A 56,181-nucleotide genomic window follows, 5' to 3' on the forward strand; every position below is an offset into this window, starting at 1 on the left:
ACCCACCGGTCATGAAGATCTCGCCGTGGGCGAAGTTGATGAGCTGGACAATGCCGTAGACCATTGTGTAGCCGATCGCGATCAGCCCGTAGAGGGAGCCGAGGATCAGGCCGTTGGCCAGCTGCTGCGGCAGTTCGTGCACCGCTGGGCCTCCGAGTGGATTCGGGGTAGGGGGGTTCGGTTGCGGGGTGGGACGGACCGTTGTGCAACGGCGGGGGCGCTGGTTCTCAGCGCCCCCGCCGGTGGTTCGTTCACTGCGTGTGCCGGGCCGCCGCCGCGGGGACGGCCGGTTGCCGGGCCGGTGGGTCAGCCCGAGTAGGTGCCGGTCTTGGCGACCGTCCAGGCGCCGTCCTTGACGGTGTAGACGGTGAGCTGCTTGTTCACGGCGTCGCCGTACTCGTCGAAGCCGACCTTGCCGGTGACACCGGAGAAGCTGACCTTGCTCATCGCGGAGAGGACCTTGGCGCGGTCGGGGACCTTGCCGCCGTTGTCGGCGGCGGCGGCCTTGACGGCCTGGATGATCGACCAGGCGGCGTCGTAGGAGTAGCCGCCGTAGGCCGCGTACGGGTCGGGGTAGGCGGCCGCCTTGTAGTCGGCGACGAACTTCTTGGCGGAGTCGAGGGACTCGACCGGGGCGCCGACGGAGGTCGCGAGGTCGCCGTTGGCGTTCTTGTTGGCCTTGTTGATGTACTCCGGGTCGTACATGCCGTCGCCGCCGAAGACGGGGGCGGTGACGCCGGCCTTCTTGAGCTGGTCGGAGAGCGGGCCGGACTGCGGGTACTCGCCGCCGTAGTAGATCACGTCGGCGCCGGCGGCCTTGGCCTTGGTGACCACGGCCGAGAAGTCCAGGTTGTTCTCGTCGATGTGGTCCTGGCCCTTGATGGTGCCGCCGAGCTTGGTGAACTCCTTCTGGAAGGCGCCGACCAGGCCCACGCCGTAGGTCTTCTTGTCGTCGATCAGGTAGGCGGTCTTCTTGCCGAGGTCGTTGTAGGCGTACTGGGCGGCGAACGGGCCCTGGATGGCGTCCGTGGTCGCGGTGCGGAAGTACGTCTTGAAGGGGCGCTTCTTCTCGGTGTCGAACTTCTCGCCCTGGGTCAGGGCGGGGTTCGTGTTGGCCGGGGAGACCTCGACGAGGCCGGCCGACTCGAAGACCTGCTGCATGGACTGGGCGACGCCCGAGTTCAGCGGGCCGACGACGCCGAGGACGCTCTTGTCGGCGACCAGGGCGGTGGCGTTCTGCTGGCCTTCCTGCGGCGACTTCTTGTCGTCCAGGGCCTTCACCTTGAAGGTGACGCCGGGAACTTCCTTGTTGTCGTTCGCGATCTTGGCGGCCAGCTCCACGGAGTGCTGGATGCCGAGGCCCAGCGCGGAGAGCGGGCCCGTCAGCGGCGCGTCGACGCCGATGGTGACGACGGTGGCGCCGCCCGCGTCGCCGCCGGAGGCGGACTTCTCGCCGCGCGAGCCGCAGGCCGAGAGGGTGAGCGCCCCGGTGACTGCAATGGTCACGACAAGCAGTGAGCTCTTTCGCACGACGAGGGTCTCCTTCGGGACTGGAGGACACGCGCACAGGGCTGGCGGTGCCGGAACGCGTCGACCGTGCCCGGAAATCGGACAGTCGGTGACTGGCCGTGACTCTAGACCGGCCACGGCGTCCGAGACAGGGGGGTGGGAGAGGCTGTGATTCTCTTGTTATGGCGACACCCCCGTCCGGTCTCACATCGTGAGCAAAAGGCGCAGGTGGGCCCGGAATTGCGGGCTCCGTCCCGAGGTGTGGATGGTTGCCCTCCCCAACTCCCTGGTCACGCTATGGTTCTCCGATTATCGGACTGGACTGTCCGGGGTCGTCGGGCTGGGCGCAGGTGTCCGATTATCGGGAATGTCGCAGGCGGAATGCAGGGCGGCGGAAAGGTCGCGGGCGTACGGGTCGCCGAGAATCTGGCTCGTCGTCTCCATTGCGCGCGTATTACGCAGCGTTACATCCAGGAAAGGAAGGCCCGCGTCCGCCGGGGCGGCCGAGCAGTCCGTCACCAGCAGCCCCACCCGCAGCGTCACCGTCCGCCCGGCCGGCACGGTCTGCGGCAGCCACCCCGCCACCGACACCGACAGTCCCCGGTAGCCCTGGCTGATCCCCAGCACGTCCACCGAGGTCGGGCCGGTGTTCTGCACCGCCAGCCGGAGCGCGAAGGAGTCCTGCCAGCGGTCCGCCGGGCCGTCGTAGGTGATCCTGGTCGACAGCGAGGGGACCGGTACCGACGTCGGCGGCGGCGAGTTCGCCGCCTGCTCCGGCCGGTGCGCGCCGTGACGGATCGTCAGGAAGAAGGCCAGCGCGAGCAGCAGCAGCGTCAGCGCGTACTTCTGCCGGCGGCTCAGCAGCGGCGGCTCCACGGGCAGCGCGAGCGGCGTCCAGGTGCCCTCGCCCGGCTCCACCGGACCGAGGAACCCCCCTGGCGCGCTCGGCAGTTCGCGCTCTCCGGACATGGTGGCGCCCCCTCGTCGAGCCGAGAGTGCCCCTGCCGGGGTGGGGCCAAACCCGAGGGGGCGCACGAGGTGCGGGCGGGGGCGCGGAGGGCGTCCGGCACCCGCCGCCGGGCCGGGCTACAGGTCGCGCAGCATGCAGGTGAGGCGGCAGGAGGTGATCCGGCGGCCGGTGTCGTCCGTCACCGCGATCTCGTACGTCGCCGCGGTGCGGCCCTTGAACACCGCCGTCGCCACGCCCGTCACCAGGCCGGAGGTGGCCGAGCGGTGGTGGGTGGCGTTCAGGTCCACGCCCACCGCGTAGCGGCCCGGGCCGGCGTGCAGCATCGCGCCGACCGAGCCCAGCGTCTCCGCCAGCGCCGCCGACGCCCCGCCGTGCAGCAGCCCGTACGGCTGCTGGTTGCCCTCCACCGGCATCGTCCCGACCACCCGGTCCGGCGAGGCCTCGACGATGGTGATGCCCAGCTTCTCGCCCAGGTGCCCGCCGGAGAAGGTCCCCGGGTCCACCCCCAGCTTGGCGAAGTGGTCCAGCACGTCCTGGGGCACTTTCAGTACGGGCGCCGCGTCGGTCATGGTGCTCCCTGCTTCCGGGTTCGCTTCGTTGCGCGTCGATCGTACGACTGTCTACCCGTCAGTAGGGCGGCGCTCCGCGCCGCGCCGGAGATGTCGGCGCCGGGCCCTAGGATCGGGGAGGCAGAGCAACCGGCAGGAACGGGACGTGACGTGGCGACACAGGGTGCGAGCAAGAGTGCGGCCGGCCGGCCCAGGCTGATGCTGCTGGACGGGCATTCGATGGCCTACCGGGCCTTCTTCGCCCTCCCGGTGGAGAACTTCTCCACCGCCACCGGGCAGCCCACCAACGCGGTCTACGGCTTCACCTCGATGCTGGTCAACACCGTGCGGGACGAGCGCCCCACCCACCTCGCGGTCGCCTTCGACCTCTCCCGGCAGACCTTCCGGTCCGCCGAGTACCCCGAGTACAAGGCCAACCGCTCCGCCACGCCGGACGAGTTCCGCAGCCAGATCCCGCTGATCGGCGAACTCCTCGACGCCATGCGGGTGCCCCGGCTCACCGCCGAGGGCTTCGAGGCCGACGACGTGATCGCCACCCTGGCCACCGCCGCCGCGGCCGAGGGCTTCGAGGTGCTGGTCGTCACCGGCGACCGGGACTCGCTCCAACTGGTGAACGAGAACGTCACGGTGCTCTACCCCACCAAGGGCGTCTCCGAGTTGACGCGCTACACCCCCGAGAAGGTCGCCGAGAAGTACGGCGTCCGCCCCGACCAGTACCCGGACCTCGCGGCCCTGCGCGGCGACCCGTCCGACAACCTGCCCGGCATCCCCGGCGTCGGCGAGAAGACCGCCGCGAAGTGGGTCAACCAGTTCGGCTCCTTCGAGGAACTGGTCAACCGGGCCGACGAGGTCAAGGGCAAGATCGGCGAGAAGCTCCGCGAGCACCTCGACTCGGTCAAGCGCAACCGCTTCCTCACCGAACTCGTCCGGGACGTCGAACTCCCGCTCAGCGTCCCCCAGTTGGAGCGCGGCCCGTTCGACAAGGAGGAACTCGCCCGGCTGATGGAGGCGCTGGAGTTCCGCAACCCCGGCTTCCGCGACCGGGTCGCCGCCATCGACCCGGCCGGCGCCGCCGAGACGGCCGCCGAGGCCGCCCCCGGCCTCACCGTCGAGGGCGACCTGCTCACCGAACCCGGCGCGCTCACCGCCTGGTTGGAGGAGCACACGGCCGGCGGCGACCGCACCGCGCTCGCCGCCGACTACAGCTGGGCCCTCGGCAGCGGCAAGGTCGAGCAGATCGCCCTGGCCACCGGCGAGGCCGCCGCCTGGTTCGACCCCGCCGCGCTCGCCGAGGACGACGACCGCGCCTTCACCGCCTGGCTCGCCGACCCCAAGCGCCCCAAGGCCCTGCACATCGCCAAGCAGGTCATGCGCGCCTTCGCCGAGCAGGGCTGGCAGTTCACCGGCGTCACCGCCGACACCGCGCTCGCCGCCTACCTGGAGAAGCCCGGCCGCCGCGCCTTCACCCTCGACGTCCTCGCCGAGGAGTACCTCGGCCGCTCGCTCGCCCCCGCCGCCGCCCAGGCCGAGACCGGCCAACTCTCCTTCGACGCCGAGGAACCCGACCCCACGGCCGGCGCCCAGGCCCTGATGACGCAGGCCCGCGCCGTGCACGACCTCGCCGGGATCTTCGACACCCGGCTCGCCGAGGTCGGCGCGGTCGAGCTGTTCCACGACATGGAACTCCCGATCGCCGAACTCCTCGCCCGGATGGAGCGCCACGGCATCGCCGCCGACCGCGCCTGGCTGGAGGGCCTGGAGGCCCAGTTCGCCGTCGAGATCCAGCGCTGCGTCGAGGAGGCGCACGCCGCCGCCGGCCGCGAGTTCAACCTCGGCTCGCCCAAGCAGCTCCAGGAGATCCTGTTCGGCGAGCTGAACCTCCCCAAGACCAAGAAGATCAAGACCGGTTACACCACCGACGCGGACGCCCTCACCTGGCTGGCCACCCAGACCACCAACGAGCTCCCGGTCATCCTGCTCCGCCACCGCGACCAGGCCAAGCTCCGCACCACCGTCGAGGGCCTGCTCAAGACGGTCTCCCCGCAGGGCCGCATCCACACCACCTTCAACCAGATGGTCGCCGCCACCGGCCGGCTCTCCTCGCAGGACCCCAACCTGCAGAACATCCCCGTCCGCACCGAGGAGGGCCGCGCCATCCGCCGCGCCTTCGTGGTCGGCGAGGGCTACGAGACCCTGCTCACCGCCGACTACTCGCAGATCGAACTGCGCATCATGGCGCACCTCTCCGAGGACGCCGCGCTCATCGAGGCGTTCGCCTCCGGCGAGGACCTGCACACCACCGTCGCCTCCCAGGTCTTCGCCGTCGAAGCCGGCGACGTCGACGCCGAGATGCGCCGCAAGATCAAGGCGATGTCCTACGGCCTCGCCTACGGGCTCTCCGCCTACGGCCTCTCCCAGCAGCTCGGCATCAAGCCCGCCGAGGCCCAGGGCCTGATGGACACCTACTTCGAGCGCTTCGGCGGCGTCCGCGACTACCTGCACAACGTGGTCGAGGAGGCCCGCGCCGTCGGCTACACCGAGACGCTGCTCGGCCGCCGCCGCTACCTGCCCGACCTCACCAACGACAACCGGCAGCGCCGCGAGATGGCCGAGCGGATGGCCCTCAACGCCCCCATCCAGGGCTCCGCCGCCGACATCGTCAAGATCGCCATGCTCCGGGTCGACGAGGCGCTGCGCGCGGCCGGCCTCAGCACCCGGATGCTGCTCCAGGTGCACGACGAGATCGTGCTGGAGGTCGCCCCCGGCGAGCGCGAGCAGGTCGAGGCCCTGGTCCGCGAGCAGATGGCCGGCGCGTACCCGCTGCGCGCCCCGCTGGACGTCTCGGTCGGCGCCGGCCCGAACTGGGAGGCCGCGGCGCACTGATATTCCGTTGCGGGCGTCCGGCCGGTCCTCCGAGACTGGCCGGATGGCCACCTTCTCCGACAAGCCCACCCTGCTCGGCGAGAAGGCCCTGCTCCGGCCCGTGCGGCCGGAGCAGGACCTCCCGATGCTCCGCGTCATGATCAACGACCCGGACGTGCTCCGCTACACCTCGCAGGTCTACACCCCCGAACCCCCCGAGTGGGACGAGGCGATGGAGCGCCGCGTCGTCGACTGGTACACCACCCGCAACGAGCAGCCCGACCGCCTCGACCTGATCGTGGTCGACCGCGCCACCGGCCGCGGCGTCGGCGAGGTCGTCCTCAACGAGTGGGACGCACCCAACCGCTCCTGCAACCTCCGGATCGCCCTCGGCCCCGACGGCCGCGACCGCGGCCTCGGCACCGAAGCCGTCCGCCTGCTCACCGACCACGCCCTCCGCACCCTCGGCCTCAACCGCGTCTCGCTCTCCGTCTACGCCTTCAACCACCGGGCCCGCCGCGCCTACGAGAAGGCCGGCTTCCAGGTCGAGGGCATCCGCCGCCAGGTCCTCCGCCACGGCGACACATGGATCGACGACATCGACATGGCCGCCCTGGCGCAGGACTGGAAGTAGCGCCCGCTAGGCTTCGCGCGCCGATCGAGGCCGAACGAAAGCGGGGGACATGAAGGTGTTGCAGGGACGGGGCCGCCGGGCGGGCGCGGTGGCGGCGCTCGCCGCCGCGGTGGTCGGCGGGACGGTGTGGGCGGCGACCAGCGGCTCCGACCCGAAACCGGCCGCGCTGCTCCCGGCCGCCACCGCGAGCCCCAGCGCCGCGCCGAGCGCGACCGACACGCCCTCGCCGTCGACCTCACCGTCCCCGGCCGCGCCGAGCAGCACGGCCACCGACCCCGGCACGGAGCCGGGAACGACACCCGGCGCGACGACGGGCCGGCCGAAGGCGGTGAGGACACCGGTCACCCAGGTGGTTCCCGGCACGCACTGCAACTGCGACGACACCCAGCCGTCCCGGAACCCGGACTGCCACTACAACTCGGCGGGGCAGCTGATGGCCTGTGGGCCGATCCTGTCGCTCAGCCCGCTGCCCAGGCCCGTGGAGTCGTTGCCGTACACCCCGCCGCCGATCACCACGCCCCCCGTCAGCCGGACGCCCACGCCCGGCGCGCACTGACGGAGCGTCACTTGCGCGGGTTGGCGCGACGGGTCGGGGCGGCGGTGGTGGGGTCCTCGGGCCAGGGGTGGCGGGGGTAGCGGCCGCGGAGGTCGGCGCGGACGGCGCGGTAGCCCTCGTGCCAGAAGGTCGCCAGGTCGCCGGTGACGGCGGCCGGGCGGCCGGCGGGGGAGAGCAGGTGGACGGTGAGCGGGACCCGGCCGTCGGCGAGGGCCGGGGCGGCGGGCCAGCCGAACAGCTCCTGGAGTTTGACGGCGAGGACCGGCCGGTCCGGGTCGGAGGCGTAGTCGACCCTGATCCGGCTGCCGCTCGGCACGGTGATCCGCTCCGGCGCCAGCTCGTCCAGCCGCCCGGCCTGCCCGTCCGCCCAGGGCAGCAGGCGCTGCAGCGCCGCCGCGGTGTCGATCCGCTCCAGGTCGGCGCGGCGCCGGGCCCGGGACAGCTCCGGCTCCAGCCACCGTTCGGCGGCGGCCAGCAGCGCGGCGTCCGAGACGTCCGGCCAGGGCTCGCCCAGCGCCCGGTGCAGGAAGGCCAGGCGTTCGCGCAGCCCGCTCGCGGCCGGCGGCCAGGACAGCAGCGCCGAGACGCCCTCCCGCTCCAGGCCCTCCAGCAGCGCGGCCCGGACCGTCGCCGGGTCGGGGGCGCCGAGCGGGGCGGCCGCCAGTTCGATCGCGCCGAGCGACTCCACCCGACGGGCCGTCACCTCCCGCTGCCGGACCGACCAGCCGACCTCCTCCCGCCCGTCCAGCAGCGGCGCCCCGGCCCGCCGCGCGGTCGCCTCGTCGATCGCCACCGCCCGCAGCACCCGCGCCGAGGGCGCCCCCGCGGGCCGGTCCGCGACCGCCACCGCCAGCCAGCCGCCGGCCGGCAGCCGCGAACCGGGCTGCAGCTGCGCGGCCGTCCCCGAGGCCATCAGGTACGCCCCGTCGCCGCCCTCCCGGGCCCGGGCCAGCCGCTCCGGGTACGCCAGGCCGACCACCAGCCCGGCGGCGACGGCGTCGGACGGCCCGGACCCGCCGCCGACCTCGGAGGGCAGCGCGCGCTCCAGCCGCCGGACCTCGTCCTGCCAGCGCCGCGCGTACGGATCGGTGCCGCCGCGCACGGTGCGCAGGATCGCGGCCAGGTCGTCGCCGAGGGCGCGCGGCGGCTCCTCGGAGAGCAGCGCGACCAGTTCGGCGGCCCGGCGCGCGCCGACCGCGGGCGCGCCGTCCAGCAGCGCCCGGGCCAGCCGGGGGTGCAGGCCGGTGCGGGCGACGGCCCGGCCCCGGTCGGTCGGGCGGCCGTCGGGGCCGACGGCCGCCAGCGCGCGCAGCACCTCCCGGGCGGCCGCCATCGCCCCGGCGGGCGGCTGGTCGGGCAGGGTCAGCCCGGTGGCGTCCGGGTCGCCCCAGCAGGCGGCCTGCAGGGCGAAGGAGGTGAGGTCGGCGAGCGCGATCTCGGGGGTGGGGAAGCGGGCCGCCCGGGCGTCCTCGGCCTCCGCCCAGCAGCGGTACACCGTGCCCGGGGCCTCCCGCCCGGCCCGCCCGGCGCGCTGCCGGGCCGCGGCCAGCGAGGTGCGGACGGTGACCAGCCCGGACAGGCCGCGGGCGTGGTCGGTGCGCGGCTCCCGGGTCAGCCCGGAGTCCACCACCACCCGCACGCCCGGCACCGTCAGCGAGGACTCGGCGACCGAGGTGGCCAGCACCACCCGCCGCCGCTCCCCGGGGCTCAGCGCCGCGTCCTGCACGGCCTGCGGCGCCTGCCCGTGCAGCTGCAGCACGTCGACGTCCGGGCCGGCCAACTGCCCGGCCACCCGGGCCATCTCGCCGACGCCGGGCAGGAAGCACAGCACGTCGCCGGTCTGTTCGGCCAGCGCCCGGCGGACCGTCGCCGCGACGTGCGCCAGCAGCGCCGGGTCGACCTTCGTGCCGTGCGGCGGCCGGACGGCGGACGGCGGCGGCGCCCACACCGTCGCCACCGGGTGCGAGACGCCCTCGGCGGCCACCACCGGCGCGCCGCCCAGCAGTTCGGCCCAGGCGTCGGTGTCGGCGGTCGCCGAGGCCAGCAGCAGCCGCAGCTCGGGGCGGAGCGCCGCCCGGACGTCCAGCAGGAAGGCCAGCGCGGTGTCCGCGTCCAGGTGGCGCTCGTGGCACTCGTCGAGCACCACCGCGTCCACGCCCGGCAGTTCGGGGTCGCGCTGGAGGCGCTGCAGCAGCACGCCGGTGGTGACCACCTCGACCCGGGTCTCCGGCCCGACCTTCCGCTCGCCGCGCACCGTGAACCCGACGGTGCGGCCCACCGGCTCGGCCAGCAGCCAGGCCATCCGGCGGGCCGCCGCCCGCACCGCCAGCCGGCGCGGCTCGGCGACCAGGACCCGCCGGGGCCCGCCGCCGAGCAGCCCGGCCAGGGCGAGCGGCACCAGTGTGGTCTTGCCGGTGCCGGGCGGCGCCGACAGCACCGCCGCGCCGTGCTCCTCCAGCGCCGCCGCGAGCGCCGGGAGGGCGGCGCGGACCGGCAGTTCGAGCCCCCCGGGACGCACCGCGCTCAGCCGTTCCGGCGGGCGACGAAGATCGCCGTCCCCGGGAAGTGCTGCCCGCGCAGCGGGCTCCAGCCGCCCCACTCCTGCTCCAGGCCCTCCGGCCACTCCGGCTCCACCAGGTCCAGCAGCACGAACCCGGCCGCGACCAGCTCCCGCACCCGGTCGCCGAGCGTCCGGTGGTGCTCGACGTAGGTGGCGACGCCGTTCTCGTCCTGCTCGACGTACGGGGTCCGGTCGAAGTACGAGGAGGTCGCGGTCAGGCCCTCCGGTCCCGGCTCGTCCGGGAACGCCCAGCGGATCGGGTGGGTCACCGAGAACACCCAGCGCCCGCCCGGCCGCAGCACCCGGTGCACCTCGCGCATCAGCCGCCCGGTGTCCGCGCTGAACGGCACCGCGCCGTACGCCGAGCAGGCGTGGTCGAAGGAGCCGTCCGCGAACGGCAGCACCGCCGCGTCCGCCTGCACCACGGCGACCGGCTCCAGGCCGCGGCCCAGGTCGATCCGGCGGGAGTGCTGCAACTGCCGGTAGGAGATGTCCAGCGCGACCGGGCGGGCGCCCCGGGCGGCCAGCCAGCGCGAGCACTGGGCGGCGCCGGAGCCGAGCTCCAGCACGTCCGTGCCCTTCAGCGCCGCCGGGTCGCCGAGCAGCCGCACCTCGGCCTCGTCCACGCCCTCCGGGCACCAGGTGAACCGGTCGTCGCCGAGGAACTCGCCGTGCTCGTCCTGGTAGTCGTCCGCGTTCCGGTCCCACCAGTGCCGGCTGGCCCGGCTCGACTCCTGCTCGCCGGCCTCCCGGCGCAGCGCCTCGTCGCCGTCCTCCTCCGTGTCCCCCTCCCCCCGGTACGCGGAGGGGACGTCATACCCGGCCGGGTCGTAGTCGCGGGGCTCGTCGGTACCGGGGGCGGTGGAGTGGGTCATGGAATCCGTCACGTAGGCTGTGGGCTTGCGGAAGCGCTGCTGCTGCGGAGCCGGCCCTCTACGGGAGCCGGGTCGGGCCGTGGCATCCGGGGTAGGGCCGGTGTCCTGGCCGCCGCGAGGTGCGCCATCGGAGGATATGGCCTGATCCGTCCCGGCCTCTACCGGTCTCGTCGGCTTCGGCGTTGACCGTGCCCGGGTGTCCCCGTATGCTACAAGTTGCGCTGCGGGCCTGCGCGCCTCGGACGGAGCAGGTCGCGCTCGCATCTGTCGAAATGACCCCACGGTCGTCAGACGGACACCGGATTCCGGCCCAGGAATCTTCGGTGGGCCGTTTTCTGGCCTGTACGGCTTTCGGTGGGAGCGATCAGGGCCCCCCGCGTGGCAGTACCTACGACTTCTTGTCCGTACCGGAGCCCTTTTCCTAATGACGAGCCCCACCGACACCTCTGTCAGCACCACCCCGCAGGTCGCGGTCAACGACATCGGCGACGCGGACGCGTTCCTCGCGGCGATCGACGAGACCATCAAGTACTTCAACGATGGCGACATCGTCGAGGGCATCATCGTGAAGGTCGACCGTGACGAGGTGCTCCTCGACATCGGTTACAAGACCGAGGGTGTCATCCCGTCCCGCGAGCTCTCGATCAAGCACGACGTCGACCCGCACGAGGTCGTCAAGGTCGGCGACGAGATCGAGGCCCTGGTTCTCCAGAAGGAGGACAAGGAGGGTCGTCTCATCCTGTCCAAGAAGCGTGCGCAGTACGAGCGCGCCTGGGGCACGATCGAGAAGATCAAGGAAGAGGACGGCATCGTCACCGGTACCGTCATCGAGGTCGTCAAGGGTGGTCTCATCCTCGACATCGGCCTCCGCGGCTTCCTCCCGGCCTCGCTGGTCGAGATGCGTCGCGTCCGCGACCTCCAGCCCTACGTGGGCAAGGAGCTCGAGGCGAAGATCATCGAGCTGGACAAGAACCGCAACAACGTGGTCCTGTCCCGCCGCGCCTGGCTGGAGCAGACCCAGAGCGAGGTCCGCCAGACCTTCCTCACCACCCTGCAGAAGGGTCAGGTGCGCTCCGGCGTCGTCTCCTCGATCGTCAACTTCGGTGCGTTCGTCGACCTCGGCGGCGTCGACGGTCTGGTGCACGTCTCCGAGCTGTCCTGGAAGCACATCGACCACCCGAACGAGGTTGTCGAGGTCGGCCAGGAGGTCACCGTCGAGGTTCTCGACGTCGACATGGACCGCGAGCGCGTCTCCCTGTCGCTGAAGGCGACCCAGGAGGACCCGTGGCAGCAGTTCGCCCGGACCCACCAGATCTCGCAGGTCGTCCCGGGTAAGGTCACCAAGCTGGTTCCGTTCGGTGCGTTCGTCCGCGTGGACGAGGGCATCGAGGGCCTGGTCCACATCTCCGAGCTGGCCGAGCGCCACGTCGAGATCCCGGAGCAGGTCGTCCAGGTCGGCGACGAGATCTTCGTCAAGGTCATCGACATCGACCTCGAGCGTCGCCGCATCAGCCTCTCGCTGAAGCAGGCCAACGAGTCCCTCGGTGCCGACCCGGCGTCGGTCGAGTTCGACCCGACCCTGTACGGCATGGCCGCGTCCTACGACGACCAGGGCAACTACATCTACCCGGAGGGCTTCGACCCCGAGGCGAACGACTGGCTGCCCGGCTTCGAGAAGCAGCGCGAGGAGTGGGAGCGGCAGTACGCCGAGGCCCAGGCCCGCTTCGAGCAGCACCAGGCCCAGGTCATCAAGTCCCGCGAGGCGGACGCGGCTGCTGCCGCCGAGGCCGGCGAGGAGGCCCCGGTGTCCGGTGGCGGCTCGTACTCCTCCAGCAGCGACGAGGGCTCCGGCGCGCTCGCCTCGGACGAGGCCCTGGCCGCGCTCCGCGAGAAGCTGGCCGGCGGCCAGAGCTGAACAAGCTCTGCGCTTCGGCTGCGTAGCTGAGTAACAGCAACCCCCCTTCCAGGGTTTCCCTGGGCGGGGGGTTGCTGTTTTTGCTGCCTGCTCGCATGGGGGTGGCGCGGGGCTTAAGTGTCGTTTATGTGAAGGGAATTGTGAGATGAGGCTCATCGTCCGGCTATAGGACGAGCGGGTGGTCGCACATACATTGAGGGGACTTGTCCGAAAGGTTCCCCCGCATGCGCAGCTCCCGCTCCACCGCAGCAGAGGTCCAGGCGTCCCAGGTTTCCGGCCGGCTGGCCGCGCTCGGGCGGTGGTGCTTCCGGCACCGTCGTTGGGTGTTGGCGTTCTGGGCGGTGGTGCTCGCGGCCGGGGTGCTGATCGGCGGGCGGGTGTTCGAGGGCTCGGTGGCGGCGACCGGCAGCGGTGGCTCGGAGTCGGCGCGCGGCACCTCGGTGGTGCAGGCCGCCGACCCGGTGCAGGGCACCGTCACCGCCGTGGTGGACGGCCCCGCGGTCGACGACCCGGGCGTCCGGGCGGCCGTCGAACAGGCGAGCGCGGAGCTGGCGAAGCTACCGGGCGTGGTCTCGGTGGCCGACACCTACGCGAGCGGCGGACAGCTGACCGCGGGCGACGGCCGGGCCTCGCTGGTGAACGTGCGGATGGCGGACGGCTCGACGGCCAAGCAGCTCGCCGCGGTGACCGACCGGCTGGAGCGGGTCACCGCCGCCGGGGCGCACACCGTGGTCGGCGGCGACCTGGTGCTCCAGCAGGAGGTCAAGGACCAGACCGCGAAGGACACCCGGTTCGGCGAGCTCGTCACCCTGCCGCTCACCCTGATCGTGATGGTGCTGGTGTTCGGCGGCCTGGCCGCGGCGGGCCTGCCCGGGATCGGGGCGGTCGCCTCGGTGGGCGGGGCGCTGCTGGCGATGTTCGGGTTCAGCCGGATCATGGACATCGACACCTCGGTGCTGCCGATCGCCACCGTGCTCGGCCTCGGCCTGTCGATCGACTACGCGCTGCTGATGGTCAACCGGTTCCGGGAGGAGCGCGGCCACGGCGCGGACATCGCGCAGGCCGTGGAGCGGACCGCCGCGACGGCCGGCCGGACGGTGGCGTTCTCCGGCCTGACGGTCGCGGTCGCGCTGAGCGGCCTGTTCGTCTTCACCAGCCCCGTGTTCCGGGCCGTCGGGGCGGCCGGCGTCAGCGTGGTGGTGATCGCGGTGGCGGCGGCGCTGACGCTCGTCCCCGCGCTGCTGGGCTTCATGGGCCGCCGGATCAAGGCGCCGACCGCGCCCGTCCCCGACGAGGGCTTCTTCTCCCGGACGGTGCGCCGGGTGCAGCGCCGGGCGGTCCCGGTGATGCTGGCCTGCGTGGCGCTGCTGCTGGCGGCCGGGGCGCCGTTCCTGGGCTCGGAGTTCCGCAATTCCGGCGCCGACGTGCTGCCGAAGAGCTTCGCCTCCCGGCAGGTCGCCGAGACGGTGCGGGACCGCTTCCCCGCGCAGGCCCCCGCCGCCGTCCAGGTCGTGGTCGAGGGCACCGCGCAGCAGGCCCAGGACTACGCCGACCGGGTGGTATCGAAGCTCCCCGGCGTCTCCGGGGTGCGGGCCGTCGCGCCGGTCTCGGACCGGGTCGCCACCGTCGACGTGCTGGTGCACGGCGACCCGCAGGGCGAGGGCGCGAAGCGGGTGGTCGGCGAACTGCGCGCGGACCGGGGCGGCCTGCGGACGTACGTGACGGGCGACGCCGCCTCGCTGGTCGACTTCCAGCACGAGATCGGGACGCGCGGGCCGTGGGCGCTCGGCCTGGTCGCGGCCGGGACGCTGGTGCTGCTGTTCCTGATGACCGGCTCGGTGGTGCTGCCGGTCAAGGCGCTGCTGATGAACGTCCTCTCGCTGGGCGCCTCGCTGGGCGCGCTGACCCTGGTCTTCCAGCACGGGTACTTCAGCGGGCTGCTCGGGTTCACCCCGACCGGCGGCCTGGAGACCGTCATCCCCGTCCTGGTGTTCGCCTTCGCGTTCGGGCTGTCGATGGACTACGAGGTGTTCCTGCTCGCCCGGATCAAGGAACTGCACGACCAGGGGCACGACTGCGCCCGGTCGGTCGAGCTCGGGCTGCAGCGCAGCGGGCGGATCATCACCTCGGCCGGCCTGCTGATGGTGATCGTGTTCGCCGGGTTCGCCGCCGGACAGATGCTGATGGTCAAGCAGATGGGCATCGCGCTCGCGGTCGCCGTGGCGGTGGACGCCACCCTGGTCCGGACCCTGCTGGTGCCCGCCACCATGACCCTGTTCGGCCGCCTCAACTGGTGGGCCCCCGCGCCGCTGCGCCGCCTGCACGGCCTGATCGGCCTGGACGAGCACGTCGAACTGCCGCCGCTGGCCTCCGCGGTGCTGCCGGCGCAGCGCCCGGCGGGGCCGGGAACGGGGGTGGCAGCGGGGGCGGGCGCGGGGCCGGGAGCCGGGGTGGGCGCCTCGGTGGAGCGGCCGGTCGGCGAGTTGCTCGGCGCGCCGTAGCCCGGGGCCGGGCGCCGTAGGCTGGGTGGCATGCGACTGACGAAGTTCGGCCATGCCTGCGTCCGGATCGAGCACGCGGGCGGGGCGGTGCTGATCGACCCCGGCATGTTCAGCGAACCCGAGGTGGTGGCGGGCGTGAGCGCGCTGCTGATCACCCACGAGCACGCCGACCACTTCACGGAGGACCGGGTCCGCGCCGCCGTGGACGCCAATCCCGGCCTGCGGGTGTTCACCAACAGGGCGGTGGCCCGGCAGTTGGAGGGCATCGGGGCGAAGGTGACGGTGGTCGGCGACGGCGACGCCTTCGACCTGGAGGGGCTGCCGGTCACCGTGCACGGCGAGTGGCACGCCGAGATCCACCGGGACCTTCCGCGGCTCCCGAACATCGGCTTCGTGCTCGGCGGCCGGGTCTTCCACCCCGGTGACGCGCTGACCGTTCCGCCGGACACCGTCGACACCCTGCTGCTCCCGCTCGGCGCCCCCTGGCTGCGGGCCGGCGAGCTGGTCGACTACCTGCGCGACGCCCGCCCCCGCCAGGCCGTCGCCATCCACGAGGCCACCCTCAGCGAGGCCGGCCAGGCCGTTCACGGCCGCCTGCTGGGCCCGCAGGGGCCGGGCACCGGGGGCGCGGAGTACCGCACCTTGGTGGCGGGTGACACGATCGAACTTTCCTGACAGGGTGTCATGGGCGGGAGAGGGTCTAACTGATGCGATGGCCCATCACTTCAGTGACAACCCGTCACCTTAGTGGCGACCCATCGCTGAAGTGATGGCCCATCACTGGACTGACGGGCCATCACTTGCGTGACAGGACGTCAGGCGCCTGCCTCGACTGCCTCGATCGCCGCAACGGTCTCGACGGCGACCGCCGTCGGGAACGGGCGGCCCTCCAGGGTCCAGTGCGGGTCGGGGACGATCTCCAGGGCGGCGTAGACGTGGGCGGCGACGTCGGTGTGGTGGAGCGGGCCGACGGGGGCGCCGGGGGTGATGCCGGGGCCGGCGGCGGCGATCCAGGCGGTGCGCTCCAGGGGGGTGCGGCCGCCGTGGCCGCCCGCGTCGACGTGGCCGTGGTCGGTGACCACGATGACCGTCCACTCCTCGGCGGCGTAGGTCGGGCGTTCGCGGAGGGCGGCGAGCAGGCGGCCCAGGCGGGCGTCTGCGGTCTCGATCGAGCGGCGGTAGTCCTCGCCGCAGCCGCGGAAGTGGGCCGTCTCGTCGACCGCGCCGAGGTAGACGAAGGAGGCCTGCGGGTCGTCGTCGGAGCGGGCCAGCACGTACTCGGCCTCGGCGGTGACCCGTTCGTCGCAGACCTCCCACGCCTCGGGGGTGTCCTCCAGCGGGGCGATGTACGAGAGCCGGCCGGGGGCGGCGAACAGCGGGCCGCCGTCGCGGGCCAGGAAGAGCGGCTCCCAGCCGCCGACCGCGAAGGTGCGGCGGCGGTGGGTCTTGGCCAGGCGGGTCGTGAAGTCCGGGAAGACGTCGAGCCGGTGGCCGCCCAGGTGGTTGCCGTAGACGCCGTGCTTGGCGACGCCGACGCCGGTGGCGATCGTCGCCCAGCAGGGCCCGGACATGGTCGGAGTGGCGTCGTCCACCTCGACGGGAGCGAGGAAACCGGCCGCGGCGACCGCGTCCAGGTGCGGGGTGCGCAGGCTCGGCAGCAGGTCGAGGCGGACGCCGTCGATGCCGACGACCAGGACCCGGCGCGGGCCGGCGGGCCAGAGGCTGGACACGGGTGGTGCTCCGATCGTTCGAGGGTGGCTCGGCTGTGCGGCACCTTAACCCGTGCGTCCGGGCCCGCGAAGCTGTACGGACAACCGGCGCCGGACGCCCCTTGGCGCACCGGCCGGAGTGTTCCCGCGAAGTTCTTCCGCCGTTCTCCTCTCTCCTCGCGGGCGGCCCGGCGCCGGAGCGCCGGCGGCCCACCCGCGCCCCGGCGGCGGGCCCGTCGCCCCGCCCCGCCGTACGGGCCGGTAACCTGGCGGCATGCTGAGGATCGGACTGACGGGCGGGATCGGCGCGGGCAAGAGCGAGGTCTCCCGCCAACTGGCCGCGCACGGCGCGGTGATCGTCGACTCGGACCTGATCGCCCGTGAGGTGGTCGCCGCCGGGACGCCCGGACTGGCCGCCGTCGCCGCCGAGTTCGGGCCGGAGGTGCTGCTCCCCGACGGCACCCTGGACCGGCCCGCGCTGGGCCGGATCGTGTTCGCCGACCCGGCCCGGCTGGCGAAGCTGAACGCGATCGTCCACCCGCTGGTCCGGGCCCGCTCCGCCGAACTGGAGTCCGCCGCCGGGCCGGAGGCGATCGTGGTGCACGACGTCCCGCTGCTCGCCGAGAACGGGCTCGCCCCGCTGTACGACCTGGTCGTGGTCGTCGACGTCCCGGACGAGGAGCGCCTGCGCCGCCTGGTCGAACTGCGCGGCACGCCCGAGGACGAGGCCCGGGCCCGGATGGCCGCCCAGGCCACCCGCGAGGACCGCCTCGCCGTCGCCGACCTGGTCCTCGACAACAGCGGTGACCTGGCCCGACTCACCGAGCGGGTCGACGAGTTGTGGCAGCAGCTGGAGCGGCGCGCGGCCTGAGCGGAGGCTGCCGGCCCGCCCCCGGGCGGAGCGTCCGTCCGGCGGTGGCCAGTAGCCCCGGAGCGGGCCGGCCCGGGCCGGGGGCCGGTCTGCCTGCGGAATTGGCAACGGGAAACCGCAGAGTAACGCTCCGGAAGCGATCAGTTGCATGCCAAGATTCCCTCGGAGCGCCGGGGAGCGCTCCCAATCGTTCTCCCGGCCTGTGCCAGGGACGTACCCAGGGGGTGGTTTGGCATGCTGCTGTCCCCTCGCTTCGGGGCCGAACTGCGCCGGTTGCGCGAGGAGCGCGGCCTCTCGCTCGAAGGGCTCGCCCGGCAGCTCAGCTACAGCAAGGGCTACCTCAGCAAGGTCGAGAGCGGCCAGCGCCGGGCCTCCCAGGAGCTCGCCCGCCGCTGCGACGCGCTGCTCGGCGCCGACGGCCGGCTCCAGCAACTCGCCGCCCGCCCGGGACCGGACGGCCCGGGGGTGGACGGCCCCGGCGGTTCCGGCCCCGGTGCCCGCGGCGACCGGGCGGCGGCGCTCGTGGCCCTGCCCGGGCCGGGCGTGCTCGCCGAGCCGCCGCTGCGGCCCACCGCGCTCGCCCCCGAGGTCCCCGCCCTGCTCCGGGCCCAGCTCGCCCACTACCGGGCGCTCGGCCAGCACCTCGACCCGGCGCTGCTGGTCCCCGGGCTGCAGGCGCAGAGCGAGACGGCGGTGCGCCTGGCGCTGCGCTGCGAGGGCCGGGTCCGCTCCGAACTGCTGCTGATCGCCGCGCACTTCATCGAGTTCGGCGGCTGGATGGCGCAGGAGGCCGGCGACCAGCGGGCCGCCCTCGCGCACACCGAGCGGGCCGCCGAGCTCGCCCGGGCCGGCGGCAACCGGCACCTCGTCGGGTACGCCCTGGTCCGGCGCGCCCTGATCACCTTCTACGCGGGGGACGTCGCCGCCACCGTCGCGCTCGCCACCGCCGCCCAGGACCGCCGGCTGCCGCCCCGCATCCGCGGCCTCGCCGCGCTCCGCGAGGCGCAGGGCCACGCCCTCGGCGGCGACCGGGCCCGCTGCCTGCGCAGCCTGGAACGGGCCGAGGTGCTGCTGGACACCGCCGCCGCCGTCCACGACGACGGGCCGCCGATCGGCACCGGGAACCTCGCCGACCCGGCCGCGATGGCCACCGGCTGGTGCCTGTTCGACCTCGGCCACGCCCGGCGCGCCGCCGAGGTGCTCGACCACGAGTACGCCCGGATCCCGCCGAGCGCGACCCGGGCCCGGATTCGCTACGGCCTGCGCCGGGCCCTGGCACACGCCGGGGCCGGCGAGGCCGAGCACGCCTGCGACGTCGCCGCCGGGGAGCTCGGCGCGCTCGCCGACGTCCCGTCCGCGACGGTCCTCGCCGACCTGCGGCGGCTCGACCGCGAGCTGCGGCGGTTCCGGGCCAACCGGGCGGTGCGCGCGTTCCAGCCCGCGCTGCTGCGCGCGCTCACCGGCTGCTGACGTTCCGTCAGGCCGTTTCCCCTTTCCCGGGCGGGACCACCGCCGGGTCACCCCCGCACAGAGAGGTCGGCGCACCATGCCCGCGATCTTCGTGAACTACCGTACCGGCGACCAGGAGGCGGTCGCCGCCCTGCTCGACCACGGGCTGTCCTACCGGTTCGGCAGCGAGCGGGTGTTCCGGGCCAGCAAGTCCATCGCGCCCGGCAGTCGCTACCCGGAGGAGCTGATCGCCGCGGTGCGGGGCTGTTCCGTGCTGCTCGCGGTGGTCGGCCCGCGCTGGTTCGACATCCAGGGCCGGGACGGCCGCCCCGCGGTCGAGGACCCGGAGGACTGGCCGCGCCGCGAGATCGTCGAGGCCTTCGCGGTCGGCGCGCTGGTGGTGCCCGTCCTGGTGGGGGACACCCCGAGGCTGCGCCGCGAACGCCTCCCCGAGCCGCTCACCGCCCTCGCGGACTGCCAGCACCGCCGCCTGGACCTGCGCAGCTCGCACGCGGACCTGAACCGGATCGCCGACGAACTGGCCGCGCTCGTAGCGGAGTTGGCCGAGGCGGACGCGGGCGTGCGGGGGCGTTGAACGAAGCCGCGGAGAGGCGGCGGCGCGGTAGGGCGGAAACGCGGAAACGCGGCCGCGCGGTCAGGGCCCGGTCCGGACGGGGAGGCCGGTTTCGGGGCGGCCCCAGTCGGACCAGGAGCCGTCGTAGACGGTGGGGGAGGGGTGGCCGGTGAGGTGGGCGGCGAAGGCGAGGACGCAGGCGGTGACGCCGGAGCCGCAGGAGGCGATCAGGTGGGGGCGGCCGGCGGTGGCGGTGGCGAGGCGGGCGCGCAGGGCGGGGAGGGGGAGGTAGTGGCCGTCGGGGGTGAGCAGTTCGGTGAAGGGGAGGCTGGTGGAGCCGGGCAGGTGGCCGCGGCGCAGGTGCGGGCGGGGTTCGGGGGCGGCGCCGGTGAAGCGCTCGTGGGAGCGGGCGTCCAGGACGGCGGTGCCGGGGTCGGTCAGGGCGGCGGCCACGGCGTCCCGGTCGAGCAGCAGGCCCGGGCGCGGGCGGACGGTGAAGTCGCCGGGGGAGCAGGGGAGTTGCCGGTCGGTGACGGGGTGTCCGGCGGCCCGCCAGGCGGGCAGTCCGCCGTCCAGGACGGCGGCCCGGTCGAAGCCCGCGGCGCGCAGCATCCACCAGGCGCGCGGGGCGGAGTAGACGCCGGCGCCGTCGTACAGCACCGCGGTGGAGCGGTCGCGCAGGCCGAGGGCGCGCAGCTCGCGCTGGAGGTCGGCGGGGGACGGCACGGTGTGCGGGAGGTCCGAGGCGTGGTCGGAGAGCGCCCCGTCGAGGTCGAAGGCCCGGGCGCCGGGGATGCGGACGGGCGCGTCGCGGTGCGCGCCGACACCGGCGTCGAGGACCACCAGGTCGGGGTGGTCGAGGTGGGCGGCCAGCCAGTCGGCGTCCACCAGGGGGGAGGGCAGCGGCAGTGCGGTCATGGCGGGCGGCTCCGTCGAACGGGTCGGTGCGGGGCCCCATGATCGCACCGCCGCGCGGAAGGCCGGTGCGCCGGTCGGTGCGCCGGTCGGTGCGGAGGGGAGCAGAGGGGAGCGGGGGCCGTCAGGGCTTGCGGGCCACGCCCGCCCAGATCGCCACCTGGGCGTCGGTGTCCTGCGGCTCCTGGTCGGGCCGCCACTGCGGGGCGGTGACCAGGCCGGGCTCCAGCAGCTCCAGGCCGTCGAAGAAGCGCAGCACCTGTGCGCGGGTGCGCATGGTGAGCTGGGCGGTGGCGGAGCGGTAGATGGCGGGCCCGCGGTCGGCGTCCTCCTGGGGGACGAAGTCGCCGGTGGCATGCGAGAGCGCCAGGTAGCTGCCGGAGGGCAGCGCGTCGACCAGGGTGCGGACGATCGCGTACGGGTCGTCGGCGTCGTCGATGAAGTGCAGGATGGCGAAGAGCTGGAGCGCGACGGGGCGGTCGAGGTCGAGCAGGTCGCGGACGGCCGGGTCGGCGAGGATCGCCTTGGGTTCGCGCAGGTCGGCCTGGAGGACGCTGACGCTGCCCGGTTCGGCGCCGGCCAGCAGGGCCCGGCCGTGCACCAGCACGATCGGGTCGTTGTCGAGGTAGGCGACCCGGGCGGACGGGTCGACGGACTGCGCGATCTCGTGGGTGTTCCCGGCGGAGGGGATGCCGGTGCCGATGTCCAGGAACTGGCGGACGCCGGACTCGGCGAGGAAGCGGACGGCCCGCTGCAGGAAGGCCCGGTTCGCCTGTGCGCTGATCCGCACCAGCGGGCTGAGCGCGACGACCTGTTCGGCGGCGGCCCGGTCGGCGGGGAAGTTGTCCTTGCCGCCGAGGTAGTAGTCGTACATCCGGGCCGGGTGCGGGATTTCCGGGCGGAGCTCGGCGGACGGCGGCGGGCTCTGGTCGCCGGACATCCAGTCGAGCGGGATTTCCTGATGGTCGGTCACAACTGCTCCCCCGTCAGCGGAACGCGCTTTCGGGGGCAGCATAGACGGCCGGGAATCCGCGGTGACAACGGACCGGCAAAGTGGGCGGTGGGGCAGTGGATCGTCCACGATGTCCGGCGGAATTAAATTCGCATAGTTGTTCGAATATAGGGACGGTGGCGGCCGTCCTGGGAATTCCGCGCCGCGGTTCAGTCCCCGGGGGCGTCCGCCGTCCCCGGCTCGGGCCCCGCGTCCGGGTCGCGGGTGAGCAGGTAGCGGGCGCCGGGGCCGGTGCGGGCGGCCCGGTCGTCCGCGTTGTAGAGGCCGCAGCGGGTCAGCGAGAGGCAGCCGCAGCCGATGCAGCCCGTCAACTTGGCCTTCATCAGCTGGAGTTCGGTGATCTGCCGGTCGATCCGGTGCTGCCAGGTGGCGGCGACGGCGTTCCACTCCCGCTGGCTGGGCGCGCGGTCCTCGGGGAGCCGGGCGAGCGCGGTGGCGACCTCCTCCAGGCTGAGGCCGACCTGCTGGGCGGCCCGGACGAAGGCGATCCGGCGCAGCGCCGAGCGCGGGTAGCGGCGCTGGTTCCCGGCGGTGCGGGCGGAGTGGATCAGCCCGAGGCTCTCGTAGTAGCGCAGCGCCGAGGTGGCCAGGCCGCTGCGCTCGGCGAGTTGGCCGATGGTGAGGACGTCGTGCCGGGAGGGTGCCATGGGTCCGCAGGATACCCGGGAGCGGGCGCTTGACTTCAAGCGCACTTGAAGTCGGATGCTCTTCCCATGACGAGCGAAGCGACACGCACTCCAGGCGGCGGACTCGGCGGGCCCGGCGGATTCGCCGAACTGCCGCACCTGATCTCCCTGATGGCGGGCGACGAGAAGCACTCCCCGGCCGCGCACTCCACCCTGGACGCGCTCTGGGTGCTGTACGACCGGGTGCTGAAGGTCGGCCCGGAGAACGTGGACGCGCCGGACCGGGACCGGTTCCTGCTGTCCAAGGGCCACGGCCCGATGGCGTACTACGCGGTGCTGGCGGCCAAGGGCTTCTTCCCGGTGGAGCTGCTGCACAGCTTCGGGTCCTACGACTCGCCGCTGGGCCACCACCCGGACCGGCTGCTGGTGTCCGGCGCGGAGATCGGCTCCGGCTCGCTGGGCCACGGCCTGCCGCTGGCGGTCGGCACGGCGCTCGGCCTGCGCGCCCAGGGGCTGGACGCCCCGGCGGTGTGGGTGCTGATCGGGGACGCCGAGTTCGACGAGGGCTCCAACCACGAGGCGGTGGCCTTCGCCGGGGCGTACGGGCTGGACCGGCTGCACACCCTGGTGATCGACAACTCCTCGGCCACGCACGGCTGGAGCGGCGGCATCGCGGCCCGGTTCGCCGGCGAGGGCTGGTCGACCGCCACCGTGGACGGCCGCGACCACGAGCAGCTGTACCGGGCGTTCACCGCCCCGCACCCGGGCCGCCCGCACGTGGTGGTGGCCCGCACCGAACCCAAGAACGCCTGACGGAGGGGAGAAGGGGACATGGAGACGACGGAGTGGACGATGCGGGAGCAGTTCGGGCTGACGGTCACCGAGCTGCTGGAGCGGGACCCGCGCACCGCGCTGGTGCTCGCCGACATCGGGGTGGCGCAGTTCCCGGCGGCGGCCCGCGCGCACCCCGACCGGGTGGTGAACGTCGGCATCCGCGAGCAGCTGCTGATCGGCGTGGCCGGCGGCCTGGCGCTGACCGGGCTGCGCCCGATCGCGCACACCTTCGCCAGCTTCCTGATCGAACGGCCCTTCGAGCAGGTGAAGTTGGACCTGGTGCACCAGGGCGTCGGCGCGGTCCTGGTGAGCGCGGCCGGCTCCTACGACTGGCCGGCCGGCGGCCGCACCCACATGGCGCCCGGCGACGTCGCCCTGCTGGACACCCTGCCCGGCTGGCAGGTGCACGTGCCCGGCCACCCGGCCGAGGCCGACCTGCTGCTGCGGCACGCCGTCGCCGACGGCGACACCCTGCAGTACGTGCGACTCTCCGCGCACCGCAACCGGGACGCCCGACCGGTTTCCCCCGGAAAATTCCTGACGGTCCGTCAGGGATCGCGCGGGGTGGTGCTGGCGGTCGGCCCGATGCTGGACGCGGTGCTGGCGGCCACCGAGATGCTGGACGTGACGGTGCTGTACGCGGCCACCGTGCGGCCGTTCGACGCGGCGGGCCTGCGGGCGGCGCTCGGCGAGCGGGCCGACGTGGTGCTGGTCGAACCGTACCTGGCGGGCACCTCGGCGGCCGAGGCGCACCGGGCGCTGGCCGAACTGCCGCACCGCGTCCTCGGGTTGGGCGTGCCGAAGGAGGAGCACCGGCACTACGGCTCGATCCCCGAGCACCTGGCCGCGTACGGCCTGGACGCCGCCGCTCTGCACGCCCGGATCGCCGAGTTCCTGCGCTGACGCGCCCGGTGGGGCGCTCGGTGGCGCGTTCGCGGGCGGGTTCGGTGGCGGGTTCGGTGACGCGCTACGCGGTGCGGGCCACCGCCACCGCGTCCGGCCCGAGCAGCAGCGTGCCGCCGGGCCCGGCCGCCACCTCGCCGAACACCGCCTCCAGTGCGGCGAGTTCACCCGCCAGCGGGACGGCGAGCGGGGCGGCGGGCGGCCCGTCGCCGCCGATCCGCACCAGCACCCGGTAGCGGCCCCGGTGCACCGCCAGCCAGCCCGCCCCGGCGTCGTGCCGGACCTCGACCGCGCCCAGGTCGCCGTCCGACAGCTCCGGGGCGGCCCGCCGCAGCCGGATCAACTGCCGGTACCAGGACAGCAGTTCGGCGTGCGGGGCGCGGCCGGGCTCGGACCAGTCCAGGGTGGAGGCGCGCACCGTCGCCGGGTCCTGCGGGTCGGGGACGTCCTCGGCCCGCCAGCCGTGCTCGGCGAACTCCCGGCGGCGGCCCTGCCGGACGGCCTCGGCGAGCCGCGGATCGGTGTGGTCGGTGAAGTACTGCCACGGCGTGCCGGCGCCCCACTCCTCGCCCATGAACAGCATCGGCGTGAACGGCGAGGTCAGCACCAGCGCGGCCGCCGCCGCCAGCCGGCCGGGCGGCAGCGCGGCCGAGAGCCGGTCGCCGGTGGCCCGGTTGCCGATCTGGTCGTGGGTCTGCGCGTAGCCCAGCAGCCGGTGCCCGTACTCGGCCGGGAAGGGGCGGCCGTGCGAGCGGCCGCGGAACGAGGACCACGTCCCGTCGTGGAAGAACCCCCGGGTCAGGGTCTTGGCCACGGCCGCGTACGGGTCGGCGGCGAAGTCCGCGTAGTAGCCCTGCGACTCGCCCGTCAGCAGGCAGTGCAGGGCGTGGTGGAAGTCGTCGCTCCACTGCGCCGTCAGGCCCTGCCCGCCCGCCGGGCGCGGGGCGGTGGTGCGCGGGTCGTTCAGGTCGGACTCGGCGACCAGGAACAGCGGACGCCCGGTCGCCTGCGCCAACTTCTCCACCTCGGTGGCCAGTTCCTCCAGGAAGTGGACCGCCCGGGTGTCCACCAGGGCGTGCACCGCGTCCAGCCGCAGGCCGTCGATCCGGTAGTCGCGCAGCCAGGCCAGCGCGCTGCCGACCAGGAACGCCCGCACCTCGTCCGAGCCCGGCGCGTCCAGGTTCACCGCCGACCCCCACGGGGTCTGGTGCCGGTCGGTGAAGTACGGGCCGAACCGCGGCAGGTAATTGCCGGACGGGCCCAGGTGGTTGTGCACCACGTCCAGCACCACGCCCAGGCCGCGCCGGTGCGCCGCGTCCACGAAGCGCTTCAGCCCGTCCGGGCCGCCGTACGGCTCGTGCACCGCCCACAGCGCCACCCCGTCGTAGCCCCAGCCCGAGCGGCCCGGGAAGGCGCACACCGGCATCAACTCGACGAAGTCCACGCCCAGTTCGACCAGGTGGTCGAGCTTCTCCACCGCCGCGTCGAAGGTGCCCGCCGGGGTGAACGTCCCCACGTGCAGCTCGTACAGCACCGCGCCCGCCACCGGGCGGCCCCGCCAGGCCGTCTCCGACCAGGCGAACGCCGCGTGGTCGACCCGGCGGCTCAGCCCGTCCGGCCCGTCCGGCTGCCACGCCGAGCGCGGATCGGGCAGCGCCCGGCCGCCGTCGATCCGGAAGCCGTAGTCGCCGTCCGGGCCCTCCCCGCGCCACCAGCCCGGCCGGGCCGGGTCGCGCTCCAGCAGGTACGGGATCGCCCCGACCTCGACCTCGACCACCTTGGCGTCCGGCGCCCACACCTGGTAGAGCATCAAGCCCCCTCCGCGAGCAGCGCCACCGGCAACTGCTGGAAAAGATAAGACAGTTCGACCGTCCCGCCGATGAAGTGGCGGTCCGTCAGCAGGTCGGTCCAGCGGCCCGTCGGCAGCTCCAGCACGGTGTCCCCCCAGCCGCCCGCCCGGTGCAGCCCGTACGGCAGCCGGGTCGCCGCCGCCAGCACCCGCTCGCCCCGCCCGAACGCCACCAGGTGCTCCGCCGCCGGGCCCCGCCCCGCCACCGGCCGGTACGAGCCCAGCGGGCCCGAACGGCGCAGGTGCAGGGCCGTGGTGGTCAGGTGCAGCTTCTCCCGGGCCAGGTCGCCCGGGCGCGGCTCCGGCGAGTCCGTCAGCCGCACCGCCAGCGCCCCCAGGTCCACCGGCGCCCGGTTGTCCGGGTCGACCAGCGTGTACAGCGGCTCCTCGCCGCCCTGGAACAGGTCCGGCACACCCGGCACCAGCAGGTGCAGCAGCGCCGCCGACAGCGAGTTCACCCGGGCGAACGGCTCCAGCAGCCGGACGAACCCGGCGATCCGCGGACACAGCCCCGGATCGGCCAGCGCCCCGCGCGCGTACTCCGTCAGCCGCCGCTCGAAGACCTCGTCCGGCTCCTTCCACGAGGTGCGCAGCTTCGCCTCCCGCGCCGACTTCACCAGCACCCCGACCAGCCGCTCCGCCGGCAGCGGCCAGGCCGCCACCAGGGTCTGCCACAGCAGCCAGGCCGAGGAGCGGTCCGGGCACGGCCCCGCCGCCGGCGTCCAGGCCGCGCACTCCGCCGCCCACACCTCCGGCAGCTCCGCCAGCACCGCCAGCCGGGCCCGGGCGTCCGCGCTGCGCTTGGTGTCGTGGGTGGACAGCGCCGTCATCCCGTCCGGCCACTCCCGCTCCTGCTCGGCGCACCAGGCGTGGAACGCCTCCGGCGACACTCCCGGGCGCTCCGGCAAGCCGCCCACCTCGTTCAGCGACAGCAGCGCGTTGAACCGGTAGAACGCGGTGTCCTCCACGCCCTTCGCCGCCACCGCCGACGCCGTCTGCCCGAACCGCAGGCAGAACTCGTCCCGGGCCGCCGACCGGCCCAGCCGCCCCAGCGCCAGCTCCCGCACCAGCCGCTCGGTGGCCGGGGCCCCGTCCGGCGGTGCCAGTACGGCCACCGCCTCCGGCGGGGCCGGCTCGCCCGGCACCACGTACGGCCGGTACGCCGGATACTCCGTCAGCAGCCCCTCCAGCGCCCGGCGCACCGCCAGCGGCGAGTGGTCCGCCAGCTCCGGGCCCTCCGCGCAGATCCGCCCCACCAGCCGGACCAGCCGCGCCGTCTCCGCCGACAGCGCCCCGCCCGGCGCCACCATCTCCGCCCGCCCCGCCCGGCCCGACCCCGCCGCGTCCAGCGGCTCCCCGACGTCCCGCCGGTAGGCCGCCACCAGCTTCTCCGCGCCCCGGCGGTCCGTCAGCACCCCGTCGATCCGGCGCAGCGCGTCGTACCCGGTGGTGCCCGCGCACGGCCAGTCCGCGGGCAGCCGCTCCTCCCCGGTGAGGATCTTCTCCACCACCGTGTACGCCCCGCCGCTCGCCTCCGCGAGCCGCCGCAGGTAGCCGCGCGGGTCCGCCAGCCCGTCCGGGTGGTCGATCCGGAAACCGTCCAGCACCCCCTCCCGGTGCAGCCGCAGCAGCACCCCGTGGGTGGCCTCGAAGACCTCCGGCACCTCCGTGCGCACCGCGATCAGCTCGTTCACGGTGAAGAACCGGCGGTAGTTCAGCTCCTCGTCCGCCAGCCGCCACCAGGCGAGCCGGTACCACTGGCGGGCCAGCAGCTCCGGCAGCGGCAGGCCGCCGGTGCCGGGCCGCAGCGGGAACGCGTGCTCGTGGTAGCGCAGCACCTCCCCGTCCACCACCAGCTGGTCCAGCACCGCGCCCAGCCGATCGCCCAGCAGCGGCAGCAGCAGCCGCCCCCGCTCCGGGGCGTCCACCGGCCCCCGCTGGGACGTCCAGTCGATGTCGAACCAGGCCGCGTGCGGGTCGTCCGGGCCGTTCTTCAGCACCTCCCACAGCGGGCCGTTCAACCGCTCCGGCACCGGCAGCGCCATGTGGTTCGGCACCACGTCCGCGATCAGGCCCAGGCCGTGGCCGTGCGCCTCCGCGGCCAGCGCGCGCAGCGTCTCCTCGCCGCCCAACTGCTCGCTGATCCGGCCGTGGTCGACGGTGTCGTACCCGTGCGTCGACCCCGGCGCGGCCTCCAGCAGCGGCGACAGGTGCAGGTGCGAGACGCCGAGCGCCGCCAGGTACGGCACCGCCCGGCGGGCGTCGTCCAAGGTGAACTCCGGCTGCAGCTGCAGGCGGTAACTGGCCGTCGGAGGGCGTGCGGCGGCTGACGTCATACCCGATCCCTACCCGGACACGGGGAGGCCTACCGCGCACTGCGCCGAACGGGGCGCGGCGCGGTACGCCGCCGGGCGGGAGGTGACCCACCGTCAGACCGGGTCGGGCGCGGCCTCGGCGAGCGCCCGGGCCGCCGCCAGCTCCGCGGCCTCGCCCGCCAGCGCGGCCTCCAGCATCGCGTACGCGTCCGGCCCCACCGGCAGCCGCACCGGACCGGACTCCGCGGCCACCGCCCGCAGCACCAGCTGCGCGAACACCTCCGGGCGGTTCAGCACCGCGTCGCCCGCCATGCCGCGCAGCGCGGCGTGCATCGGCGCCAGGCCCTCCGCGTACGCCGGCAGCTTCACCGCCGTCTCGGCCAGCGAGGACCCGTACGAGGTGGCGAACCCGCCCGGCTCCACCGCCGTCACCCGCACCCCGAACGGGGCCGCCTCGGCCGCCAGCGCCAGCGTCATGCCCTCCAGCGCGAACTTACCCGCGACGTACGCCCCCAGGCCGGGGAAGGCCATCCGGCCGCCCACCGAGGAGACGTTCACGATGTGGCCGCCGCCCTGGGCGCGCATCACCGGCAGCACCAGGCGGGCCATCCGCCACGGGGCCACCGCCAGCACCTCCAGCTGCTCGCGCAGCTCCTCGTCGGAGACCTCCTCGACCGCGCCGAACAGGCCGACGGCGGCGTTGTTCACCAGGACGTCGAGACCGCCGAGGCGCTCCTGCGCGAGGGCGACGGCCGCCGCGCACTGCTCCGGGTCGCGCAGCTCCAGCCTCGCCCGCACCAACCGCCCCGGGAACTCCTCGGCGAGGGCGTCCAGCGGCGAATCCCCCCTGGACGTCGCCACCAGCGCGTCCCCGGCCTCCAGCACGGCCCGCGCCAGCGCGAGTCCGAGACCGGACGAACAGCCCGTCACCAACCAGTTGCGAGACACTTCGTACCCCCCTTGATCTGCGGCTTCCTGCCGGACGGGGAGGTACCCGGATTCGGAGACTCTTAGGCGGACGAGGGTGCGAAATCAGGGGCCCGGGGAACGGCGGGGCCGAGAGGGGCGATGCGCCGGAGCACAGTGGGGCGCGACGGGGCGTCGGCCGAAAGACCTTCGGCCCGAAACGGGGTGGCGCCTCGCAGCCCGTCGGACGCCAGCCCCTCGGCCCCGCCGTTCCCCGGGCCCCTGGAGCTTCGCTCCCCGGGCCCCTGTGGGCGAGTCCTACGCCGGGCGTTGGAGGACCATCAGGGAGCGGTCGAGGAGGCGGAGGGTGTCGCCGGCCTTGACGCGGGGGCCGGTGCCCGGCGGGGGGAGGGTGGGAAGGGAGGTGTCGACGACGAGTTGCCAGGCGGCGCCGTGGTCGGCGGGGACGGTGAAGGTGAGCGGTTCGAAGTGGGCGTTGAAGAGGAGGAGGAAGGAGTCGTCGACGATCTTGCCGCCGCGGCGGTCGGGTTCGGAGATGGCGTTGCCGTTGAGGAAGACGGTCAGCGACTTCGCGTAGGAGGTGGACCAGTCCTGCTGGGTCATCTCCTCGCCGGCGGGGGTGAACCAGGCGATGTCGGTGAGGTCGTCGCGGGTGCCGGAGACCGGGCGGCCGTGGAAGAAGCGGCGGCGGCGGAAGACCGGGTGGTCGCGGCGGAGCCAGATCATGCCCTGGGTGAACTCCAACAGCTTCGCGTCGGCCGGGTCGGGCTGCTCGGGGGAGGCGGGGGTGCCGGGCCAGCGTACCCAGGTGAGTTCGGAGTCCTGGCAGTAGGCGTTGTTGTTGCCGCGCTGGGAGCGGCCCAGCTCGTCGCCGTGGGCGAGCATCGGGACGCCCTGGGAGAGCATCAGGGTGGCGATCATGTTGCGCTGCTGACGCGCCCGCAGGTCGAGGACGGCCGGGTCGGTGGTGTCGCCCTCGGCACCGCAGTTCCAGGAGCGGTTGTGCGACTCGCCGTCCCGGTTGTCCTCGTGGTTGGCCTCGTTGTGCTTGTCGTTGTAGGAGACCAGGTCGCGCAGCGTGAAGCCGTCGTGGCAGGTGACGAAGTTGATCGAGGCGATCGGGCGGCGGCCGTCGTCCTGGTAGAGGTCGGAGGAGCCGGTCAGCCGGGAGCCGAACTCGGCCATCGTCGCGGGCTCGCCGCGCCAGAAGTCGCGGACGGTGTCCCGGTACTTGCCGTTCCACTCGGTCCACAGCGGCGGGAAGTTGCCGACCTGGTAGCCGCCCTCGCCGAGGTCCCAGGGCTCGGCGATCAGCTTGGCCTGCGAGACGACCGGGTCCTGCTGCACCAGGTCGAAGAAGGAGGACAGCCGGTCGACCTCGTGGAACTGGCGGGCCAGCGTCGCGGCCAGGTCGAAGCGGAAGCCGTCCACGTGCATCTCGGTGACCCAGTAGCGCAGCGAATCCATGATCATCTGGAGCACGTGCGGGCTGCGCATCAGCAGCGAGTTGCCGGTGCCGGTGGTGTCCTCGTAGAAGCGCTGGTCCCGGGCGAGCCGGTAGTAGGAGGCGTTGTCCAGGCCGCGGAAGGACAGCGTCGGGCCGAGGTGGTTGCCCTCGGCGGTGTGGTTGTAGACCACGTCGAGGATGACCTCGATGCCGGCCGCGTGCAGCGCCTTGACCATCGACTTGAACTCCTGCACCTGCTGGCCGCGGTCGCCGGTGGAGGAGTACGAGGAGTGCGGGGCGAAGAAGCCGATCGTGTTGTAGCCCCAGTAGTTGGACAGGCCCAGGTCGCGCAGCCGGTGGTCGCGGACGAACTGGTGCACCGGCATCAGCTCGATCGCGGTGACGCCGAGCTTCGCCAGGTGCTCGATCACCGCCGGGTGGGCCAGGCCCGCGTAGCTGCCGCGGATCTCCTCGGGGACGTCCGGGTGCAGCTTGGTCAGGCCCTTGACGTGCGACTCGTAGACCACGGTGCGGTGGTAGTCGGTGCGCGGCGGCCGGTCGGTGCCCCAGTCGAAGTACGGGTTGATCACCACCGAGTGCATGGTGTGCGCGGCCGAGTCCAGGTCGTTGCGCCGCTCCGGCGCGCCGAAGTGGTAGCCGTACACCGACTCGTCCCAGTCGATGTGGCCGCTCATCGCCTTCGCGTACGGGTCGAGCAGCAGCTTCGAGGCGTTGTGCCGCTGGCCGAGGCCGGGCTGGAACGGGCCGTGCACCCGGAAGCCGTAGCGCTGCCCCGGCTGGACGCCCGGGAGGTAGGCGTGCCGGACGAAGGCGTCGGTCTCGCGGAGTTCGACCACCGTCTCGGTGCCGTCCTCGGCGATCAGGCAGAGTTCGATCCGGTCCGCGCTCTCGGAGAACACGGCGAAGTTGGTGCCCGCCCCGTCGTAGGTGGCGCCGAGCGGATACGGTTGCCCCGGCCAGACCTGCATGTGTCCCCAACTTCCTTGTACCGGACGTGAACTGGCGCTCGCGCGGGGTCTTCCCGGCGGAGCGCCCGGCCATGTGCGGGGCGGCAACCAGGTGACGCACGGCACATCCGCATACTCACCGACGGCGGCCCGAACTCCGCGCCCATCCGCGCGTGGTTCGCCCGAACGGGTGTCCTGGCGGGTCGGCCCGTCGGCGTGGCGTGGCCGCCCGGTGACGGACCGTCGAGGGCCGGTCCGGTTGCTGTAGAGAGGGCTGCGGCCCGGCCGCACCGGGCGATACCCTTGATCGTCCGGAATGCGAGCCCCGGGCCCATGCGGTGCGCCGGCGGCGCCGCGGTGGAGGGATTCCAGCGGACGCGCCGTCACCCGGTGGGCGGCGGACGAGAGGTGAGGTAGCGGATGGGGTTCCCCTCCGGCGACGGCCAGGACCCGCGCGCCGGGAGCAGCGAGGCCCCGACGCTGGTGGTCCGCGGCGGGCGCGGCCCGCTCCCCCCGCCGCCGGGCACCGCCGAGGGGATGCCGCCCGGCTGGGCCGTCGACCGGTGGGACGACGCCTACCGCCGGGTCCGGCTGGCCGGCCGCGCCTACGTCTGGCTCAACCTGGTCGAGCAGCGGATGCGCGCCCTGGTCGACGAGGTGCTGCGCCCCGTCTACGCGCCCGCGCACGGCGAGGAGTGGGTGACCGCCGCGGCCGGCCCGGTCGGCGAGGAGTGGGTGCACCGGGCCGCCGCGATCCGCGAGGTCTCCCGCCGCAAGGGCTACCTGCTGGACCCGGTCGACGACGACCCGCTGGTCTTCCTGACGCTGCCCCAGCTGCGCGAACTGATGGTGCAGCACTGGCCGTGCTTCGAACCGCACCTGGTGGACCGCCGGGAGATCGAGCTGGCGCTGGACGAGCTGGAGGTCGCCCGGCACGTGGTCTCCCGCAACCGGGCGCTGTCGCAGACCGTCCTCGACCAGACCGAGCGGGCCGCCGCCCGGCTGCTGGCGCTGCTCGACGGCGCGCACGGCGGGGTGCCCGCCGACGTGGTCGAGGAACTGGTGGCCGGCCGGTACGCCGACGTGGTCGCGGTGCACGCCGACCGGGTCCGGCTGCAGCGCGACCTGCCGGTGGAGGACCTGCTGGAGGGCGCCCGCCGACTGGACGCGGTCGGCATCGGCCTGGGCATGCTCTGCCAGAACTACACCGGCAAGCGGCTGGTCCGGCTGGCCGCCGAGGGCTGCCGGGTCCGGCTGCTGTTCCTCAACCCGGCGAGCAGCGCCGTCCGCCGACGTGAACGCGAACTCGGCCTCGGGCGCGGCGAGTTGGGCCGCTCGGTGGAGATGAACATCATGCACGTGCGGCGGGTCAGGGCCCGGCTGCGGGACCAGGGGAGCTTCGAGATCCGGGTGTTCGACGAACTGCCCCGGTTCACCGCCTACCTGGTCGAGGGCCCCCGGGTGACCGGCGCGGGCGGCCGGCGCCGCTCCACCGACCTCGGCGTGGTCCAGCCCTACCTGCGCGGGGCCCGCGGCATCGAGTCGCCCGCCCTGGTGCTGCGCGGCGGCGCCGGACAGGAGTCCGGCGGCACCGAACCCGGGCTGCTGGAGGTCTACCGGGAGGAGTTCGAGGGCCTCTGGGGCGACTCCCGGCCGGTGTCCTGACCTGCGCCGGGGCCGCCCGCCGACCCGGCCGCGGGGCGGACGCGCCGTGGAGGCTGTCACTGCGGCAGGCGATGATGGACGGAATGTGGCAGTGCCGACGGAAGGACACACCCCCATGACCTGGTGGAAGGGGCCGCTCACCGGTTTCGACCTGGAGACCACCGGCACCGACCCGGAGGAGTCGCGGATCGTCACCGCCGCGGTGGTCGACACCCTCGGCGGGGGCGTCGAGGCCGTCACCAGCTGGCTGCTCGACCCGGGCGTCCCGATACCCGCCGAGGCCGCCGCGATCCACGGCATCACCGACGACCGGGCCCGCGCCCAGGGCCGGCCCGCCGCCGAGGCGATCGAGGAGATCGCCCGCGCCCTGGCCGAACGGCTCGCCGCGGGCCGGCCGGTGGTCGCCTTCAACGCCCCGTTCGACCTCTCGCTGCTCGACGCCGAGCTGCGCCGCCACGGCCTGCCCACGCTGGCCGACCGCCTCGGCGGCCCCGTCACCCCCGTGGTCGACGCGATGGTCGTCGACCGCGCCCTGGACAAGTACCGCAAGGGCTCGCGCACCCTGCAGCGGGTCTGCGAGGTCTACGGCGTCGAACTGCGCGACGCGCACGAGGCCGGCAGCGACGCGCTGGCCGCCGTCCGGGTCGCCGTCGCGCTCGGCCACCGCTACCCGGACCAGGCCGGCGACCTGCCGCTGGACGAACTGCACCGGCGGCAGATCGACTGGTACCGGGCCTGGGCCACCGACCTGCAGAGCTGGCTGCGCCGCAAGGACCCGGCGGCCGTGGTCGACCCGCGCTGGCCGCTCAAGGCCGCGTCCTAGGCTGCGTCCTGGGACGCCGACCGAGGGGGCCGGCCGAGGGGGCGGTGACGGGCCGTCAGGACTGCGGGAAGTCGAAGGTGTAGCCCTGCGCGACCAGCCAGGGCAGCAGCTGCTTGAGCGCCGCCACGGTCTGGCTGCGGTCGCCGCCGCCGTCGTGCATCAGCACCACGCCGCCCGGGCGCAGAGTCTGCTGCACGGTGGAGACGATCGCCGGGACACCCGGGCGGGACCAGTCGCGCGGGTCGACCGTCCAGCCCAGCGACTTCATGCCCAGGTCGGCGCCGATCCGCTCGTTCTCGGCGGTGAAGTCGCCGCCCGGGGCGCGCCACCAGGTGACGGCCGGGTCGGTCCCGGCCGCGTTCACGATCATCGTCCGGGCGTCGGCGATCTCCGCGACCTGCTGCTGGTGGGACTGCTTGTGCATCGGCTGCGGGTGGTCCACCGTGTGGTCGCACAGCCGGTGGCCCTCGGCGACGATCCGCTGCACCGCCGCCGGGTGCGCCTTCGCGTTGGCGCCGATCTCGCAGAACGTCGCCTTCGCGCCGTACTGCGCCAGCAGGTCCAGCACCTGGCCGGTGGCCGGGCCCGGGCCGTCGTCGAAGGTCAGCGCCACGGTCTTCCCGCCGGAGGCGGTGTGCCGCAGCACGCCGCCGGCCGGGGCGGGGTTCGGGTCGGCGGAGGCGGTGGCCGGGCTGCTGCCGGTCGGGGTGGCCGGGGTGGCCGTGGCGGAGGGGCTCGCCGAACTGCGCGGCGCGCCGGGCGCCCGGTGCGGGGACGGGGCGTCCGAGGAGGGGTCCGCGTCCGGGACGGCCGAGGACGCGCCGCCCTCGTGCGGCGTCGGCCGGGCCGCCACGGAGCTCCCGCCCGCCGCGCCGGTCGTACTCGCACTCGTGCCGGCACTGGCGCCCGGCGTGCCCGGGCGCTGCGCGGCGTCCCCCGTCGCGGAGGGGGAGCCGGATGTGCCGCAGGCCACCAGCAGGGCGGGGGCGAGCAGCGCGCAGGCGCCGAGCAGCAGAGGACGACGGCGGGCGGATATGCGGGAATTCACCATGGAACGACTCCTGACGTCGTACCGGCCGCCCTGGGACGGGGCGTCTGGTCGGATACGACGCCAGGTACGAACGAAGTGGTTCCGTCCGGGTGTGGGCCGCGCCACAAGGCGGCCGCCGGACGGAAGCGGTCAGAACGCGAACCAGCGTACGTCCGTCGCGCCGTCACGCAGCGAGTCCACCCGGCGACGGAACTCGGCCCGCGCGGCCGGGTTCCCGGCCGCCTGCTGGGCCACCCACGCGGCGCTCGCGGTCTCCCGGGCACCGCGCAGCACCGCGAACCCCGGCCACTCCCGGACGTCCCAGCCGTAGGCCGCGTGGAAGGCCGCGACCTCCTCCGCCGGTACGCCGTACCGGTCCTGACTGAGCGCCAGTACCACCAGGTCGTGCTCGCGCAGGTCCGCCGCCATGTACTCCAGGTCGAGCAGCACCGGCCCGTCCGGGGTGACGTGCACGTTGCGCGGCAGCGCGTCGCCGTGGATCGGGCCGGGTGGCAGGACCGGGGCCAGCTCCGCGATCGCGGTAACAAAGGTCTCTTTTCGGACACGGAGGAAGGCGGCGTCCGCCGGATCGACGTGCCCTTCCGCCGCGGTGAGCCAGTCGTCCACCGGGGCGAGCAGGTCGCGCCGGCCGAGCGGGACGGACGGGACGGACGGGACGGGCGCGGCGGGCAGTGCGTGCAGGGCGCGCAGCAGCGGCGCCAGGTCGACCGGGCGGGCCGGGCGGACCGGGTCGCCGAGCCGGTGCCACAGCGTGACGGGGTGCTCCCGGACCAGGCGCACCGCCGGGTCGGCGGGGCGGACCACGGGCACGCCCGCGCCGTCCAGCCAGCCGGCCAGGGCCAGTTCGCGCCCGGCCCGGTCGGCCGCGCCGGGCGTCCGGCCGACCTTGGCGACCAGGCCCTCGGCGGGGAGGTCGAACACCGCGTTCTGGCCGAGCGCGAGCAGCACCGCCCCGGCCGGGTCGATCCCGGCCGGAGCGGCGGCTTCCTGCAGGAGGGCGCGGGCCCTCGGTTCGTCGAAGATCACCCGCCCATTGTCGGGGAGAGCGACCCCGGCGTCCCGGCCCCGGCGGCCCCGGCGGTTTCGGCGGGGGACTCGGACGCCGACTGCGGGAGCCGGCGCAGCCAGCGCGGCAGGTACCAGTTCCGCTCGCCGAGCAGCGACATGACGGCGGGCAGCAGCACGGCGCGGACCACCGTCGCGTCGATCAGGACGGCGACGGCGAGGCCGACGCCCATCTGCTTCATGGACTGCATGGAGAGCGTGCCGAACACCGCGAACACCCCGACCATGATCACGGCCGCGCTGGTGACCACGCCCGCCGTGCTGCGGATGCCGTGCGCGACGGCGGCCCGGGTCGGCAGGCCCCGGTCGTGCGCCTCCTTGATCCGGGAGACCACGAACACGTGGTAGTCCATCGAGAGGCCGAAGAGGATCACGAACAGGAACAGCGGCACCCAGCTCTCCACCGCGCCGACGCCCGCCGTGCCGACCAGTGCGGCGCCGACGCCGTGCTGGAAGACCAGGGCGAGCACGCCGTAGGCCGCGCCGACCGAGAGCAGGTTGAGCAGCACTGCGGTGACCGCGACGGCCGGCGAGCGGAAGGAGACCAGCATCAGCAGGAAGGCGAAGGCGACCACGAAGCCGAACACCGGGAGCAGCGCGCCCGACATCTGCCGGTTGAAGTCGACCGAGCCGGCCGTGCTGCCGGTGACCGGGGCCTCGGTGCCGGGGATCCGGCCGACCGTGGCCGGGACGACCTCCTCGCGCAGGGCCTTCAGGGCGGCGGCGGAGGTTTCGTCGTTGCCGCTGCCGCGGAGCGGGATGTCGACCGTGGCGACGTTCTGCGCGGCGTGCACCTTGACCTCGGTGGGGCCGTGCATCCTCCCGGTGGCGAGGGCGCGGGCCTGCAGGTCAGCGAGGGCCCGGGTCATCTCCGGGGAGGAGATGTCCTTCGCCCGGACCACCACGGTCGCGGGGGAGGGACTGCCGGGGAAGGCGGCCTCGATCCGCTGCGAGGTGGCGACCAGCGGGTTGCCCGCGGGGAGCTGCTGCTGGAACGTCAGGTTCGCGGTGTGCATCGTCAGCGTCGGCGCGGCGAGCGCCAGCAGGGCGGCGGTGGCGAGCCCGGCGGCGGCCGCCGGGCGGCGCAGCACCGGCCGCAGCACCGCGTTCCAGAACCGGCCGCCCTCGCCGCCGGTGCGGCGCAGCCGGTGCAGGAACGGCACCCGCCCCTTCTCGACCCGGTCGCCGAGCATCGACAGCAGGGCGGGCAGCACCGTCAGCGAGCCGAGCACCGCGGTGACCACGACGACGATGGTGGCCCAGGACATTGCCCGGAAGTCGGCGATGCCGGTGAGGAACATGCCGGCCATGGCGACCACCACCGTGAGGCCGGAGACCAGCACGGCGCGGCCGGAGGTGGCGGCGGCGATCCGCAGCGCGGTCTCCCGGTCGTGGCCGGCGGCGCGCTCCTCGCGCTCCCGGCGCAGGTAGAAAAGGCAGTAGTCGACGCCGACGGCCAGGCCGACCAGCAGCATCACCGAGCTGGCGTCGTTGCTGGTGTGCAGCGCCCCCGAGGAGAGCGCGACCAGGCCGGAGGCGGCCACGAAGGCCGTCATGGCGAGCACCACCGGCAGGACGGCGGCGACCAGCGCGCCGAACGCCACCAGCAGGATGCCCAGGGCCAGCGGCAGGGCCGTCCACTCGGCGCGGGCGAAGTCGTTCTTGAACTGGTCGTCGAACCACTTGCCGGCGCTGGCCTCGCCGTACTCCTCGACCAGCAGCTCGCCGTGCCGCCGCTGCACGCCGGCCACCGCCGCCGTCACGGCGGGCACGTTGGCGACGGCGGCGGCGCGGTCCGCGCCCTCCACCGTGAACCGGAGCAGGGCGGAGTGCCGGTCGGCGGAGATCGCCCGCGTCTCGTACGGGCCGAGCACGGCCCCGGCCCGGCCGGTGCCGCGGACGGCGGCGGCGACCTCGTCCACCGCGGCGCGGAAGGACGGGTCGTCGGCCGTCAGGGTGCGGCTCTGGACCAGCACCGTCTCGCCCGCCGGGGACGTGATGCCGGCCCGGTCGAGGATCCGGGCGGCCTGCGCGACCTGCCCCGGCATCGCCTCGGAGTCGGTGACCGTGCTGGAGCCGTGCAGGCCGCCCAGGTAGGCGGCGAGGACGACGAAGAGCAGCCAGCCGAAGACCGCGGTCTTCCGGTGGCGGGCGCTCCAGGCGCCCATGGTGGCGGCGATTCCTTGCTTCACGAGTGCTTCCCCCAGGGTGGCGGGCGGCTCCTGGGCCGCCCCGGACGGTGGGCCGCGGCGCTGCTCCGGCGGCACAACAGACGCTAGAGAAGCCCGATCTGACGGACCATCCGGCTGGTCACCGACTTCTCCCTGGCCCTTCCCCCAGGTCCGACCCTGGGGTTAACCCCACCCCCGGGGGCCGGGCCCTCCTCCTTGAGGGCGGCCCCGGGTCCACCCTGAGGGGGAGCGATCTCCACCCGGAGCACGAGGTGACGGGGGGCGTCGACGGGCGACGATGGTCCGGGGCCGGTTCCGTGGCCGTTCCCCGGGGACACGCGGGAAACCCACTTGCCGGGCGGCAAGCAAGGTCCCGTAGGATGCCCACTAGTTCCTTACCTGCCGACCGGCAAGCTCCCGTGGGAGCCGTGCGCCGGTCAGAGCCGTTGCCCGGTCCCCGTCCCCCGGCGGCGGTGAACCATGCCCAGGAGGCATCACGAGCATGTTCCACCGACTTGGACAATTCACCGTCAGGCGGGCCTGGTGGGTGATCATCGCCTGGCTGGTCGGCGCCGTCGCGCTGGTCGCCTTCGCCCCGAAGATGAGCGCTTCGACCGACGAGTCGGAGTTCCTCCCCAAGCACTACGAGTCGATCCGGGCCGCGGCCCTCCAGCAGGAGAAGTTCCCGGCCGAGTTCACCCCGGGCGCGATCCTGCTGTTCGAGCGCACCGACGGCGGCGTGCTGACCGACACGGACAAGGCCGACGCAGCCAAGATCGTCCAGGGCCTGACCGACAAGCACATTCCGCTGGTCGAGCAGTTGATCCCGCCGTCCGTGGAGACGCGCACCGTCTCGGCCGACGGGCACTACGCCATGGGCATGGTCTCCATCGACAAGACCAAGATGCAGACCGACGAGTACAGCGACACGGCCAAACACCTGCGCGACGACGGCAAGAAGCTCGCCGAGGGCACCGCGCTGAAGTACCAGGTAGGCGGCCAGGCCGCGATGTCGCTGGACCAGAAGGAGTCCTCCTCTGCCACCGACGGGATCACCATGGGCGCGACCATCGTCCTGATCGTGCTCATCGTCGGTGTCATCTTCCGCGGCATCCTGGTGGGCTTCCTGCCGGTGCTGCTGGCGATCTTCCCGATGCTCGCGGCCAGCGGCCTGATCTCCACCGTCACCAAGCTGCTGGACCTGAAGAGCTCGCCGATCGCCTCGGCGATCCAGATCGTGGTGATCCTGGGCGTCGGCACCGACTACTTCCTGTTCCTGATGTTCCGCTACCGCGAGCGGCTGCGGGCCGGTGACGACCGCAAGTCGGCCGTGGCCAACGGCGTCGGCCGGGTCGGCGAGGCGATCGCCTCCGCGGCCGGCGCGGTCACCGTCGCCTTCGCCGTACTGATCCTCTCCGAGCTGGGCATGTTCACCGCGCTCGGCCCGGCGCTGGCCATCTCGGTGATCGTCACCGCGTTCGCCTCGCTGACGCTGTTCCCGGCCGTGCTCGCCGTGCTCCCCGCCCGGGCCACCTTCTGGCCCGGCCGCAAGTGGCTGGAGGAGCCGAAGGGCGCCCGCTTCCACAAGCTCGGCCGCACCATCGGCCGCCGCCCCGGCCTGGTCGCGCTGGTCTCCGGCGGCCTGCTGGTCGCCCTCTCGCTGGCCGGCCTCGGCTACCAGGGCACCTTCGACATGGCCAAGAGCATGATGCCGAAGGACAAGGAGTCCATGGTCGTCATGGACTCGTTGGGCAAGGGCTTCTCCCAGGGCGCGGCCGACCCGACCCACGTTTTCCTGACCACCGCCACCAAGGGTGGCGGCAAGCTCGACCTCGGTGTCCTGGACGGCTACGGCGCCAAGCTGGGCAAGGTGCCCGGCGTGGCCAGCGTCGACCCCAAGCAGAAGATCAGTGAGGACGGCAGCACCGCCGACTTCAAGGTCACCCTGAAGGACTCCGCCGCCAGCAACGCCGCGATCGACACGATCACCGAGCTGCGCACCGTGTCCCACGGCGCGGCCCCGGCGGGCACCGAGGCGCTGGTCGGCGGTACCTCCTCGGTGTACAAGGACATCAACCTGGCGATGGCGCACGACTACAAGCTGGTCTTCCCGGTGGCGGGCCTGCTGATCATGCTGATCCTGGGCCTCCAGCTGCGCAGTGTGGTCGCGCCCTGGTACCTGATGGCCTCGGTCGGCCTCGGCTTCGCCGCGACCCTGGGCGCCACCACCCTGGCGTTCCTCAAGATCGGCACCCAGCCCGGTCTGATGTTCATGCTGCCGATCTTCATCTACCTGTTCGTGGTGGCGATCGGCACCGACTACAACATCCTGATCATCGCCCGGCTCCGCGAGGAGGCCCGCGAGGGCCGCAACCCGCGCGAGGCGGCCGAGGAAGCGGTCCGGCACGCCGGTCCGACCGTCGCCGCGGCGGGCTTCATCCTGGCGGCGTCCTTCGCCACCTTCATGCTGGCGGGCAACGTGCTCTTCGCCGAACTGGGCTTCGCCCTGGCGATCGGCATCGCGCTGGCGGCCTTCGTGATGGCGATGTTCTTCACCCCGGCGGTCACCGCCCTGTTGGGCCGGGCGGCCTGGTGGCCCGGGCACGGGGCGATGCCCGCCCACGGGGCGGCCGCGCTCGGCGAGCGCGAGCCGGAGCCGGTCGGCCGGGGCTGACCCGGGGCTGAGCAGGCACCCACCGGAACGGTTCGGTGGCGCGGAGTGACGGGGGCGGGTGGTCCGAGCGGACCGCCTGCCCCCTGCGTCGTTCGGCGAAACACGGTGTGACCAGCGCAACCTTTGCCGCCGTTGACGAGGGTGGGCGTGCTATTGTCGAAGCAGTTGCAGTATTGGTTCCCATGAACGTGTGTGTGCGCCTGCTGGTTCCAACCGACAGGCGCATTTGTTTTGTCCGGTGTTTAGTCTCCGGATGGGGATCGCGGCTACGTGGGGCGCACGAGGTGTGTGTCCCAATGCCCCAGTGAAAGTGGAGACGGTTATGGCTACCGGCACCGTGAAGTGGTTCAACAGCGAAAAGGGCTACGGCTTCATCGAGCAGGACGGCGGCGGCGCCGACGTGTTCGCTCACTACTCGAACATCCAGTCGACCGGCTTCCGTGAGCTGATCGAGGGCCAGAAGGTCGAGTTCGACGTCACGCAGGGCCAGAAGGGCCCGCAGGCGGAGAACATCCGCGCCATCTGAGTCCCGGCTCACCGCCGACTCACCGATGTTGCAGGCGAGGGCCCGTGCCTCCACAGGGTACGGGCCCTCGTCCATGCCGCCCGACGGCCGGGGCGGCCCCTTCCTCTGCGGCCGATCCGTCCCAGCCCACCCGCGCACAGGTTCGCGGGCCGGCCGACGGCCCCACAGGGAGTGGTACCCGCATGTCCGAACAGTCACGTCCGCGCACCGAGCAGTCCCGTACCGACAAGCCGCGCGGCGGCCGCCCCCGCGGCGGGGCCCCGCGCTCCGGCGCCCCCCGGGGCGAGCAGCAGCCGCGCACCGAGCGGACCCGCCGGCCGCGCCGGGCCGCCGCCGCCCCGTCGGCCGCGCCCGCCGAGGACTTCACGCCCGTGCAGGGCACCCCGTCCCGCCCGCCGGCCGAGAGCTTCGCCGCCCTGGAGATGCCCGCCGGGCTGTTGAAGGAGCTGGGCGCCCAGGGCGTGACCGAGCCCTTCCCGATCCAGGCCGCCACCCTGCCGGACGCGCTGGCCGGGCGTGACGTGCTCGGCCGCGGCCGCACCGGCTCCGGCAAGACCCTGGCCTTCGGCCTGCCGCTGCTGGTGCGCACCCACGGCAAGCGGGCCGCCGCCCGCCGCCCGCTGGCCCTGGTGCTGGTGCCGACCCGCGAGCTGGCGCAGCAGGTCACCGAGGCGCTCGCCCCGTACGCCGGGGTGCTGAACCTGCGGATCACCACCGTGGTCGGCGGCATGTCGATCACCCGCCAGTCCAACCAGGTGCGGCGCGGCACCGAGGTGCTGGTCGCCACGCCCGGCCGGCTCGACGACCTGATCCAGCGCGGCGACGTGTTCCTGGACGAGGTGGCGATCACCGTCCTGGACGAGGCCGACCAGATGGCCGACATGGGCTTCCTGCCGCAGGTGGTCAAGCTGCTGGAACAGGTCGCCGAGGGCGGGCAGCGGATGCTGTTCTCCGCCACCCTGGACCGCAACGTGGACCGCCTGGTCAACCGTTTCCTCAGCGACCCGGTCACCCATTCGGTGGACCCGTCGGCCGGGGCGGTCACCACCATGGACCACCACCTGCTCCAGCTGGAGCCCGCCGACAAGGCCGAGACCACCGCCCGGATCGCCGCCCGCGAGGGCCGGGTGATCATGTTCGTGCACACCAAGCACGGCGCGGACCGCCTCGCCAAGCAGCTGCGCGCGCACGGCGTGGTCGCCGCCGCGCTGCACGGCGGCAAGTCGCAGCCGCAGCGCAACCGGGTGCTCGACCAGTTCCGCGGGGGCGAGGTCACCGCGCTGATCGCCACCAACGTCGCCGCCCGCGGCATCCACATCGACGGCCTCGACCTGGTCGTCAACGTCGACCCGCCGATCGACCACAAGGACTACCTGCACCGCGGCGGCCGCACCGCCCGGGCCGGCGAGTCCGGCACCGTGGTCACCCTGGTGCTGCCCGAGCAGCGCCGCGAGGTCAACCGGCTGATGAGCATCGCCGGCATCCGCCCCACCGTCACCAAGGTCCGCCCGCAGGACGGCGAGCTGGGCCGGATCACCGGCGCCCGCACGCCCTCCGGCGTGGCCGTGGTCCTGCCGGTGCCCGCCGCGGCGGCGCCCGCCCCCGCGCAGCAGGCGGCGGCTTCCGGCGGCGAGGGCGGCGGACGCGGCCGGGGCCGCGGGCGCGGCGGCGCGAATCCGGTGGACGGGGAGGCCCGCCGCCGGCCGGCCAAGCGCGCCGACGCCGGCCTGCCCAAGGACGTCGACATGAGTGGCAACCCGCGCCGCCCCCGCCCCAAGCAGCGGATGGGCGCCGGGACCTCGCAGACGGCGGCGGGCTTCCTCGGCAAGACCTCGGGCCGGGCCAAGCCGGGCTCCGGCTCGAAGAGCGGCTCCAACTACGGGACGGGCCGCCAGCGGCGCAAGCCCGAGTAGTCGTGCGGCGGGGCCGCGTCCCGACCGACAGCCGGTTGCTGTCGATCGGGACGCGGCCCCGTTCGTCGTGCTCGGCTGGTCGTGCTCGGCCGGTCGCGTCTCAGCCGGTCGCGGCCGGGGCGCCCAGGGTGCGCACCGCGGCGGCCAGCGGGGCGAGTTCTGGGCGCTGCTCGGCGGCGTCCAGGGCCTCGGCGAGGGCGCGGTCGTTGGTGGGCCGGGCCGCGGCGAGCAGGGCCAGGCCCGCCTCGGTGACGTTGGTGTAGATGCCGCGCCGGTCGGTGGGGCAGAGGTAGCGGGCGAGCAGGCCGCGGTCCTCCAGCCGGGTGACCAGGCGGGTGGTGGCGCTCTGGCTGAGCACGACCGCGTCGGCGAGCTGGTTCATCCGGAAGTGCCCGCCGGTGTCGTCATGCTGCCCGCTGAGCACGTCCAGCACCGAGAACTCCCGGACGCTGAGCTCGTGTTCGGCCTGCAGGGCGCGCTCGACGTGCGCCTCGATCCGGCCGTGCAGGGCGGTCAGGGCGCACCAGCCGTGCGCGAGTGCGGGGTCCGGTCGGGTCACGGCCGTGCTCCCTTCCGTCGGGTGGGGCTTGCATGGACGACAAGCTTATTCGAGACGTGCAAATTCCCGCGCGTGCAAGTACCGCGCGGCCCGGTGGGAAGAGGAGGCGGTCCCCGATGGAGCGAGCGGCCCGGCTGGACGCGCAGGAAGCCGCGCTGGACGTCCTGCTGGCGTCCCTCGGCGCCCGGGTCGACCCCGTCGAGGACGCCCGGGTGGCCCGGCTGGACGAGACCGCCCCCGGCTACGCCCAGTACCACCGGATCGGCCACAAGCGGCAGACCGCGTACCGGCTGCTGCTCGCCGACCGGGCCGCCGCCCACCGCGGCTACCCACTGGTGCTGGACGCGCTGCTGGCCGACGACGACCTGTCCTCGCCGCGCTGGTTCGCCCAGGTGCTGCTGGCCGTCGGCGGACGCCGCCGGCTCCAGGAGGAACTGCTCGCGGCCGTGGCGGGCGGCGACCCGCTCCGGCAGGGCTGCGCGGTCGGCGCCTGGCGCTGGGCCGACCCGCCGTACGGGGACTTCGGCAAGCGCTTTCCCGTTGCCTGCCGGGAGGCGGCGGAGCGGTGCGCCGACCCCTGGGCGCGGGAGCGGCTGGCGGGCTGAACCGGGCGGGGAGGGGGCCGGGGCTGTCTCGGCGGGTCGGCGGCGTGTTAGTTTCTTTGCCAATTCATGGCCTCCGCATGGTGTGAGGGATACCTGCGGGCCTGACAACGGGGAGAGGGACGCCGACATGGCGGGGGAGTTCACGGTCGATCCGGACACGCTGCGCCGGTTCGCCCGCACCAGCACCGAACGGGCCGAGCGGCTGCGGGCGATCCGCGCCGAACTCGGCGGCCACCAGCTGTCGCCGTCCGCCTTCGGGAAGCTCCCGGAGGCCGACGCGACCGCCCGCGACTACGCGGAGCGCTCCGAGGCGGCGATCGAGAACACCGGCGCGGGCGCCGACACCATGGACCGGATCGCCGAGTACGCGGACGGGATGGCCGCCGCCTACGAACGCGCCGACGAGGGCACCGCGCGCGCGATGACCGCGATCGCCGGAGGGCCGGTCGGATGAGCGGGCCGGTCGCGGGCGCCGTCGACGCCTACACGAAGATCAACGACTGGATGAGCCCGCTGGGCAGCGTCATCGACGAGATCATGCGCCCGATCGTCGAACCGCTCGCCGAACCCCTGGAGTTCGTCACCGGCGACCCCGAGGGGCTGGAGGCCGCCGCCGCGCTCTGGCAGCGGCAGGCCGAGCAACTGCGCGACCTGGTCGCCGACCAGCGCCGCGACCGGGCCGCCCTGGCCGGCGAGTGGCAGGGCGCCGCCGCCGACGCCTTCCAGCGCGAACTCGACGAGTACGAGCGGGCGTTGGAGGCCGAGGCGGAGGACATGGCGGCCACCGCCGAACTCCTCACCGAGGCCGCCGCCGAATCCCGGACGGCCCAGGACCTGGTCGAGACGGTGATCCGCGAGCTCATCGAGTGGGCGATCATCACGCTGGCGGCCTCGCTCGCCTTCAGCGTCGTCACGGCCGGTGTCTCGCTCGCCGCCGAGGCCGCCGCGGCCGCCGCCGAGGGCGCCATCGCCAGCGCCCGGATAGCCAACCTGGTGCGCAAGCTCGCCACCGCCCTGAAGAAGATCGCCGACGCGATGAAGGCGCTCAAGGCCGTCTCCAAGCGCCCGCACCTCAACCCGAAGAAGCCCTGGACCTGGAACAAGCCCCTCGACGTCGAGGCGTACCTGGCCAAGCAGGGCGTCAAGACCGTCGGCAAGGCCGGGCTGCACGGCATCGGGCTCACCGGCAATCCGGTCGGCGAGACGCTCCAGCAGGCCGCGCAGAGCGGCGCCGGCATCCTCGCCGACGAGGCCGACGACCGGATCGGCGGCACCACCGGCCCCAGCACCGCGCTGCGCGAGCGCACCGGCCTCGCCCAGCCCGCGCAGCCGCCCGCGCTCAGCGCCGAGGAGCGCCGCCGCCGGTTCGAGGACGCCTTCGGCTGACGGTCCGTCAATCCTGGCGCAGTGACAGTGAATCGACCGAGGAGGAGTACCGTGCTCGACCGGGACCGGCAGTTCGCCACGCCGTTCCTCGCCCCCGGCGAACAGCTGCGGGCCGCCGCACCCGTCTCGCTCGCGCCCGGCGTCCCCCGGCCGCCCGAGGAGCTGCTGACCCCCCGTCGGCCGGGCGAGCTGGAACAGAAGCTGGCCAAGCCGTTCGGCCTGCTGCGCCGCGCCTACGCCGTCGTCAACCCGGCCTCGGCCGCGGTCGGCGCCGTCGAGGACCGGCTGATGGACGCCGTCCCCGACACCGCCTGGCACGGCAAGGGCATGGACGGCGACTGGCGGTCCACCGCCGGGTGGCTGGTCGTCCGGCTGCACGAGGACGGGGCCAACGGCGGCGCGTTGCTCGCCCTCACCGGGGACCGGCTGCTGCTGATCGCCGACCGGGCCAAGCTCTGGCAGCTCACCGAACAGCACGCCCTGCAGGCCGAGTTGCCCCGCCACGAGATCACCGCGGCCCGCCGCAACGCGAAGGGCGTCACCCAGCGCGGCCGGGTCGACCTGCACTTCCGCGACGGCTCCTGGCTGGGGCTCACCACCCCGCTGCCGTCCGCGGCCGACGAACTCGCCGCCGCGTTCGGCGCGTTCTAGCCGCCCGGGAGTTGTCGACGACGGCGGGTCCTGGCCGCTCGGGAGTTCTGGACGACGGCGGGTTCCAGGTCTCGGGGAGGTCGGCGGGCCGCACCTGGCGAACGACGTGGCCTTCGCCCCCGACGGCACCGCGTACGTCACCGACACCTACGCCCCGGTCGTCCACCGGGTCGCGCCGGACGGCACGGCGTCCTGGTGGTCGGCAGGACCGACGACGCCTTGCTCCGGCGGATTCCGGTCGACCGGCCCCGGCGGTCACCCGTACGTGCTCGGCGGCCGCCTCGACCTGGTGTTCACGGGTGCCCCCGGCTCGGAGTTCACCCTGCGCCGGGTGGGTTGAGTCGGGCGTGCTTCGTCAGGCGGTGCGTGCGGTGGGGGAGTTGATGGCCGCGGCGGCCTCGGCGTGGCGGGTCAGGACGAGGCGGGCGAGCTCCGGGGCCGGGCCGAGGACCTGGGCGAGGTGGTCGGCGCCGTGGGCGGTCGCGGCGGTGGCGATCCGGTCCGGGAGCAGGCCCGGGGCCAGCAGGTACGGGGCGACGGCGGTGGTGCGGACGGCCGGGTCGGCGCGCAGGGCGGCCAGCGCGTCGGCGACGGTCGGGCCGGTGCCGGAGGCGTGCGCGGTGGTGACGGCGGCCCAGCTGCGGGAGCGCCGCCACTCGGCCGCCACCGCGCGGGTGGTGGCGTTGGCGGCCGGGTCGGAGGAACCGGCCGCCGCCAGGACCACGCCGGTGCGGGCGCGGACGGCCGGGTCGGCGACGTCCGGGCCGGACTCGGCGAGGCGGCGGTCGAGGGCGTCCAGGAGCAGGGGCGAGGGCCCGAGGACGTCCGCGACCGGGATCGCCGACCCGGCGGCGCGCAGGGCGGCCGGGATGTCGTGCTTCGCGTGGAAGGCGCGATTGAGCAGGAGCGGGACGGCGACGGCGTCGGTCAGGCGGGCGGCGACCTGGGCGATCCGGGGCGCGCAGTGGTCCAAGTAGGCCGTGGTGACGTCGAGTTCGGGGCGCAGCGCGCGGACGGCGGCGGCCAGGGCCTCGACGGTGGCGGCGTGCCGCGGGTCGCGGGAGCCGTGCGCGAGCAGCAGCAGGGGCGGGAGGGGGAAGCGGACTGCGGGGCGCGGGGCGGTCAGGTCGCTGCGGGCCCGGCGGGGCGACGGATCGAGCGACGGATCACTGTGCGCCGGGGCCCCGCGCCCCTGGCGGGGCGCGGGGGTGGCGGTGGTGCGGGGGGCCATGGGTCAGCGGGTGGTGACGAGGAGGCCGCGGCTGCGCAGGACGCGGCGTTCGACGGGGGAGAAGACCAGCAGGTCGATGGCGACGCCGACGACCAGGATGAGGATGATGCCGAGCAGGACGCCGGACATCTCGTTGAACTCGCGCTGGTTCTCCAGGTAGCGGCCGAGGCCGAGGCCCAGGTCGGGGGAGGAGGCGATGAGTTCGGCGGCCATCAGGGAGCGCCAGGAGAAGGCCCAGCCCTGCTTGAGGCCGGCCAGGTAGCCGGGGAGCGCGGCGGGGAGCAGGACGTGGCGGGCGCCGCGCAGGCCGGTCGCGCCGAGGGTCTGGCCGGCCCGGAGGTAGATCGGGGGGACCTGGTCGATGCCGGAGATCAGGCCGTTGGCGACGGAGGGGACGGCGCCGAGCAGGATGACGGCGTACATCGCGGAGTTGGTGATGCCGAGCCAGATGATCGCGGCGGGCACCCAGGCGACCGAGGGCAGCGACTGGAGGCCGGACAGGACCGGGCCGAGCGCGGCCCGGATCGGCTTGACCCGGGCGACCAGCAGGCCGATCGGGGTGCCGATGGCGACGGAGAGCACGAAGCCGGACAGGCCGCGCCAGACGCTGGTCCAGATGATGGAGAACAGCGTTCCGGCGTACCAGAGTTCGGTGAGCGAGTCCCAGACGCGGGCGGGGCTGGGGAGCTTGTCGGGGGTGGTGAGTTCCAGGCTGTAGGCGAGCTGCCACAGGGCCAGCACCAGGGCGACGCCGAGGATCGGCGGCAGCACCTTCTGCCGGAGCACCACGGTGACCGGGGTGCGCTGGGTGGGGACGGTCTCCAGGGCGTCGAGGCCGGCCTCGACGCTGGCGGAGTCGGCGGCGCCGTCCTTGGCGAGGGGGGCGGCTGCGGTGTCAGTGCTGGACATGGCGGCGGATCTCCCCACGCAGTTCTTCGGTGATCTCGATGGACAGATCCGCGACGCCGGCCGACTCGATGCGGCGCGGCTGCGGCATGTCGATCCGCCACTCCTTGGCGACCCGGCCGGGGCGGGAGGAGAGCAGCACGACGCGCTGGGCGAGGCGGACGGCCTCGCGGACGTTGTGGGTGACGAACAGGACGGTGAGGTTGCGCTCGGCCCAGATCCGGGTGATCTCGTCGTGCAGGACGTCCCGGGTGATGGCGTCGAGCGCGGCGAACGGCTCGTCCATCAGCAGGACGGAGCTGCCCTGGGCGAGCGAGCGGGCCAGGGCGACGCGCTGGCGCATGCCGCCGGAGAGCTCGTGGACGCGCTTCTTGTAGGAGCCGCCGAGGCGGACCAGGTCGAGCAGCCGCTCGGCCTCGGTGACGCGTTCGGCCTTGCCCACGCCGGCCAGCCGGAGGGCGAGTTCGATGTTCTTGCCGGCGGTGAGCCAGGGGAACAGGGCGTGGTCCTGGAACATCAGCGCTGGGCGGCCGCCGGGGACCTCGATGGTGCCGGAGGTGGGCTTGTCGAGGCCGGCCACCAGGTTGAGCAGGGTGGACTTGCCGCAGCCGGAGGCGCCGAGCAGCGTGACGAACTCGCCGGGCGCGACGGTGAGGTCGATGTCCTCCAGCACCGGTGCGGCGGTGCCGGGACGGCCGAAGGTCTTGTGCACGTGCGAGAGCCGGACGGCGATCGGGCCGTCCGGGCGGCCCGCGCCGGCGGCGTCGGGCGAGGTGGTCAGTGCCGTGGTCACGGGCACCTCCTGCGGGTGTGGTTCCGGGCAGGGCGGGAAGCTCGGGTGTCCGGGGTCCGGCCCCGCGCCCGCCCGCTGAGTGGGCATCGGGTGGGCGGGCGCGGGGCGGACCTCGGGGCCTGGAGGGCTACTTGGTGCCGAGGCCGGCGTCGGCGACGGCGGGCTGCCCCGCGTCCTTCAGCACCTTGTTCAGCAGGGACAGGTCGTAGATCCCGGTCAGGTTCGGCTTCTTCAGCAGACCCGCGGTGACGGCGTGGTCGGCCTCGGCCTGCAGGGTGTTGGCCAGCGGGTCGTCCAGGAAGTCGATGTCCTGCCAGGCCGGGTCGAGGACCGCGGCGTCCAGCGCGTTGCCGGCGTCGGCCTTGATCTGCTCGTTGGCGACGGCCTTGGCCTGGTCGGAGTTGGCCTTGATCCAGGCGTTGGTCTTCACCGAGCCGCGCAGCACGGCCTCGACCACGTCCGGGTGCTCCTTGAGGAACTTCTGCGAGACGATCAGGTTGGTGATGACGAACTTCTTGTCCGGCCAGACGTCCTTCTCGTTGAGCAGGACCTTCGCGCCCAGGGTGACCAGCTTGGAGGCGGTCGGCTCGGGCACCCAGGCGCCGTCGATGGAGCCGGACTTGTAGGCGTCGGGGGTGACCTTGTTGTCGGTGCGCAGCACCTTGACGTCGCCGTCGCCGGAGTTGGCGTCGACCTTGTAGCCCTTCTCCGCCAGGTAGTTGAGCAGGGCGACGTCCTGGGTGTTGCCGAGCTGCGGAGTGGCGAGCTTCTTGCCCTTGAGGTCGTCCAGGGTCTTGATCTTGTCCGGGTTGACGACCAGCTTGACGCCGCCGGAGGCCGAACCGCCGATGATCTTCAGGGACTTGCCGTCGGACTTGGTGTAGCCGTTGATCGCCGGGGAGGGGCCGATCCAGCCGATGTCGATCGAGCCGGCGTTCAGCGCCTCGATCTCGGCGGGGCCGGCGTTGAAGACCTGGGTCTTGATCTGGGTGCCGCCGAGCTCCTTCTGCAGGATGCCCTGCTTGAGGCCGACCAGCGCGGTGCCGTGGGTGAGGTTGGCGAAGTAGCCGATCTTCACGGTGTCGGCGGAGAGCTTGGCGCCGGAGGCGGCGGGCGCGGCCGACGCCTTGTCGTCGCTCTTGGCGCCGTAGGAGCAGGCGGTCAGCAGGCCGGCGGTGGTGGCCATGGCGACGGCGGCGACGGCGGCGCGTCTGATCCGGCCGGCGTTGGGGCGGACGGGGGTATGGGTGTACTGGGTGCTCGGTGCCATGAGAGGGGTGTCCCGTTCGAAGAGAAGTGAAGGTGCGTGCCTGACCGGGGCCGGGTCCGGCCGTCGTGCCTGCTGCGGGAAGGCGCGGCGGCTGCGGGCCCGGTGACAGGGGATCAGCCCTGTCCGCCCCCACATCGCGTCAGGCCGCCCTGGCCGCTGCCGAGGACGCCGCTGCCGATGCGGCCGCCTTCCTTGTCCATGCCCGAGAACGCCTCGCTGGGCATCAGACCCAGTCCTCCTCGTGGGAAGCGTCGGTGGTGCTGACGGTGTCGAAGGCCTCGCCCGCCATGCCGGCGGTGAGGGTGGTGCCGTCGGACGGGTCGATCAGGATGAACGAGCCCGTGCGGCGGTTGTCGGAGTAGTCGTCGAGGGCCAGCGGCTCGGCGGTGCGCAGCACCACGTGGCCGATGTCGTTGACGTGCAACCCCTCGGCGCCGGAACGCCGTTCGAGCGAGTCGATGTCGATGCGGTAGCTGATCTCCTTGACCAGCGCGCGCACCGTGCGGGTGGTGTGCTTGAGCAGCACCTTCGCGCCGACGTGCAGCGGACGCTCGTTCAGGTGGCAGACGGTGGCCTCGACGTCCTTGGTGGGGACGGGGGCCGGGGCGCCCGCGATCAGGTCGCCGCGGGAGACGTCGATGTCGTCCGCGAGGCGGACCGTCACCGACTGCGGGGCCCAGGCGAGGTCGGTGGCCGTGCCGAGCGCGTCGATCGCCGCGACGGTGGTGGTGTGGCCGGAGGGCAGCACCGTCACCGGGTCGCCGACCCGCAGTACGCCGGAGGCCAACTGGCCCGCGTAGCCGCGGTAGTCGTGGAACTCCTCGCTCTGCGGGCGGATCACGTACTGGACCGGGAAGCGGGCCGGCTCGGCGCTCGGGTCGGTGCCGACCGGGACGGTCTCCAGGTGTTCCAGCAGGGTCGGGCCGCCGTACCAGTCCATGTGCGCGGACGGCTCGACCACGTTGTCGCCGGCCAGCGCCGAGATCGGCACCGCCACGACGTCCTTGACCCCGAGCGAGGCCGCGTAGGCGGTGAACTCCTCGGCGATGGCGGCGAAGACCGGCTCCGCGTACGCGACCAGGTCCATCTTGTTGACCGCGAGGACGACGTGCGGGACGCGCAGCAGGGCGGCGACCGCGGCGTGCCGGCGGGTCTGCTCGACCACGCCGTTGCGGGCGTCGACCAGCACCACGGCCAGCTCGGCGGTGGACGCGCCGGTCACCATGTTGCGGGTGTACTGCACGTGGCCGGGCGTGTCGGCGAGGACGAACCGGCGCCGGGCGGTGGCGAAGTAGCGGTACGCGACGTCGATGGTGATGCCCTGCTCGCGCTCGGCCCGCAGGCCGTCGGTGAGCAGCGCCAGGTCGGGGGTCTCCTGGCCGCGCCGGCGGGAGGCGTGCTCGACGGCCTCCAGCTGGTCGGCCAGCACCGACTTGGAGTCGTGCAGCAGCCGGCCCACCAGGGTGGACTTGCCGTCGTCGACGGAGCCCGCGGTGGCGAAGCGCAGCAGCGAGGTGGCGGTGCCGGTCTGGGTCTTACCGGCCTGGGTGGTGCTCATTGCTTAGAAGTACCCCTCGCGCTTGCGGTCTTCCATCGCGGCCTCGGACATCTTGTCGTCGGCGCGCGTCGCTCCTCGTTCGGTGAGGCGGCTGGCGGCGATCTCGGTGATCACGGCCTCGATGGTGTCGGCGTCGGAGTCGACCGCGCCGGTGCAGGACATGTCGCCGACGGTGCGGTAGCGCACCAGCCGGGTCTCGACCTGCTCGTTCGCCTTCGGGCCGCCCCACTCGCCGGCGGTCAGCCACATGCCGTCGCGCTTGAACACCTCGCGCTCGTGGGCGTAGTAGATCTCCGGGAGCTCGATGTTCTCCCGCTCGATGTACTGCCAGACGTCCAGCTCGGTCCAGTTGGAGAGCGGGAACACCCGGACGTGCTCGCCGACCGCGTGCCGGCCGTTGTACAGCGACCACAGCTCGGGTCGCTGGCGGCGCGGGTCCCAGGCGCCGAACTCGTCGCGCAGCGAGAAGACCCGCTCCTTGGCGCGGGCCTTCTCCTCGTCACGGCGGCCGCCGCCGAACACGGCGTCGAACTTGTTGGACTCGATGCCGTCCAGCAGCGGGACGGTCTGCAGCGGGTTGCGCAGCCCGTCCGGGCGCTCGCGCAGCACGCCGCGGTCGATGTAGTCCTGCACCGCGGCGACGTGCAGCCGCAGGTGGTGCTTGGCCACCGCGCGGTCCCGGTACGCCAGCACCTCGGGGAAGTTGTGCCCGGTGTCGACGTGCAGCAGGGCGAACGGCACCGGCGCGGGCGCGAACGCCTTCAGCGCCAGGTGCAGCATCACGATGGAGTCCTTGCCGCCGGAGAACAGGATCACCGGCCGCTCGAACTCGCCCGCGACCTCGCGGAAGACGTGCACCGACTCCGCTTCGAGGGCATCCAGGTGGGACAGCGCGAAGGGCGTGTCCTCGGCCCGGAACAGGCGCTGCGTGGTGACGGTCATGCGAGGCCCCTCTCGGTCAGGAAGGCATGCAGTTCTTCGGCGGACTCGGCCACCGACCGGCCCTGCGTCTGGAGGCGCAACTCCGGCTTCTCGGGGGCCTCGTACGGGTCGTCGACCCCGGTCAGTCCGGAGATCTCCCCGGCCGCCTGCTTGGCGTACAGGCCCTTGACGTCCCGCTCGGAGCAGAGCTCGACCGGGGTGGCGACGTGGATCTCCAGGAACTCGGTGCCGTTGGCGGCGTGCCGCTCGCGCACCGCGGCGCGGGAGTCGGCGAACGGGGCGATCACCGGGGCGAGCACCTTGACGCCGTTGGCGGCCAGCTTCTCGGCCACGAAGCCGATCCGGGTGACGTTGGTGTGCCGGTCCTCGCGGGAGAAGCCGAGGCCCTTGGAGAGGAACTCGCGGATCTCGTCGCCGTCCAGCACCTCGACCCGGTGGCCCTCGGCGCGCAGCCGCTCGGCGAGCGCGAACGCGAGGGTGGTCTTGCCCGCGCTGGGCAGCCCGGTCAGCCACACGGTGGCGCCGCGCTCGCGGCCCGCGGCCAGAGTGTCGGCGGTGGTCACGGTGCTTTCTCCTGACGGTCGGTGACGGTGGTTCGGGTACGTGGCGGTCAGAGGTGGATGCCGCACTCGGTCTTGCCGGAGCCGGCCCAGCGGCCGGCCCGGCCCTGCTCGCCCTCGCCCGGCTTGGCGGTGCAGGACAGCGGCGAGCAGCCGATCGAGGTGTACCCCTCCCACAGCAGCGGGTTCAGCAGCACCCCGTGGGCCTGCACGTACGCGTCCACGTCGGCCTGGGTCCAGCGGGCGATCGGGGCGATCTTCACCTTGCGGCGCTTGGCGTCCCAGGCCACCACCGGGGTGTCGGCGCGGGACGGCGACTCGTCGCGGCGCAGCCCCGTCGCCCAGGCGTCGTACGCCCCCAGGCCGCGGTTCAGCGGCTCGACCTTGCGCAGCGAGCAGCACAGGTCCGGGTCCCGGTCGTGCAGGTTCGGCCCGTACTCGGCGTCCTGCTCGGCCACGGTGAGCTTCGGGGTCAGCGTGATCACGTTGACCGGCATGGTGGCGGCGACCGCGTCCCGGGTGCCGATGGTCTCCGGGAAGTGGTAGCCGGTGTCCAGGAACACCACGTCCACGCCGGGCAGGGCGGTGGACGCCAGGTGGGCGACCACCGCGTCCTCCATCGAGGACGTCACGCAGAAGCGCTTGCCGAAGGTGTCGGCGGCCCAGCGCAGCACCTCCTGCGCGGTGGCCTCCTCCAGCTCGCGGCCCGCGGCGACGGCTATCGCCTCGTGGTCAGTCGCGGTCGTCATGTCCGTTGCCCCCGTCGGTGGTTGACAGCAGTCCGAGGAACTTCAGCTGGAAGCCCCGGCGGCACGCCCGGCACTCCCACGCGCCGTGGCCGCTCTCGGAGGGGCGCAGGTCCTCGTCCCCGCAGTACGGGCAGTAGAAGGGGGCCGCTCGCTCGCTCACGACAGCTGCTCCTCGGTGGCCCGGACCGTCCACTGGGCGAAGCGCTCGCCGTCCTGACGGTCCGCCTGGTAGCGGGTCAGCAGGCGCTCGACGTAGTCGGGCAGTTCGGCGCTGGTGACCTTGAGGCCGCGGATCTTGCGGCCGAAGCCCGTGTCCAGGCCGAGCGCGCCGCCCAGGTGCACCTGGAAGCCCTCGACCTGCTCGCCGTTCGCGTCGGTGACCAGCTGGCCCTTGAGGCCGATGTCGGCGGTCTGGATCCGGGCGCAGGCGTTCGGGCAGCCGTTGATGTTGATGCTCAGCGGCTCGTCGAACTCCGGGAGGCGGCGCTCCAGTTCGTCGATCAGGGACTGGCCGCGGCCCTTGGTCTCGACGATCGCCAGCTTGCAGTACTCGATGCCGGTGCAGGCCATCGTGCCGCGGCGGAACGTCGACGGGGTGACCCGCAGGTCCAGCGCCTCCAGGCCGGCCACCAGGGACTCGACCTGCTCCTCGGCCACGTCCAGCACGATCATCTTCTGCTCGACGGTGGTGGCCAGGCGGCCCGAGCCGTGCTCGGCGGCCAGGTCGGCGATCCGGGTGAGCAGCTTGCCGTTGACCCGGCCGACCCGCGGCGCGAAGCCGACGTAGAAGTTGCCGTCCTTCTGCCGGTGCACGCCGACGTGGTCGCGCCAGCGGTTGCTGGGCTCCTGCGGGCCGGGGCCGTCGACCAGTTCGCGCTTCAGGTACTCGTCCTCCAGCACCTGGCGGAACTTCTCCGGGCCCCAGTCGGCGACCAGGAACTTCAACCGGGCGCGGGTGCGCAGCCGGCGGTAGCCGTAGTCGCGGAAGATGCCGATCACGCCCGCCCAGACGTCCGGGACCTCCTCCAGCGGGACCCAGGCGCCGAGCCGCACGCCCAGCTTCGGGTTGGTGGACAGGCCGCCGCCGACCCACAGGTCGAAGCCCGGGCCGTGCTCGGGGTGGACCACGCCGACGAAGGCGATGTCGTTGATCTCGTGCACCACGTCGAGCAGCGGGGAGCCGGAGATCGCCGACTTGAACTTGCGCGGCAGGTTGGAGAACTCCTTGCTGCCGATGTAGCGGCGCTGGATCTCGTCGATCGCCCAGCTGCCGTCGATGATCTCGTCCTCGGCGATGCCCGCGACCGGGGAGCCGATCACCACGCGCGGGCAGTCGCCGCACGCCTCGGTGGTGGACAGGCCGACGGCCTCCAGCTTCTGCCAGATCGCCGGGACGTCCTCGATCCGCACCCAGTGGTACTGGACGTTCTGGCGGTCCGTCAGGTCGGCGGTGCCGCGCGCGTACTGCTCGGAGACCTCGCCGATCGCCTTCAGCTGGGCGACGGTGAGCTGCCCGCCGTCGATGCGCACCCGCATCATGAAGTACTCGTCGTCGAGCTCGTGCGGCTCCAGCAGGGCGGTCTTGCCGCCGTCGATGCCCTGCTTGCGCTGGGTGTACAGGCCCCACCAGCGCATCCGGCCGCGCAGGTCGTTCGGGTCGATCGAGTCGAAGCCGCGGTGCGCGTAGATCGTCTCAATGCGCGTCCGCACGTTGAGACCGTCGTCGTCCTTCT

50 protein-coding genes (2 of these 50 running past the window's edge) are annotated in these 56,181 nt (G+C 73.7%); 20 read left to right on the forward strand and 30 right to left on the reverse strand.

Going from position 1 to position 56,181, the window contains the following annotated elements; genetic code table 11:
* From ACIOHG_RS06865 to ACIOHG_RS06880, 4 genes are all read right to left on the reverse strand, one after another.
* Positions 1-142 carry the 5' portion of a branched-chain amino acid ABC transporter permease gene (locus tag ACIOHG_RS06865; protein ID WP_400946218.1) on the reverse strand. Its footprint begins 788 nt before the window's first position, so 142 of the gene's 930 nt are visible here — the first part of the coding sequence; the start codon lies at positions 140-142; the stop codon falls past the left edge of the window.
* A 164-nt stretch (positions 143-306) separates the two neighbouring features.
* Positions 307-1,530, reverse strand: coding sequence for a branched-chain amino acid ABC transporter substrate-binding protein (locus ACIOHG_RS06870; RefSeq protein ID WP_400946220.1), 1,224 nt, complete (start codon positions 1,528-1,530; stop codon positions 307-309).
* Positions 1,531-1,818: 288 nt separating this feature from the next.
* Positions 1,819-2,478, reverse strand: a complete 660-nt coding sequence (locus ACIOHG_RS06875; RefSeq protein ID WP_400946222.1) for a Tat pathway signal sequence domain protein — start codon at positions 2,476-2,478, stop codon at positions 1,819-1,821.
* A gap of 117 nt (positions 2,479-2,595) precedes the next feature.
* Positions 2,596-3,048, reverse strand: coding sequence for a PaaI family thioesterase (locus ACIOHG_RS06880; protein ID WP_400946224.1), 453 nt, complete (start codon positions 3,046-3,048; stop codon positions 2,596-2,598).
* Positions 3,049-3,246: 198 nt separating this feature from the next.
* On the opposite strand from ACIOHG_RS06880, the gene polA reads away from it, so the two are divergent.
* Both polA and ACIOHG_RS06890 read left to right on the forward strand, forming a co-directional pair.
* Entirely contained in the window at positions 3,247-5,931 is a 2,685-nt protein-coding gene (gene polA / locus ACIOHG_RS06885) for a DNA polymerase I (RefSeq protein WP_400946692.1), read from the forward strand.
* Positions 5,932-5,974: 43 nt separating this feature from the next.
* Positions 5,975-6,544, forward strand: coding sequence for a GNAT family N-acetyltransferase (locus tag ACIOHG_RS06890; protein ID WP_400946227.1), 570 nt, complete (start codon positions 5,975-5,977; stop codon positions 6,542-6,544).
* Between the two features lie 6 nt (positions 6,545-6,550).
* On the opposite strand, the gene ACIOHG_RS06895 is transcribed toward ACIOHG_RS06890, so the two are convergent.
* The 4 genes from ACIOHG_RS06895 to ACIOHG_RS06910 form a co-directional block, all read right to left on the reverse strand.
* A complete protein-coding gene (locus ACIOHG_RS06895) occupies positions 6,551-6,889 on the reverse strand; it encodes a hypothetical protein (RefSeq protein WP_400946230.1) in 339 nt (112 codons plus the stop codon).
* Between the two features lie 66 nt (positions 6,890-6,955).
* On the reverse strand, positions 6,956-7,111 hold the full coding sequence (locus ACIOHG_RS06900; RefSeq protein WP_400946232.1) for a hypothetical protein: 156 nt from the start codon (positions 7,109-7,111) through the stop codon (positions 6,956-6,958).
* Complete coding sequence (hrpB, locus tag ACIOHG_RS06905; protein ID WP_400946235.1) at positions 7,108-9,618, reverse strand: ATP-dependent helicase HrpB; 2,511 nt, start codon at positions 9,616-9,618, stop codon at positions 7,108-7,110. The genes ACIOHG_RS06900 and hrpB overlap by 4 nt, the downstream gene beginning before the upstream one ends.
* A gap of 5 nt (positions 9,619-9,623) precedes the next feature.
* The gene (locus ACIOHG_RS06910; RefSeq protein ID WP_400946237.1) at positions 9,624-10,535 is read right to left on the reverse strand and encodes a class I SAM-dependent methyltransferase; all 912 of its coding nucleotides are present in this window, start codon (positions 10,533-10,535) and stop codon (positions 9,624-9,626) included.
* 424 nt (positions 10,536-10,959) lie between these two features.
* On the opposite strand from ACIOHG_RS06910, the gene rpsA reads away from it, so the two are divergent.
* From rpsA to ACIOHG_RS06925, 3 genes are all read left to right on the forward strand, one after another.
* On the forward strand, positions 10,960-12,450 hold the full coding sequence (gene rpsA, locus ACIOHG_RS06915) for a 30S ribosomal protein S1 (protein WP_030460063.1): 1,491 nt from the start codon (positions 10,960-10,962) through the stop codon (positions 12,448-12,450).
* Positions 12,451-12,674: 224 nt separating this feature from the next.
* On the forward strand, positions 12,675-14,951 hold the full coding sequence (locus ACIOHG_RS06920; RefSeq protein WP_400946239.1) for an MMPL family transporter: 2,277 nt from the start codon (positions 12,675-12,677) through the stop codon (positions 14,949-14,951).
* A 30-nt stretch (positions 14,952-14,981) separates the two neighbouring features.
* Complete coding sequence (locus ACIOHG_RS06925) at positions 14,982-15,626, forward strand: MBL fold metallo-hydrolase (protein ID WP_400946242.1); 645 nt, start codon at positions 14,982-14,984, stop codon at positions 15,624-15,626.
* 140 nt (positions 15,627-15,766) lie between these two features.
* Here the strand turns inward: ACIOHG_RS06925 and ACIOHG_RS06930 are convergent, their stop codons facing one another.
* Entirely contained in the window at positions 15,767-16,681 is a 915-nt protein-coding gene (locus ACIOHG_RS06930; RefSeq protein WP_400946244.1) for an alkaline phosphatase family protein, read from the reverse strand.
* A 253-nt stretch (positions 16,682-16,934) separates the two neighbouring features.
* On the opposite strand from ACIOHG_RS06930, the gene coaE reads away from it, so the two are divergent.
* From coaE to ACIOHG_RS06945, 3 genes are all read left to right on the forward strand, one after another.
* Complete coding sequence (gene coaE / locus ACIOHG_RS06935) at positions 16,935-17,531, forward strand: dephospho-CoA kinase (RefSeq protein ID WP_400946246.1); 597 nt, start codon at positions 16,935-16,937, stop codon at positions 17,529-17,531.
* 234 nt (positions 17,532-17,765) lie between these two features.
* Positions 17,766-19,001 (forward strand): multiprotein-bridging factor 1 family protein, encoded by a 1,236-nt coding sequence (locus tag ACIOHG_RS06940; RefSeq protein WP_400946248.1) that lies wholly within the window; start codon positions 17,766-17,768, stop codon positions 18,999-19,001.
* Positions 19,002-19,077: 76 nt separating this feature from the next.
* Positions 19,078-19,575, forward strand: a complete 498-nt coding sequence (locus tag ACIOHG_RS06945; protein WP_400946251.1) for a TIR domain-containing protein — start codon at positions 19,078-19,080, stop codon at positions 19,573-19,575.
* A 60-nt stretch (positions 19,576-19,635) separates the two neighbouring features.
* Here ACIOHG_RS06945 and ACIOHG_RS06950 read toward each other — a convergent pair whose 3' ends face one another.
* From ACIOHG_RS06950 to soxR, 3 genes are all read right to left on the reverse strand, one after another.
* Positions 19,636-20,472 carry a sulfurtransferase gene (locus ACIOHG_RS06950; RefSeq protein WP_400946253.1) on the reverse strand — a complete coding sequence of 279 codons (837 nt, stop codon included), beginning with the start codon at positions 20,470-20,472 and terminating at the stop codon, positions 19,636-19,638.
* A 121-nt stretch (positions 20,473-20,593) separates the two neighbouring features.
* Positions 20,594-21,409, reverse strand: coding sequence for an SAM-dependent methyltransferase (locus ACIOHG_RS06955; protein ID WP_400946694.1), 816 nt, complete (start codon positions 21,407-21,409; stop codon positions 20,594-20,596).
* A gap of 221 nt (positions 21,410-21,630) precedes the next feature.
* Positions 21,631-22,128 (reverse strand): redox-sensitive transcriptional activator SoxR, encoded by a 498-nt coding sequence (gene soxR / locus ACIOHG_RS06960; protein ID WP_400946255.1) that lies wholly within the window; start codon positions 22,126-22,128, stop codon positions 21,631-21,633.
* A gap of 66 nt (positions 22,129-22,194) precedes the next feature.
* On the opposite strand from soxR, the gene ACIOHG_RS06965 reads away from it, so the two are divergent.
* Positions 22,195-22,920, forward strand: coding sequence for a transketolase (locus ACIOHG_RS06965; protein ID WP_400946257.1), 726 nt, complete (start codon positions 22,195-22,197; stop codon positions 22,918-22,920).
* An 18-nt stretch (positions 22,921-22,938) separates the two neighbouring features.
* Positions 22,939-23,844, forward strand: coding sequence for a transketolase family protein (locus ACIOHG_RS06970; RefSeq protein ID WP_400946259.1), 906 nt, complete (start codon positions 22,939-22,941; stop codon positions 23,842-23,844).
* Between the two features lie 64 nt (positions 23,845-23,908).
* Here the strand turns inward: ACIOHG_RS06970 and treZ are convergent, their stop codons facing one another.
* The 4 genes from treZ to glgX all read right to left on the reverse strand — a co-directional run bounded on the left by treZ (position 23,909) and on the right by glgX (position 31,371).
* The gene (treZ, locus tag ACIOHG_RS06975) at positions 23,909-25,654 is read right to left on the reverse strand and encodes a malto-oligosyltrehalose trehalohydrolase (RefSeq protein WP_400946261.1); all 1,746 of its coding nucleotides are present in this window, start codon (positions 25,652-25,654) and stop codon (positions 23,909-23,911) included.
* Positions 25,654-28,029 (reverse strand): malto-oligosyltrehalose synthase, encoded by a 2,376-nt coding sequence (gene treY / locus ACIOHG_RS06980; RefSeq protein ID WP_400946264.1) that lies wholly within the window; start codon positions 28,027-28,029, stop codon positions 25,654-25,656. The genes treZ and treY overlap by 1 nt, the downstream gene beginning before the upstream one ends.
* Before the next feature lie 93 nt (positions 28,030-28,122).
* Positions 28,123-28,956, reverse strand: coding sequence for an SDR family oxidoreductase (locus tag ACIOHG_RS06985; protein WP_400946267.1), 834 nt, complete (start codon positions 28,954-28,956; stop codon positions 28,123-28,125).
* Positions 28,957-29,232: 276 nt separating this feature from the next.
* Positions 29,233-31,371: a glycogen debranching protein GlgX gene (gene glgX, locus ACIOHG_RS06990; RefSeq protein ID WP_400946269.1), complete on the reverse strand. Its 2,139-nt coding sequence runs from the start codon at positions 31,369-31,371 to the stop codon at positions 29,233-29,235.
* A 399-nt stretch (positions 31,372-31,770) separates the two neighbouring features.
* Between glgX and ACIOHG_RS06995 the strand changes: the two genes are divergently transcribed.
* Positions 31,771-33,015: an SAV2148 family HEPN domain-containing protein gene (locus tag ACIOHG_RS06995; RefSeq protein WP_400946271.1), complete on the forward strand. Its 1,245-nt coding sequence runs from the start codon at positions 31,771-31,773 to the stop codon at positions 33,013-33,015.
* Positions 33,016-33,130: 115 nt separating this feature from the next.
* Positions 33,131-33,838 (forward strand): exonuclease domain-containing protein, encoded by a 708-nt coding sequence (locus tag ACIOHG_RS07000; protein ID WP_400946273.1) that lies wholly within the window; start codon positions 33,131-33,133, stop codon positions 33,836-33,838.
* 55 nt (positions 33,839-33,893) lie between these two features.
* On the opposite strand, the gene ACIOHG_RS07005 is transcribed toward ACIOHG_RS07000, so the two are convergent.
* The 3 genes from ACIOHG_RS07005 to ACIOHG_RS07015 form a co-directional block, all read right to left on the reverse strand.
* Positions 33,894-34,889, reverse strand: coding sequence for a polysaccharide deacetylase family protein (locus ACIOHG_RS07005; RefSeq protein WP_400946276.1), 996 nt, complete (start codon positions 34,887-34,889; stop codon positions 33,894-33,896).
* A gap of 129 nt (positions 34,890-35,018) precedes the next feature.
* Positions 35,019-35,915: a phosphotransferase enzyme family protein gene (locus ACIOHG_RS07010; RefSeq protein ID WP_400946279.1), complete on the reverse strand. Its 897-nt coding sequence runs from the start codon at positions 35,913-35,915 to the stop codon at positions 35,019-35,021.
* Positions 35,912-38,122: an MMPL family transporter gene (locus ACIOHG_RS07015; protein ID WP_400946697.1), complete on the reverse strand. Its 2,211-nt coding sequence runs from the start codon at positions 38,120-38,122 to the stop codon at positions 35,912-35,914. Before ACIOHG_RS07015 ends, ACIOHG_RS07010 begins: the two co-directional genes overlap by 4 nt.
* A gap of 505 nt (positions 38,123-38,627) precedes the next feature.
* Between ACIOHG_RS07015 and ACIOHG_RS07020 the strand changes: the two genes are divergently transcribed.
* The 3 genes from ACIOHG_RS07020 to ACIOHG_RS07030 all read left to right on the forward strand — a co-directional run bounded on the left by ACIOHG_RS07020 (position 38,628) and on the right by ACIOHG_RS07030 (position 43,238).
* Entirely contained in the window at positions 38,628-40,799 is a 2,172-nt protein-coding gene (locus tag ACIOHG_RS07020; protein WP_400946282.1) for an MMPL family transporter, read from the forward strand.
* 322 nt (positions 40,800-41,121) lie between these two features.
* The gene (locus ACIOHG_RS07025; protein WP_380242719.1) at positions 41,122-41,325 is read left to right on the forward strand and encodes a cold-shock protein; all 204 of its coding nucleotides are present in this window, start codon (positions 41,122-41,124) and stop codon (positions 41,323-41,325) included.
* Positions 41,326-41,507: 182 nt separating this feature from the next.
* Positions 41,508-43,238, forward strand: a complete 1,731-nt coding sequence (locus ACIOHG_RS07030; protein ID WP_400946285.1) for a DEAD/DEAH box helicase — start codon at positions 41,508-41,510, stop codon at positions 43,236-43,238.
* A gap of 100 nt (positions 43,239-43,338) precedes the next feature.
* Here ACIOHG_RS07030 and ACIOHG_RS07035 read toward each other — a convergent pair whose 3' ends face one another.
* Positions 43,339-43,797, reverse strand: a complete 459-nt coding sequence (locus ACIOHG_RS07035) for a MarR family winged helix-turn-helix transcriptional regulator (protein WP_400946287.1) — start codon at positions 43,795-43,797, stop codon at positions 43,339-43,341.
* Between the two features lie 116 nt (positions 43,798-43,913).
* On the opposite strand from ACIOHG_RS07035, the gene ACIOHG_RS07040 reads away from it, so the two are divergent.
* From ACIOHG_RS07040 to ACIOHG_RS07060, 5 genes are all read left to right on the forward strand, one after another.
* Positions 43,914-44,402, forward strand: coding sequence for a hypothetical protein (locus ACIOHG_RS07040; RefSeq protein ID WP_400946290.1), 489 nt, complete (start codon positions 43,914-43,916; stop codon positions 44,400-44,402).
* A gap of 127 nt (positions 44,403-44,529) precedes the next feature.
* A complete protein-coding gene (locus ACIOHG_RS07045; protein ID WP_400946292.1) occupies positions 44,530-44,856 on the forward strand; it encodes a type VII secretion target in 327 nt (108 codons plus the stop codon).
* Positions 44,853-45,788, forward strand: coding sequence for a WXG100 family type VII secretion target (locus tag ACIOHG_RS07050; protein ID WP_400946294.1), 936 nt, complete (start codon positions 44,853-44,855; stop codon positions 45,786-45,788). The genes ACIOHG_RS07045 and ACIOHG_RS07050 overlap by 4 nt, the downstream gene beginning before the upstream one ends.
* 51 nt (positions 45,789-45,839) lie before the next feature.
* Entirely contained in the window at positions 45,840-46,439 is a 600-nt protein-coding gene (locus ACIOHG_RS07055) for a hypothetical protein (RefSeq protein ID WP_400946296.1), read from the forward strand.
* Between the two features lie 106 nt (positions 46,440-46,545).
* The gene (locus ACIOHG_RS07060) at positions 46,546-46,779 is read left to right on the forward strand and encodes a hypothetical protein (RefSeq protein ID WP_400946298.1); all 234 of its coding nucleotides are present in this window, start codon (positions 46,546-46,548) and stop codon (positions 46,777-46,779) included.
* A 15-nt stretch (positions 46,780-46,794) separates the two neighbouring features.
* On the opposite strand, the gene ACIOHG_RS07065 is transcribed toward ACIOHG_RS07060, so the two are convergent.
* The 10 genes from ACIOHG_RS07065 to ACIOHG_RS07110 all read right to left on the reverse strand — a co-directional run.
* A complete protein-coding gene (locus ACIOHG_RS07065) occupies positions 46,795-47,670 on the reverse strand; it encodes a sirohydrochlorin chelatase (protein ID WP_400946299.1) in 876 nt (291 codons plus the stop codon).
* Between the two features lie 3 nt (positions 47,671-47,673).
* On the reverse strand, positions 47,674-48,579 hold the full coding sequence (locus ACIOHG_RS07070) for an ABC transporter permease (protein ID WP_400946301.1): 906 nt from the start codon (positions 48,577-48,579) through the stop codon (positions 47,674-47,676).
* Positions 48,566-49,369 (reverse strand): ABC transporter ATP-binding protein, encoded by an 804-nt coding sequence (locus ACIOHG_RS07075; RefSeq protein WP_400946303.1) that lies wholly within the window; start codon positions 49,367-49,369, stop codon positions 48,566-48,568. Before ACIOHG_RS07075 ends, ACIOHG_RS07070 begins: the two co-directional genes overlap by 14 nt.
* 127 nt (positions 49,370-49,496) lie before the next feature.
* Positions 49,497-50,555, reverse strand: coding sequence for an aliphatic sulfonate ABC transporter substrate-binding protein (locus ACIOHG_RS07080; protein ID WP_400946699.1), 1,059 nt, complete (start codon positions 50,553-50,555; stop codon positions 49,497-49,499).
* 307 nt (positions 50,556-50,862) lie between these two features.
* The gene (locus tag ACIOHG_RS07085) at positions 50,863-52,197 is read right to left on the reverse strand and encodes a sulfate adenylyltransferase subunit 1 (RefSeq protein WP_400946305.1); all 1,335 of its coding nucleotides are present in this window, start codon (positions 52,195-52,197) and stop codon (positions 50,863-50,865) included.
* 3 nt (positions 52,198-52,200) lie between these two features.
* Positions 52,201-53,139, reverse strand: a complete 939-nt coding sequence (cysD, locus tag ACIOHG_RS07090) for a sulfate adenylyltransferase subunit CysD (RefSeq protein ID WP_400946307.1) — start codon at positions 53,137-53,139, stop codon at positions 52,201-52,203.
* A complete protein-coding gene (gene cysC / locus ACIOHG_RS07095; protein ID WP_400946310.1) occupies positions 53,136-53,702 on the reverse strand; it encodes an adenylyl-sulfate kinase in 567 nt (188 codons plus the stop codon). Before cysC ends, cysD begins: the two co-directional genes overlap by 4 nt.
* A gap of 47 nt (positions 53,703-53,749) precedes the next feature.
* Positions 53,750-54,448, reverse strand: coding sequence for a phosphoadenylyl-sulfate reductase (locus ACIOHG_RS07100; RefSeq protein WP_400946313.1), 699 nt, complete (start codon positions 54,446-54,448; stop codon positions 53,750-53,752).
* A complete protein-coding gene (locus ACIOHG_RS07105; protein WP_176186968.1) occupies positions 54,432-54,608 on the reverse strand; it encodes a hypothetical protein in 177 nt (58 codons plus the stop codon). The genes ACIOHG_RS07100 and ACIOHG_RS07105 overlap by 17 nt, the downstream gene beginning before the upstream one ends.
* A protein-coding gene (locus tag ACIOHG_RS07110; protein WP_400946317.1) for a nitrite/sulfite reductase crosses the window boundary here: on the reverse strand, positions 54,605-56,181 show its 3' portion. The gene runs 145 nt beyond the window's last position; only the last 1,577 of its 1,722 coding nucleotides appear in the window; its start codon lies beyond the right edge, outside the window — the gene reads right to left on this strand; its stop codon occupies positions 54,605-54,607. The genes ACIOHG_RS07105 and ACIOHG_RS07110 overlap by 4 nt, the downstream gene beginning before the upstream one ends.

The sequence above is a fragment of the Kitasatospora sp. NPDC088134 genome, assembly GCF_044741705.1.
Lineage (GTDB): Bacteria > Actinomycetota > Actinomycetes > Streptomycetales > Streptomycetaceae > Kitasatospora.

Coding starts and splice junctions, on each gene's coding strand:
- treY (WP_400946264.1), bottom strand. CDS start 28,029: ATGACGTCAGCCGCCGCACGCCCTCCGACGGCCAGTTACCGCCTGCAG.
- polA (WP_400946692.1), top strand. CDS start 3,247: ATGCTGCTGGACGGGCATTCGATGGCCTACCGGGCCTTCTTCGCCCTC.
- ACIOHG_RS06945 (WP_400946251.1), top strand. CDS start 19,078: ATGCCCGCGATCTTCGTGAACTACCGTACCGGCGACCAGGAGGCGGTC.
- ACIOHG_RS06880 (WP_400946224.1), bottom strand. CDS start 3,048: ATGACCGACGCGGCGCCCGTACTGAAAGTGCCCCAGGACGTGCTGGAC.
- cysD (WP_400946307.1), bottom strand. CDS start 53,139: ATGACCGTCACCACGCAGCGCCTGTTCCGGGCCGAGGACACGCCCTTC.
- ACIOHG_RS06970 (WP_400946259.1), top strand. CDS start 22,939: ATGGAGACGACGGAGTGGACGATGCGGGAGCAGTTCGGGCTGACGGTC.
- treZ (WP_400946261.1), bottom strand. CDS start 25,654: ATGCTCTACCAGGTGTGGGCGCCGGACGCCAAGGTGGTCGAGGTCGAG.
- ACIOHG_RS07070 (WP_400946301.1), bottom strand. CDS start 48,579: ATGTCCAGCACTGACACCGCAGCCGCCCCCCTCGCCAAGGACGGCGCC.
- coaE (WP_400946246.1), top strand. CDS start 16,935: ATGCTGAGGATCGGACTGACGGGCGGGATCGGCGCGGGCAAGAGCGAG.
- ACIOHG_RS07080 (WP_400946699.1), bottom strand. CDS start 50,555: ATGGCCACCACCGCCGGCCTGCTGACCGCCTGCTCCTACGGCGCCAAG.
- rpsA (WP_030460063.1), top strand. CDS start 10,960: ATGACGAGCCCCACCGACACCTCTGTCAGCACCACCCCGCAGGTCGCG.
- ACIOHG_RS07085 (WP_400946305.1), bottom strand. CDS start 52,197: ATGAGCACCACCCAGGCCGGTAAGACCCAGACCGGCACCGCCACCTCG.
- ACIOHG_RS06965 (WP_400946257.1), top strand. CDS start 22,195: ATGACGAGCGAAGCGACACGCACTCCAGGCGGCGGACTCGGCGGGCCC.
- ACIOHG_RS06920 (WP_400946239.1), top strand. CDS start 12,675: ATGCGCAGCTCCCGCTCCACCGCAGCAGAGGTCCAGGCGTCCCAGGTT.
- soxR (WP_400946255.1), bottom strand. CDS start 22,128: ATGGCACCCTCCCGGCACGACGTCCTCACCATCGGCCAACTCGCCGAG.
- ACIOHG_RS06950 (WP_400946253.1), bottom strand. CDS start 20,472: ATGACCGCACTGCCGCTGCCCTCCCCCCTGGTGGACGCCGACTGGCTG.
- ACIOHG_RS06955 (WP_400946694.1), bottom strand. CDS start 21,409: ATGTCCGGCGACCAGAGCCCGCCGCCGTCCGCCGAGCTCCGCCCGGAA.
- ACIOHG_RS07065 (WP_400946299.1), bottom strand. CDS start 47,670: ATGGCCCCCCGCACCACCGCCACCCCCGCGCCCCGCCAGGGGCGCGGG.
- ACIOHG_RS07100 (WP_400946313.1), bottom strand. CDS start 54,448: ATGACGACCGCGACTGACCACGAGGCGATAGCCGTCGCCGCGGGCCGC.
- ACIOHG_RS07045 (WP_400946292.1), top strand. CDS start 44,530: ATGGCGGGGGAGTTCACGGTCGATCCGGACACGCTGCGCCGGTTCGCC.
- ACIOHG_RS06925 (WP_400946242.1), top strand. CDS start 14,982: ATGCGACTGACGAAGTTCGGCCATGCCTGCGTCCGGATCGAGCACGCG.
- ACIOHG_RS06940 (WP_400946248.1), top strand. CDS start 17,766: ATGCTGCTGTCCCCTCGCTTCGGGGCCGAACTGCGCCGGTTGCGCGAG.
- ACIOHG_RS06875 (WP_400946222.1), bottom strand. CDS start 2,478: ATGTCCGGAGAGCGCGAACTGCCGAGCGCGCCAGGGGGGTTCCTCGGT.
- glgX (WP_400946269.1), bottom strand. CDS start 31,371: ATGCAGGTCTGGCCGGGGCAACCGTATCCGCTCGGCGCCACCTACGAC.
- ACIOHG_RS07025 (WP_380242719.1), top strand. CDS start 41,122: ATGGCTACCGGCACCGTGAAGTGGTTCAACAGCGAAAAGGGCTACGGC.
- ACIOHG_RS07040 (WP_400946290.1), top strand. CDS start 43,914: ATGGAGCGAGCGGCCCGGCTGGACGCGCAGGAAGCCGCGCTGGACGTC.
- ACIOHG_RS07020 (WP_400946282.1), top strand. CDS start 38,628: ATGTTCCACCGACTTGGACAATTCACCGTCAGGCGGGCCTGGTGGGTG.
- ACIOHG_RS07015 (WP_400946697.1), bottom strand. CDS start 38,122: ATGGGCGCCTGGAGCGCCCGCCACCGGAAGACCGCGGTCTTCGGCTGG.
- ACIOHG_RS07030 (WP_400946285.1), top strand. CDS start 41,508: ATGTCCGAACAGTCACGTCCGCGCACCGAGCAGTCCCGTACCGACAAG.
- ACIOHG_RS07005 (WP_400946276.1), bottom strand. CDS start 34,889: ATGGTGAATTCCCGCATATCCGCCCGCCGTCGTCCTCTGCTGCTCGGC.
- ACIOHG_RS07000 (WP_400946273.1), top strand. CDS start 33,131: ATGACCTGGTGGAAGGGGCCGCTCACCGGTTTCGACCTGGAGACCACC.
- ACIOHG_RS06910 (WP_400946237.1), bottom strand. CDS start 10,535: ATGACCCACTCCACCGCCCCCGGTACCGACGAGCCCCGCGACTACGAC.
- ACIOHG_RS06890 (WP_400946227.1), top strand. CDS start 5,975: ATGGCCACCTTCTCCGACAAGCCCACCCTGCTCGGCGAGAAGGCCCTG.
- ACIOHG_RS06995 (WP_400946271.1), top strand. CDS start 31,771: ATGGGGTTCCCCTCCGGCGACGGCCAGGACCCGCGCGCCGGGAGCAGC.
- ACIOHG_RS07050 (WP_400946294.1), top strand. CDS start 44,853: ATGAGCGGGCCGGTCGCGGGCGCCGTCGACGCCTACACGAAGATCAAC.